This window comes from Pseudomonas sp. BP6 (assembly GCF_017875935.1).
Taxonomy (GTDB): Bacteria; Pseudomonadota; Gammaproteobacteria; order Pseudomonadales; family Pseudomonadaceae; genus Aquipseudomonas; species Aquipseudomonas putida_Y.
In genome coordinates, this window is record NZ_JAGINI010000001.1 from 5,622,785 (window position 1) to 5,678,374 (window position 55,590).

Below are 55,590 nucleotides of genomic sequence, written 5' to 3' on the forward strand. Positions count from 1 at the left end.
CTCGGCCGGTGCCAGCGACGAAATGGTGCTGCGCTTCGAATTCCCCGAGCGGCCGGGGGCGCTGTTCAACTTCCTCAACAAGCTGGGTGGGCGCTGGAACATCTCGATGTTCCACTACCGCAACCATGGCGCGGCTGACGGGCGCGTGGTGGCGGGGCTGCAGGTGCCGGAGGACGAACGTCACCTGGTGCCGGCAGCGCTGGCCAAGATCGGTTACCCGTACTGGGACGAGACCGAAAACCCGGCCTACAAACTGTTCCTGGGCTGAGCGGCTAAGCTAGGGCTGATGGCCCTTTCGCGGGCTTGCCCGCTCCCGCAGGTACTGCGCAGGCCCCAAGGCCTGAGATACCTTGGCAGGAGCGGGTAAGCCCGCGAAGAAGCTACCGCAAAATGCCAGTTTAAGGACGACCGAGACATGGAACACCTGACCACGCTCAAGACCTTGCACATCATTGCCACCGCGCTGCTGTTTCTGGGTGCCCTGGGCCTGGCGATCTGGACCTGGCGCGCCCGCCGCCAGGGCGATGCCGAGGCCTACGCCAAGCTGCTGCGCCGGCCGTTGGTGTTCGTCTGGCTGGTGATGGGCCTGTGCCTGGTGAGCATGCCGTTCACCGGCTGGTGGCTGGTACACCTGGTGGGCTGGCCACTGGGGCAGACCTGGGTGTTGGCATCCAGTGTCATCTATACCGTCGGTGCGTTTGCCCTGTGGTGGCTGCTGGTGCGGCTGAACCGGCTGCGCAAGGCCAAGGTGGTCGGGTTGCGGTTCACCCTGGCGCTGGCGGTGTTCAGTGGGGTTTGCTTCCTGTCCATTGCCGGGCTGATGGGGGCCAAGCCGGTCTGACAGCCTTGTGCTGTTTGTGCCGGCCTCTTCGCGGGTGAACCCGCTCCTACAGGTACAGCGCAGCCCTCAAGGCCTGTGGTGATTCCTGTGGGAGCGGGCGTGCCCGCGAAAAGGCCGACACGCGAAACCTCAATCCCGCAGCGAGATCACCGGCCACCCACGGTTATCGGCCTCGGCCCGCAGGTCCGGGGCCGGGTCCACTGCCACTGCGTGGGTCACCCGCTGCAACAACGGCAGGTCATTCATCGAGTCGCTATAGAAGTAGCTGTCCTCAAGATCAAAGCCGTTCTCCAGCATCCAGCGCTCCAGCCGCGTCACTTTGCCTTCACGGAAACACGGTATATCGGTACTACGCCCGGTATAGCGGCCGTCGCGTATCTCGCACTCGGTTGCCAGCAACACCCGCACCCCCAGGCGCCGGGCGATCGGTGCGGTGACGAAGCGGTTGGTAGCAGTGATGATCACCAGTTGGTCGCCCGCCTCGCGGTGCTGCTGCAGCAAGGCCAGGGCCCTGGGCAGGATGATGGGCTCGATGCAGTCGCGCATGAAGTCGCGGTGCCATTCGTCGAGTTTGGCCATGGGTGTTGCCGCCAGGATCTCCATGGAAAAGGCCAGGTAGGCCTGCAGGTCCAGGGTGCCATTGAGGTAGTCCTGGTAGAAGCTGTCGTTGCGTTGCTTGTAGGCGACCGGGTCGAGAATGCCGCGCTCGCAAAGATAGTCACCCCAGGCATGGTCGCTGTCGCCACCGAGGAGGGTATTGTCCAGGTCGAATAAAGCCAGGCGCATCGCGGTCACTCGCATCAGCCACAGGGTAGGCCCGCAGAATACGGAGTTTTCACGCAGCTGCACATAAGCTTGGCGGGCGCGTTGCTGCGCTCGCAAGCTTTGTGGAACAATGCGTTGACATGCGTTTGCGAGGTTGCTGCCGTGATCGACCCGGATGGTTTTCGCCCCAATGTCGGGATCATTCTCACGAATGATGCCGGGCAGGTGCTATGGGCTCGACGGATCAACCAGGATGCCTGGCAATTCCCCCAGGGTGGTATCAACCCTGACGAGACGCCGGAAGATGCCCTGTACCGCGAGCTGAACGAAGAAGTTGGCCTTGAACGCGATGATGTAGAAATTCTTGCCTGCACCCGTGGCTGGTTGCGTTATCGTTTACCACAGCGGTTGGTACGTACCCACAGCCAGCCGCTGTGCATCGGCCAGAAGCAGAAGTGGTTCCTGCTGCGCCTGGTCAGCAACGAACAACGGGTGCGGATGGACCTGACCGGCAAGCCGGAATTCGACGGCTGGCGCTGGGTGAGCTATTGGTATCCGCTGGGCCAGGTTGTGACATTCAAGCGCGAGGTGTACCGACGCGCCCTGAAAGAGCTAGCACCGCGTCTTTTGACGCGCGACTGACGACGGAGTTCGACCCCGAGCCATGCTCAATACGCTGCGCAAGATCGTCCAGGAAGTAAACTCCGCCAAAGATCTCAAGTCGGCGTTGGGGATCATTGTCTTGCGCGTCAAGGAAGCCATGGGCAGCCAGGTCTGCTCGGTCTACCTGCTCGACCCGGAAACCAACCGCTTCGTGCTGATGGCTAGCGAAGGCCTGAACAAGCGCTCCATCGGTAAAGTCAGCATGGCCCCCAACGAGGGCCTGGTTGGCCTGGTCGGTACCCGGGAAGAGCCACTGAACCTGGAAAACGCCGCCGACCACCCACGTTACCGCTACTTTGCCGAAACCGGCGAAGAGAAATTTGCCTCTTTCCTGGGGGCGCCGATCATCCACCACCGCCGTGTGGTCGGGGTACTGGTCATCCAGCAAAAGGAGCGCCGCCAGTTCGACGAGGGCGAGGAAGCCTTCCTGGTCACCATGAGCGCCCAGCTTGCCGGGGTTATCGCCCACGCCGAGGCTACCGGCTCGATCCGGGGCCTGGGCCGTCAGGGCAAAGGTATTCAAGAGGCCCGCTTCGTGGGTGTGCCGGGGTCGCCTGGCGCCGCCGTAGGGCGTGCGGTGGTGATGTTGCCGCCGGCTGACCTGGAAGTGGTCCCGGACAAGACCGTCGATGACATCGACGCCGAACTCAAGCTGTTCCAGAACGCCCTGGAAGGTGTGCGCGACGACATGCGCAAGCTGTCGGCCAAGCTCGCCACCCAGCTGCGCCCGGAAGAGCGCGCGCTGTTCGACGTGTATCTGATGATGCTTGAAGACGCAGCCTTGGGCGGAGAGGTGACCGAGGTCATCAAGACCGGCCAATGGGCCCAGGGCGCCCTGCGCCAGGTGGTGGGTGAGCACGTCAACCGCTTCGAGCTGATGGACGATGATTACCTGCGTGAGCGTGCCTCCGACGTCAAGGACCTGGGGCGGCGCCTGCTGGCGTATCTGCAGGAAGCACGCTCGCAGTCGCTGGTGTATGCCGACAACACCATCCTGGTCAGTGAGGAACTGACACCGGCCATGCTTGGTGAAGTGCCGGAAGGCAAGCTGGTCGGCCTGGTCTCGGTACTCGGCTCGGGCAACTCCCACGTCGCCATCCTCGCGCGGGCCATGGGCATCCCCACGGTGATGGGCCTGGTCGACCTGCCGTACTCCAAAGTCGACGGTATTGAACTGATTGTCGACGGCTACAAGGGCGAGGTGTTCACCAACCCCAGCGAAGTGCTGCGCAAGCAGTACAGCGAAGTGGTCGAAGAGGAACGCCAGCTGGCCCAAGGGCTGGATGCACTGCGCGAACTTCCGTGCATCACCCCCGACGGCCACCGCATGCCCCTGTGGGTCAATACCGGCCTGCTCGCTGACGTGGCCCGTGCCCAGCAGCGCGGCGCCGAAGGGGTGGGCCTGTACCGCACTGAAGTGCCGTTCATGATCAACCAGCGCTTCCCCAGTGAAAAAGAGCAGCTGGCCATCTACCGTGAGCAGCTGGCAGCCTTCCACCCGCTGCCGGTGACCATGCGTACCCTCGACATCGGTGGTGACAAGGCGCTGTCGTATTTCCCGATCAAGGAAGAAAACCCGTTTCTCGGCTGGCGCGGCATCCGCGTCACCCTCGACCACCCGGAAATCTTCCTGGTACAGACCCGCGCCATGCTCAAGGCCAGCGAGGGCCTGAACAACCTGCGCATCCTGCTGCCGATGATTTCCGGCATTCACGAGTTGGAAGAGGCGCTGCACCTGATCCACCGCGCCTGGGGTGAAGTGCGTGATGAAGGTACCGATGTACCGATGCCGCCCGTGGGTGTGATGGTGGAAATTCCAGCGGCGGTGTACCAGACCAAGGAACTGGCGCGGCAGGTGGACTTTCTGTCGGTCGGCTCTAACGACCTGACCCAGTACCTGCTGGCGGTGGACCGCAACAACCCGCGGGTCGCCGACCTGTACGACTACCTGCACCCGGCGGTACTGCAGGCGCTGAACACGGTGGTGCGCGACGCCCATGGCGAAGGCAAGCCGGTGAGCATCTGCGGTGAGATGGCCGGTGACCCGGCAGCGTCAGTCCTGTTGATGGCCATGGGTTTTGACAGCCTGTCGATGAACGCCACCAACCTGCCGAAGGTCAAGTGGATGCTGCGCCAGATCAATATGGGCAAGGCCAAGGAACTGCTGGCCGAGGCCTTGAGCCATGACAACCCGCAGGTTATCCACAGCTCGCTGCAACTGGCCTTGAAGAACCTTGGGTTGGCGCGGATGATTGGGCCTGAGGCCAACAAGACCCTCTGACTGAGCGCTGCCTGTTCGGGCCTCTTCGCGGGTAAACCCGCTCCTACGCGCGGAGCGGGGGTGTGCACATCGGTGGCCCGGCACAGGCCGTTGTAGGAGCGGGTTCACCCGCGAAGAGGCCCGAGCAAACAACATCAAATGCTCAGGCCAACAACTCAATTTCCCCCAAATGCCCGCCAAAAGGCCCGAAGCTGCGCTCAACCAGCCGCCTTCGCCCCTGATTATCCACAATCAGCACTGTACTCGCCCGGGTCCCGTAATTCTGGCTGGCGATGAATACGCTCGACAGCAACTTCTCGGTCGCCAACCCCACGCCTGTCTCGGGTAGATCACCATCAGCCGCGGGCTCGTTGTCCGCAAGCAATGCCAGCAGCCTGTGCGGCTCCGGTGTGTCCAGCAGGCTCTGCAGCCCGTCACGTGCCTTCACCAGTTTCGGCCACGGTGTATCCAGCCCGGCGTTCGAAAGCCCGTAAACCCCAGCCTTCAGCAGGCGCGGCGTGGCCTCACGGGCATGCAGATAACCCAGTCGCTGCCCATCACCCACCAGCAGGTTGAACCCCGAGTACTGCTCGCTACGGCTGGCCACTTGGTCCAGGTAAGCCTCGACCCCCAGCTCCCCTTGCAGAAACGCCGCCACCAGTTCACCCCGCGAGCGAGGCCCCGGCGCCTGGCCTGGGTCGCGGATGTTGGTCAGCGCGGCAAAGCGCTGCTGTGGGCCTACGCCCAGCCAGGTACCGCCTGCCTCCAGGTCGCGCCCGGCATGCACCCCAGGTGCATCCTCCCAGGCCGCCAGGGGCTGAGTGGGGCGGGCATAGAATTCGTCGCGGTTGGCCGCCACGATCAGCGGCAGGGCGTGCCCTGGCCGCCAGGCAAATACGATCAGGCACATGGGTTGGGCCTCAGTGTTTTTTGTCACTGTACCCACAGGAGCGGTGCGGATCCATCCTGACACAGAGTTCACTAGAGCCACGAGCCCGGCTTCCGTTACCATGCCGGATTGATTTCTAGGAGAAGCCGAATGGAATTCGTGCTCTATCTGTTGTTGGGCGCCTGCGCCGGTGTGCTGGCCGGGCTGTTCGGCGTGGGCGGCGGCATCATCATCGTGCCGGTGTTGGTGTTCAGCTTTACCCTGCAGGGTTTCGACGCTTCGGTGCTGACCCACCTGGCAGTCGGCACGTCGCTGGCTACCATCGTCTTCACTTCTATCAACGCCGTGCTGGAGCACCACCGCAAGGGTGCCGTGCAATGGCCAATCTTCGCCTGGATGACCTTCGGCATCCTCCTGGGGGCGGGGGTCGGCGCCAAGACCGCCTCGCTGATCCAGGGCCCGTTGCTGCAAAAGATCATTGGCGTGTTCGCCCTGGTCATCGCCGCGCAGATGGCGCTGGACCTCAAACCCAAGGCCAGCCGTGGCGTCCCCGGCAAGCCCGCATTGATCGGCGCAGGCGGCGTAATCGGTTGGGCTTCGGCCATTTTCGGCATTGGCGGTGGTTCGCTGACGGTGCCGTTCCTCACCTGGCGTAGCCTGCCCATGCAGCAGGCAGTGGCCACGTCATCGGCCTGTGGCCTGCCGATTGCTGTGGCCAGTGCCCTGAGCTTCATGCTGCTGGGGTGGCACGAGGAGCACCTGCCGCCTAACAGCCTGGGTTACGTGTACCTGCCGGCGCTGGTCGGCATTGCCGTGACCAGCATGTTTTTCGCCCGCTTCGGCGCGCGCCTGGCGCACAAGCTGTCGCCCCGTTTGTTGAAACGCCTGTTCGCAGCCCTGCTGTTCTGTGTCGGCCTCAGCTTTTTGATTTGAATCGAGAGGAAGTTCCATGCTGCCTTACCCGCAGATAGACCCCGTGGCCTTGGCCATCGGGCCGCTGAAAATCCATTGGTACGGCCTGATGTACCTGATCGGCATCGGCGGTGCCTGGCTGCTGGCCTCACGCCGGCTGAACCGCTTCGACCCCACCTGGAACCGCGAGAAGCTGTCCGACCTGGTGTTCTGGCTGTCGATGGGGGTGATTGTCGGCGGGCGCCTGGGCTATGTGCTGTTCTACGACCTGCACGCCTACCTGGCCAACCCGACGCTGATCTTCGAAGTGTGGAAGGGCGGTATGTCGTTCCACGGCGGCTTCATCGGCGTGATGCTGGCGGCCTTGTGGTTCGGCAAGCGCAACAACAAGTCGTTCTTCGAGCTGATGGACTTCGTCGCCCCGCTGGTGCCGATCGGCCTGGGCGCCGGGCGTATCGGCAACTTCATCAACGCCGAGCTGTGGGGCAAACCCACCGACGTACCATGGGCGATGATCTTCCCGCCGTTCAGCGACCCGGCCCAGTTGCCGCGCCACCCGTCGCAGCTCTACCAGTTCGCCCTTGAGGGCGTGGCGCTGTTCGTCATCCTGTGGCTGTTCTCGCGCAAGCCACGGCCGACCATGGCGGTGTCGGGAATGTTCTCGTTGTGCTATGGCATCTTCCGCTTTGCCGTGGAGTTTGTCCGGGTGCCGGATGCACAACTCGGTTACATCGCGTTCGGCTGGCTCACTCAAGGCCAGTTGCTGTGCATTCCGATGATAGTCGGTGGCCTCGTCTTGATCTGGTGGGCTTATAATCGCAAGCCCACGGCGAAACCCGCCTGATTAATCCCACGGCAGGGGCGATCCCCCTGCCGTTTTTGCTACAGGTAAGCCATGAAACAGTATCTGGACCTGGTCCGCGACGTCATCGACAACGGCACGTTGCAAGGAAACCGCACCGGCATCCGCACCATCAGCCTGCCGGGCGCGATGCTGCGTTTCGACCTGCAGAAGGGCTTTCCGGCCATTACCACGCGCAAGCTGGCGTTCAAGTCGGCGATTGGTGAAATGGTCGGTTTCCTGCGTGGCGTGAAGAACGCCGGTGAGTTTCGCGAGCTGGGCTGCAAGGTCTGGGACCAGAACGCCAACGAAAACGCTCAGTGGCTGGCCAATCCGTTTCGTCAGGGCCATGACGACCTGGGCGAGATCTATGGCGTGCAATGGCGCCAGTGGCCGGGCTACAAGCGCATCCCGCTGAGCAACCCGGCGGCTATCGAGATGGCCGAGCAAGCCGGTTTCCGCCGCATTGCCCAGGACGAAGAGGACGGCGTCGCGTTCGTCATCCTGTACAAGGCGATCGACCAGGTGCGCCAGTGCCTGGACACCATCGCCAACGACCCGGGTAGCCGCCGCATCCTGTTCCACGGCTGGAACTGCGCGCAACTGGACGAAATGGCACTGCCTCCGTGTCACTTGCTGTACCAGTTCCACCCGAATGTCGAGACCAGGGAAATTTCCCTGACCCTCTACATCCGCTCCAACGACCTGGGGCTGGGCACGCCGTTCAACCTCACCGAAGGCGCGGCACTGCTGTCGCTGTTCGGCCGCCTGACCGGCTATACACCGCGCTGGTTCACCTACTTCATCGGCGATGCCCATGTGTATGAAAACCACCTGGACATGCTGAACGAGCAGCTCAAGCGCGAGCCGTTGGAAGCGCCGAAGCTGGTGATCAGCGACCGTGTTCCGGCATTTGCCGAAACTGGCAAGTATGAGCCGGAGTGGCTGGAGAAGATTGAGCCGAGTGATTTCTGGCTGGAAGGTTATGAACACCACGCGCCGATGACAGCGCCGATGGCGGTCTGATAGATCTCCATTGTTTGAACTGGCCTCTTCGCGGGTGAACCCGCTCCCACAGGCTGCTGCACAGGCCTAAGTCGTGCGCGGTCCCTGTGGGAGCGGGTTCACCCGCGAATCTTTTGGCTCAATGCCCGTGACTGCGCCCCACATGCGAATGTTCGGTATCCGGCACCGATACCGCCCCGTTCGTCTCCAATTGCTGCAAGATCGCGCATTCACTCCCCTGCGCGTTGCAGCGCCGCCGCAGCTCCACCAACTGCTCCTGCAATGCCACCAAGCCATCGATCCGCGCCTGAACATGCTCGATATGCTCGTCGATCAGCGCATTGACGCTGCCGCACGCGTCGTCGGGGCTGTCGCGCAGGCGTAGCAGGCTGCGAATTTCGTCCAGGGTCATGTCCAGCGTGCGGCAGTTGCGGATGAAGGTCAGCCGCTCCACATGGGCCTGGGTGTACAGCCGGTAGTTGCCGTCGCTGCGTGCTGGCTCCGGCAGCAGGCTTTCACGCTCGTAGTAGCGGATGGTTTCCACCGCGCAGTCGGTGGCTTTGGCCAGTTCTCCGATCTTCATCACGAAATCTCCAGCAAAGAGGCTTGACCCTATAGTGGCTACAGGGTGTTCACTTGGCAACAGGCTCAATTTAAGGATGACCCATGAACCAGCCTGTCAGCCACGAACACAAGCATCCGCACGATCACGCTCATGGCGATGACGACCATGGCCATGCTGCCCACGGCCACAGCTGCTGCGGCGCCAAAGCCGCGCCGCCGCTGGTGCAACTGAGCGAAACGGCCAGTGCCCAGGCACAACTCAGTCGTTTCCGCATCGATGCCATGGACTGCCCCACCGAGCAGACCCTGATCCAGGACAAGCTGAGCAAGCTGGCCGGTATCGAACAGCTGGAATTCAACCTGATCAACCGCGTGCTTGGCGTGCGCCACACCTTGGACGGCACCGCCGATATCGAGCGGGCGATCGACAGCCTCGGCATGAAGGCCGAGCCGATCGCCGCCCAGGACGATGGCAGCGCCAGCGTGCCACAACCGGCCAAGGCCCACTGGTGGCCACTGGCATTGTCGGGCGTTGCCGCAATCGCCGCCGAAATCGTGCACTTTGCGGCACTGGCCCCGGAATGGGTGGTGGCGGGACTGGCACTGGCAGCGATCCTCGGTTGCGGCCTGGGTACCTACAAGAAGGGCTGGATTGCCCTGAAAAACCGTAACCTCAACATCAATGCGCTGATGAGCATCGCCGTGACGGGGGCCGTATTGATCGGCCAGTGGCCGGAGGCGGCTATGGTGATGGTGCTGTTCACCGTTGCCGAACTGATCGAAGCGCGCTCGCTGGACCGTGCGCGCAATGCCATCGGCGGGTTGATGCAGCTGACCCCGGACATGGCCACGGTGCAGCAGGCCGATGGCCTGTGGCGCGAACTGGACGTGCGTGATGTGGCCATCGGCGCACTGGTGCGGGTGCGCCCGGGTGAGCGCATCGGCCTGGACGGTGAAGTGGCCAGTGGGCAATCCAGCGTCGATCAGTCGCCGATTACCGGCGAAAGCCTGCCTGTGGAGAAGGATGTGGGCGACAAGCTGTTCGCTGGCACCATCAACCAGGCGGGGGCGCTGGAGTTTCGCGTCACCGCCGCTGCCGGGCAGTCGACCCTGGCGCGGATCATCAAGGCGGTGGAGGAAGCGCAGGGCGCGCGGGCGCCTACCCAGCGCTTCGTCGACCGGTTCTCGCGCATCTACACCCCGGTGGTGTTCGCCATTGCCCTGGCCGTGGCGCTGATACCACCGCTGTTCATGGCTGGCGCCTGGTTCGACTGGGTCTACCGGGCCTTGGTGCTGCTGGTTGTGGCCTGCCCATGCGCGCTGGTGATCTCGACCCCGGTGACCATCGTCAGTGGCCTGGCCGCTGCAGCGCGCAAAGGCATCCTGATCAAGGGTGGCGTTTACCTGGAGGGTGGTCGCCACCTGGACTTCCTGGCCCTGGACAAGACCGGCACCATCACCCATGGCAAGCCGGTGCAGACCGACGGCAAGGTACTCGTACCGCTGTTCGAAGACCGCGCGCAAGCCTTGGCGGCAAGCTTGGGCGAGCGGTCGGACCACCCGGTGTCCCGCGCCATTGCCGAGTTCGGCAAGCAGCAAGGCCTGGCCTTGAGCGAGGTCAGTGACTTTGCCGCCCTGGCCGGGCGCGGCGTGCGTGGCGTCATCGCCGGCGAGGTCTACCATTTGGGCAACCACCGCCTGGTCGAGGAACTGGGGCTGTGTTCGCCAGCGCTGGAGGCCCAACTGGATGCGCTGGAGCGCCAGGGCAAGACCGTGGTCCTGCTGCTCGACCGCTCCGGGCCACTGGCACTGTTCGCCGTGGCCGACACGGTCAAGGACAGCAGCCGTGAGGCGATCGCCGAATTGCATCAACTGGGTATCAAGACTGTCATGCTGACCGGTGACAATCCGCATACTGCGCAGGCCATTGCCGCCGTGGTGGGGATCGACCGCGCCGAGGGCAACCTGTTGCCGGCCGACAAGCTGAAAACCATTGAGGCGTTGTACGCCCAAGGCCATCGGGTGGGCATGGTCGGTGACGGCATCAACGACGCTCCGGCGCTGGCCCGCGCCGAAATCGGCTTTGCCATGGCTGCTGCCGGCACCGACACCGCCATCGAGACGGCCGATGTGGCGCTGATGGACGATGACTTGCGGAAAATCCCGGCCTTCGTCAGGCTGTCGCGCCAAAGTGCGGCGATCCTCATGCAGAACATCGTGCTGGCATTGGGCATCAAGGCGATGTTTCTGGCGATCACCTTTGCCGGCATGGCCACGATGTGGATGGCGGTGTTCGCTGATATGGGCGTGAGCTTGCTGGTGGTGTTCAACGGCTTGCGCCTTTTGCGCAAATAGAGGACGTACATGCTGAGTTCCGAGCTGAAGGCCTTCTACATGGTGGCCCGTCTGGGCAGCATCACCCAGGCGGCGAAGAAGCTTGGCCTCAGCCAGCCCACGGTGACCACGCAGATCCGCAGCCTGGAAGGCCAGTACGCCGTGGAGCTGTTCTACCGCGGCGGGCGGCGCCTGGTGTTGAGCGAGGAGGGCTTACGCCTGCTGCCGATGGTCAAGGCGCTGCTGCAGCAGGAAGCCGACATCGAATTCGAGCTGCGCAACAGTGGCCAGGCCCAGGGCAGCCTGCGCATCGCTGCTACTGCGCCTTACTACATTCTCGACCTGGTCAAGGTCTATCGTGAACGCCTGCCACAGGTTGAAGTGGCGGTAGAGATCGGCAACTCGCAGCAGGTGCTGGAAATGCTCGAGGATTACCGGGTGGATATTGCCGCGTCGTCGCAATGGGTGGAGGACGCGCGGTTGGTGCGGCGGATACTGGGCACTGACCCGTTGGTGGTGGCGGTGCACCGCACCCACCCGCTTGCCCATCGCCAGACGGTGTCGATCGAGGTGGTGTCGGGGCATTGCCTGCTGATGCGCGAGAAGGGCTCGACCACACGCAAGCTGACCGAGCAGATGATGCAGGAGGCCGGGGTCAAGGCCGGCGCCCTGATGGAAATCGGCAGCCGCGAGTCGATCCGCGAAGCGGTGCTGCGCAATATCGGCATCAGCGTGATTGCCCGCCATGAGGTGCCGCACAATCCCGAACTTCGGGTGCTGGCGCTGGAAAATGCGCCGGTGATGCATGAGTACCTGTATTGCCTGAAGGAGCGGCGCCAGGCCCGGTTGCCGGCGGCATTCCTGGGGGTGGCGCAGGAAGTGGCCGGTTCGCAGTTCTAGATTCGTGTTGGCTTCTTCGCGGACAAACCCGCTCCTGCATTTCTGTGTACCCGCATGCCTGCATTTTCCGCGTACACGCATTCCGTTGTAGGTTTTTCCCGCGAAGAGGCCGGCACAGGCCACTACTAAATCTGCCTATACAACTATCACCGGCTTTTGCCTTACAGCCACAGAACCTTCGCACAGCCTGCCTAGCATGGCCCCATCTCTTCGATGAGGCCATGCCATGAACCACACCACCCCCGGCGCACAGATAAAAGTGTGCAACATCCACAAGCGCTTCGGTGCCTTCACGGCGCTCAACGATGTCTCGCTGGACATCGCCGCGGGCGAACTGGTGTGCCTGCTCGGCCCATCCGGCTGTGGCAAGACCACGCTGCTGCGTTGCATTGCCGGCCTGGAGCGCCAGGATCGCGGTACGCTGTACATCGGCGAACGCGATATCTCCAATCTGTCTCCCCAGGCGCGGGACTACGGCATCCTGTTCCAGTCCTACGCGCTGTTTCCCAACCTTACCGTCGAAGCCAATATCGCCTATGGCCTGACGGGCAGTGGTCGGGAGCAGGCCCGTCAGCGGGTGGCCGAAATGCTCGAACTAGTAGGCCTGACGGGCAGCGAGAAGAAGTACCCAGGCCAGCTCTCCGGTGGCCAGCAGCAGCGTGTGGCCCTGGCCCGCGCGCTGGCACCGTCGCCATCGCTGCTGCTGCTCGATGAGCCGATGTCGGCGCTGGACGCCCGGGTGCGCGAGCACCTGTGCACCGAACTGCGTCAACTGCAGCGCCAACTGGGCATCACCACGTTGATGGTTACCCACAACCAGGACGAGGCCATGTTGATGGCCGACCGCATTGCGGTGATGAACAACGGCCAGGTCGAACAGTACGCTACCCCGCAGGAAATCTACGACCACCCGGCCACGCCGTTCGTTGCCGAGTTCGTCGGCCAGGGCAACTGGCTGCCTTTCCAGCGCAGCAGCGATAGCCATGCCCAGGTCGGCGACATGAACATGCGCCTGGCGCCGGGTTCAGTCCAGGCCAGCAGTGGCCGGCTGTTCTGCCGCCCGGAAGCGATCACGGTCAACCCGGTGGTGCACGAAGAAAACCTGTTCCCGGCCATGGTCCGCGAAATCACCTTCCTCGGTAACCGCTGCCGCATGAGCTTTGAACTCAAGGCTCTGCCAGGCCATGCCCTGCTGGCCGAGCTCGCCCCCGAGGCCATGCCGCGCCTGGGTTCGCAGGACATCTGGGTGGCGTTGCCACCGCAGAGCCTGCAGGTGTTTGCCTGAGATGGCCGCGCCAATGTCCGTGCCGTTGAGCCAGGCCAAAGCCACGCCGCGTGCTGGCGTCGCCCTGGGTGACCGGCTGTTCGTCGTCGGCGGCAAGAGCGTGCTGCTGATTCTGTTGGTGCTGGCCGTGCTGATGCCGTTGCTGGCGATCTTCTGGCGTGGCTTCAGCGGTGAAGCGGGCCAGGGCGGTGGCTTGCTGGCGGCCCGTGAACTGTTCGCCAGCGCCAGCTTCCACTGGTTGCTTGGCAACAGCCTGTCGGTGGCCTTCACTGTCGCGGCCATTGTGGTACCGCTGGCCTATTTGTTCGCCTTTGCCCTTCAACGCACGTTGATCCCGGCCAAGGGCCTGTGGCGGGGGATTTCGCTGCTGCCATTGCTGGCACCGTCGATGCTGCCGGCCATCGCCCTGGTCTACCTGTTTGGCAACCAGGGCCTGCTGCGCGGGTTGCTCAGCGACAATATCTACGGCTTCTGGGGTATCGTGCTGGGCGAGGCTATCTACACCTTCCCGCATGCGCTGATGATTCTGCTGTCGGCACTGTCACTGGCTGATGCTCGCCTGTTCGATGCGGCCTCCAGCATGGGGGCAGGCTCGTGGCGGGCGTTCACCAGCATCACCTGGCCGGCCTCGCGCCAGGCGGTATTCGCGGCGTTTTGCCTGGTATTCACGCTGACTATCACAGACTTCGGTGTACCGGTCGTGGTGGGGGGCGACTATCAAGTGCTGGCGCTGGAAGCCTACAAGGCGGTGGTGGGCCAGCAACAGTTCGGCCGTGGCGCGCTGATCGGCATGGTGCTGCTGTTGCCGGCCCTGTTCAGCTTTACCGTCGACGCCTGGCTGCGCCGACGCCAGGGCGAGTCCATGGGTGGCCGTGCGCAGGTGTTCGAACCCAAGCCATCACGCGGCCGCGATGCCTGCTTCCTGACCATTGTGCTGCTGGTGTGCGCGGCGTTGCTGTTGGTGATCGGCATGGCGGTGTACTCCTCGCTGGTCACTTTCTGGCCCTACAACCTGTCGTTGTCGCTGCGCCACTACATGTTCGAAGACACTGCCGGTGGCGGCTGGCTGGCCTACCGCAATAGCGTGACCATGGCCATTGGCACCGCGCTGATTGGCAGCATCGTGATCTTCACCGGTGCCTACCTGATGGAGAAGACCCAGGGCCAACGCCTGCTCAACCATGCGCTGCGCCTGCTCAGCTTCATCCCCATGGCCGTGCCGGGCCTGGTGCTGGGCCTGGGCTACGTATTCTTCTTCAACCTGAACGGCAACCCGCTGCATGTGCTGTACGGCGGCATGGGGTTGCTGGTGGTGTGCACCATTGCCCATTACCTGACCACCGCGCAGATGACCGCGACCACCGCCCTGCGCCAGCTCGACGGCGAGTTCGAGGCCGCCGCGCTGTCGTTGAAAGCGCCGCTGTACAAGCACTTCCTGCGCGTGACTGTGCCGATCTGCTTGCCGGCACTGCTGGATATCATCCGCTACCTGTTCGTATCGGCGATGACCACCGTGTCGGCAGCGATTTTCCTGTACAGCCCCGACACCATCCTGGCTGCCGTTGCCGTGCTGAACATGGACGACGCCGGCAACGTTGGTGGTGCCGCCGCCATGTCCACCCTGATCCTGCTGACCAGTGCCGGCGCCTCATTGTTGCTGGCTGCAGCCTCGCGCGGCCTGCTGCGCCGTTCCCAAGCCTGGCGCCAACGCGCCGCGACCGTCTGACTTCCAAGGAACCTACCCATGCACAAGCACCTTACCCTTGCCGCTGCCGTTTCCGCCGTGTTCAGCCTGCAGGCTTCAGCCGCCGATACCCAGCTGACGGTCTACACCGCCCTGGAAGCCGAACAGCTAAAAACCTACAAGCAGGCCTTCGAGAAGGCCAACCCGGATATCGAGATCAAGTGGGTGCGTGATTCCACTGGCATCATCACCGCCAAGCTGCTGGCCGAGAAAGAGCGCCCGCAAGCCGATGCTGTGTGGGGGCTGGCGGCATCGAGCCTGGCCATCCTCGACCAGAACGGCATGCTCGAAGCCTATGCGCCGAAGGACCTGGGCAAGATCTCCGGCAATTATCGCGACGCCGCCAACCCGCCAGCCTGGGTCGGCATGGACGTGTGGGCCGCCACCATTTGCTTCAATACCATCGAGGCCGAGAAACAGGGCCTGAGCAAACCGGTGAGCTGGCAGGACCTGACCAAGCCCGAGTACAAGGGCAAGATCGTCATGCCCAACCCGGCTTCGTCCGGTACCGGCTTCCTGGATGTCAGTGCCTGGTTGCAGACCTTTGGCGAGCCGCAGGGCTGGGCCTACATGGACGCGCTGCACCAGAACATCGGCCAGTACGTTCATTCCGGCTCAAAGCCGTGCAAGCTGGCGGCGGCGGGCGAGTTCCCGATCGGTATTTCGTTCGAATACCCGGCCGTGCAGCTCAAGCGCCAAGGCGCGCCGTTGGACATCGTGCTGCCAAAGGAGGGTTTGGGCTGGGAGATCGAGGCAACCGCGGTGATCAAAGGCTCGCCCAAGGCGGATGCGGCCAAGCGCCTGGCCGATTTCTCGGCCAGCCCGGCGGCCATGGAACTGTACAAGGAAAACTTCGCCGTACTGGCCGCGCCGGGCATCGCCAAGCCGCAGACCGAGCTGCCGGCGGATTATGAGCAGCGGCTGATCAAGAACGACTTTGCCTGGGCCTCGAAGAACCGCGACCAGATTCTGGCCGAATGGCGCAAGCGCTATGACGGCAAGTCGGAGAAGGTGGTCCAGCAGTAACGCTTCACTATTGCAGGGCCGGCCTCTTCGCGGGCAAACCGCGAAAGGGCCGGCCCTGCTGGCCAATTTCCACCTGTCGTTCACTGTTGCTGCCGCTACCGTATTCGCGGGTCAACCCGCTCCTACACCGGATTGGTGGTGGACACACATCGGTGGTTGTACACAGGCCGCCGTGTAGGAGCGGGTTCACCCGCGAAGAGGCCGGCCCTGCTGGCCAATTTCCACCCGTCGTTCACTGTTGCTGCCGCTACCGTATTCGCGGGTAAACCCGCTCCTACACCGGATTGGTGGTGGACACACATCGGTGGTTGTACACAGGCCGCCGTGTAGGAGCGGGTTCACCCGCGAAGAGGCCGGCCCTGCTGGCCAATTTCCACCCGTCGTTCACTGTTGCTGCCGCTACCGTATTCGCGGGTAAACCCGCTCCTACACCGGATTGGTGGTGGACACACATCGGTGGTTGTACACCGGCCGCCGTGTAGGAGCGGGTTCACCCGCGAAGAGGCCGGCCCTGCTGGCCAATTTCCACCCGTCGTTCACTGTTGCTGGCGCTACCGTATTCGCGGGTAAACCCGCTCCTACACCGGATTGGTGGTGGGCACACATCGGTGGTTGTACACAGGCCGCCGTGTAGGAGCGGGTTCACCCGCGAAGAGGCCGGCCCTGCTGGCCAATTTCCACCCGTCGTTCACTGTTGCTGGCGCTACCGTATTCGCGGGTAAACCCGCTCCTACACCGGATTGGTGGTGGGCACACATCGGTGGTTGTACACAGGCCGCCGTGTAGGAGCGGGTTCACCCGCGAAGAGGCCGGCCCTGCTGGCCAATTTCCACCCGTCGTTCACTGTTGCTGCCGCTACCGTATTCGCGGGTAAACCCGCTCCTACACCGGATTGGTGGTGGACACACATCGGTGGTTTTACACAGGCCGCCGTGTAGGAGCGGGTTCACCCGCGAAGAGGCCGGCCCTGCTGGCCAATTTCCACCTGTCGTTCACTGTTGCTGCCGCTACCGTATTCGCGGGTAAACCCGCTCCTACACCGGATTGGTGGTGGACACACATCGGTGGTTGTACACAGGCCGCCGTGTAGGAGCGGGTTCACCCGCGAAGAGGCCGGCCCTGCTGGCCAATTTCCACCCGTCGTTCACTGTTGCTGCCGCTACCGTATTCGCGGGTAAACCCGCTCCTACACCGGATTGGTGGTGGACACACATCGGTGGTTTTACACAGGCCGCCGTGTAGGAGCGGGTTCACCCGCGAAGAGGCCGGCCCTGCTGGCCAATTTCCACCCGTCGTTCACTGTTGCTGCCGCTACCGTATTCGCGGGTAAACCCGCTCCTACACCGGATTGGTGGTGGACACACATCGGTGGTTTTACACAGGCCGCCGTGTAGGAGCGGGTTCACCCGCGAAGAGGCCGACCCTGCTGGCTCAAATCTGTGAAACCAGCGCCTCCAACTGCTCCTGCCGCTCAGCCTGATTCAGCTTGGCCCCGGTATTCAGGGTGGACCACTGCGGGTGCGCCCGCGCTTTGACCAACGCTTCCGGCAACTTGCCCTCACGCCAGGCCTTTTCATCCAGCTCACCCAGGCGAATACTGTCCTGCGCCGCATGCCCGCGGTTATCCAGCGCCACCATCAACTGCTGCTGACGCAAGGCCAGCAGACGCAATACCGTGTCGTCCACGGTCAGCTCGCGCTTGCCCTTGAGCTTGCCCATCAACCGCGAACCATAGTTGCGCGCCGTCTGCAGCGCACCGCCGGCAATCGCCCCGGCCAGCGCCGCCGCGCCGAGGGTAAGGCCACCAACCAGCAAATCGACCCCGGCCCCCGCTGCCGCCCCCGCCGCCACGCCGCTGCCCAGGCGCACGCCCAGCAGTTTCAACGTCTCTGGATTGAACAAATCATCGCCCCAGCGGCCATCCAGCAACGGCAGGTCGCTGGCATGGGCATCCTCGCGGCGGAAGGCATACAGCTTGAGCAAGGCCTCGACGCAGCGTTGTTCTCGTTGGCGTATGTCCTGGCGCAGCGCCTCGATGGCCCGGGCTTCTGCCGCCGGTTCGGCCTCGACACTGCGCCGGCATGCAGCGCAATCGAGCAGCAGTTCGGCGATCAGGCGCTTGCCGCTGTGCCGGCGTGCCAAGCGCTGTGCCTGCTGGTCGTCGATCAGCCGTTGCAGCGCCGGGCGGGCGCTTTCCAGCAGCAGCGCCAGGCTTTCGTACAAACGGCGTTCGCCATCCTCTGGCGGGGCCACGCTGTCGAACCGCACCAAGGCGTGAAGCCCAAGCCGGGCAAGGGCTTCACGCCATTCCGGTTCGCGGTGCTGGCTGCTGGCGACGAAGTTGAGCACCGGCAGCAACGGCTTGCCGCAGTTGGCCAGTACTTCCAGTTCGTCTCGGTACTTGGCCAGCACCGGCTCGCGCGCATCGATCACATACAGCCCGGCATTACTGGCCAGCAGTTGGCGCAATACCTTGGCCTCCTGCTCGAAACGTTGGCGTGCTTCGCTGCCCTGCAGAAAACGCTCCAGGCGGGCCGGGCCGTCCAGACGCTCGCCCGGGCGTTCCAGACGTTCAAGGTAGTCCAGCAGCGCGATGGCATCTTCCAGGCCGGGCGTGTCGTACAGCTCCAGCAAGGGTTCACCGTCCACAGACAGTCGCGCACCTTCCACATGGCGGGTGGTGCTGGGGCGGTGGGACACTTCGCCAAAGCCGACGTCGCGGGTCAGGGTGCGCAGTAGCGAGGTTTTGCCAACATTGGTATGGCCGACGACGGCCAGTTTCAGTGGCTCAGTCATGGCCATGCTCCAGCCAGGTCAGCGGTGAAGTGTCGGCATGTTGCAGGCCAAGGCGGTCAAGGGCTTCGTGCCAATCGCCCAGGCGTTCGGCATCGAGGGGCTGACCTTGTGCAGCCTGCAGCAGCCAGATACGGGTGGCGCCGGCATTGCGCGCCAGTTCGGCGAGCAGCGCCAGGCTGCCGCGGTCGGGCGAGCGGCGTGGGTCGCAGGCGATGGCCAGGCGTGCCGGTGGGAAGCGGCTGAGCTGTTCCAACAGGCGGTTGCGTGATTCGCGGCTGTCGAGCACGCCGGCATCGGTCACGCTTTTTGGCAGGGCGGGTGGCCAAGGGCGCTGGTCGTCCAGCTCCAGGCCCACCAGCAGGGCACCGCTGCTGCCGCTTTCCAGCTGCCTGGCGGCAAACTGCGGCAAGGCTTCCGGGGCTGCATCCTGCACGCCGATGCGCTCGCTGCGCGGCATCAGTGCTTCGCGCAGTTGCGTGTAGCCGGGCAGGCCCAAGTCTAGCATCAGGCGTTCACGGCCCTGGCGCCAGCGCCACAGGCACAACCCGGCCAGCAGCAGGCGGGGCAGCAGGCCGTATACCAGCACTACGCCGAGCAGCCAGCTGGCCCAGGCCTGGCGTGCCATGTCCAGGGCCGGCAGGCTGTCGCCGCTGGCGCGGATCATGGCTTCGTCTGGCACGGCGAAGCCTAGCAACGAGGGCAGGGCGCCCAGCGATTGGGTCAGGTGAATGAACGGGGCGGGGGCGAGCAAGGTGGTTTCCCAGACAAAGCCATAGCGCCGGGTCGCCAGCAAGGCCAGCAGCATGCCCAGTGCGGTAAGCATCGCCAACAGCCAAAGGCCATGTACCAACAGGCCGAGCAGCCACCGGTTGAGGTGTTGACGTTGCAGCAGCATCAGCAGCGCTGGCGCCAGGTGCGCGGCCTTGGCATCGCGGGCAAAGCGTTCGCTTAGCCACAGCCACAAGCGGCCCAGCCCTGCGCCATGCTCGCCGCTCAGGGCAAAACCCATGGCCCAGCCCAGCAGCATCAGCAGGTTCAGCCCGAGCAGGCTGCCCAGAGCCCAGAACACATTCACCGGGCGCTGCCCGTCACCGAGGGCGGCCAGCCCCAGGCCTGCGCCGCTGAGCACGGCCATCAGCAGCAAGGCCAGCAGCGCCAGGCGCGCGCCCTGCTTCCAATGGCGCAGGGCGCCGGTCATGCCATCGCGCTCGGCCAGGAACAGCGCACGTGTTTCGATGCGCGTGGCCAGGTCGCCACCTAGCTGGCGGGCGTGGCGATTGGCTTCCTGGTCTTCCAGCGGGCCTGCATGTTCTTCGCGCAGGCGTACCGCTTCGGTGAGCCAGCGCTTGTCCAGTGGCGTGGGTGCAGTCACAAGGTCTTCCATTGCACAGGTCAAGGCAGAAGCATAACCCACACGCCCGGTGCTATCCTCGCTGGCATGAATACATCACTCCCCCTCAGCCTGATCGCGGCGTATGCCGAGAACCGCGTGATCGGCATCGACAACTCCATGCCCTGGCATTTGCCGGGGGACTTCAAGTACTTCAAGGCCACCACCCTGGGCAAGCCGATCATCATGGGGCGCAAGACCTGGGATTCGCTGGGGCGGCCGCTGCCGGGGCGGCTGAACATCGTGGTCAGCCGCCAGCCGGGGCTTGAACTGGCGGGTGCCGAGGTGTTCGCCTCGCTTGAAGAGGCGTTGGTGCGGGCCGAGCAGTGGGCGCGCGAGCAGGGCGTCGGTGAGCTGATGCTGATTGGTGGCGCGCAGCTGTATGGGCAGGCGCTGGAGAAGGGGCTGGTCAGCCGCATGTACCTGACGCGGGTTGAGTTGGCGCCAGAGGGGGATGCGTGGTTCCCGGCGTTTGATGAAGGGCAGTGGAGGCTGACCTCTAGCGAGGCACGGGCTGAGGAAGGTAAGCCGGTGTATCACTTCGAGGTTTGGGATAAGGGTTGAGATGTTGGGGCTGCTTTGCAGCCCTTCGCGGGTGAACCCGCTCCTACAGCGGCCTGTGTCCAACCCCCGATGTGTATCCACCACCCTGTAGGAGCGGGTTTACCCGCGAATACGATAGCGGCGGCAACGGCGAACGGCTGGTGAAAATTGGCCAGCAGGCCTGGCCCTTTCGCGGGTGAACCCGCTCCTACGGGGGACAGCAGGGTGTTCAGACTTTGAGCAAGACACGAGCGGTCTTGTCGCGAAAGGGGCGCATTGCGCCCCGGCGATCTGTCAGGTGTGGCTCAGCTCGGCATGTTCATCACCGGCCAGCACTTCCTTGTCCGTCTCTTTCAACAGCTGGCTGGTGACAACGCCCGCCGTCATCGAACCGTTCACGTTCAACGCCGTACGGCCCATGTCGATCAGCGGCTCCACCGAAATCAGCAGCGCCACCAACTCCACCGGCAAGCCCATGGCTGGCAGCACGATCAGCGCGGCGAAGGTGGCACCGCCGCCCACGCCGGCAACGCCTGCCGAGCTCAGCGTGACGATTGCCACCAGGGTGGCGATCCACAGCGGGTCGAAGGTATCGATGCCTACCGCTGGCGCGACCATCACCGCCAGCATGGCCGGATAGAGCCCGGCGCAGCCGTTCTGGCCAATGGTGGTGCCGAACGATGCGCTGAAGCTGGCGATCGATTGCGGCACCCCCAGACGGCGGGTTTGTGCCTCGATGTTCAGCGGAATGCTGGCGGCGCTGGAGCGGCTGGTGAAGGCGAAGGTCAGCACCGGCCACACCTTGCGGAAGAAGCGCAGCGGGCTCACGCCGGTGGCGGCGAGGATCATGCCGTGCACCACGAACATCAACCCCAGGCCCAGGTACGACACCACCACGAAGCTGCCCAGCTTGAGGATGTCCTCCGTGTTGGAGCTGGCCACGACTTTGGTCATCAACGCCAGCACGCCATAGGGGGTCAGCTTCATCACGACCCGCACCAGGCGCATCACCCACGCCTGCAGGGTGTCGATGGCCGACAGGGCGCGCTCGCCCTTCTCGGCGTCGTCCTTGATCAACTGCAGCGCGGCCAGGCCGAGGAACACCGCAAAGATCACCACGCTGATGATCGAGGTCGGCTTGGCCCGCGCCAGGTCGCCTACCGGGTTGCTGGGGATGAACGACAGCAGCAGTTGCGGGATGTTGAGGTCGGCGACCTTGCCCGCGTAGTCACTGTGGATAACCTGCATGCGTGCGCTTTCCTGGACGCCGGCCACCAGGCCCTCGGCGCTTAGGCCGAACAGGTTGGTCAACACAATGCCGATCAGGGCAGCAATGGCAGTGGTCAGCAGCAGGGTGCCGATGCTCAGCACGCTGATGCGGCCCAGCGAAGAGGCATTGTGCAAACGTGCCACGGCACTGAGGATCGAGGCGAAGATCAGCGGCATGACGATCATTTGTAACAGGCCGACATAGCCGTTGCCGACCAGATCGAGCCAGGCGATGGTTGCCTTGAGCACGGGGTGGCCTGCGCCATAGATCGTATGCAGCACAAGGCCGAAGACCACGCCCAGCACCAGGCCAAGCAGTACCTTCTTGGCCAGGCTCCAGTCGGTGCGGCGGGTTTGTGCCAGGCCCAGCAACAGGGCCAGGAACGCCAGCAGGTTGAGTGACAGCGGCAGGTTCATTGAAGCTCCAGCAGAAAAAAGCAGAAGTGGCATCGCCTCTGTGAGCGATTGCGAACGGAAATGCTAACAGCCTGAAAACAAACGAATTTATACCCAAATGGAATTTACATAGTCGTTTATGGAATAACGAGGTGTCGCGAATTGCAATGAACAAGGCGTTTACAGTTGCCTGGGGGTCGTTATCGAGGGTTTGCAGTGAGGATTGTTGCACTAGCGTTTCTGGGTCATTTCAGGAGATTCGTACATGAAAGTCGCTGTGAAAGCCGCCGCCATCGGCCTGTCCCTGCTGTTCAGTATCGAAACCTTCGCCACCGAGCTCAAACACTGGCCTGCCGACGCGGCCAAACAGCTCGACAGCATGATCGCCGCCAATGCCAACAAGGGTAACTACGCGGTATTCGACATGGACAACACCAGTTACCGCTATGACCTGGAAGAAGCCTTGCTTCCGTTCATGGAAAACAAGGGCCTGCTAAGCCGCGACAAGCTCGACCCTTCGTTGAAGCTGATGCCGTTCAAGGACACTGCCGAGCACAAGGAAAGCCTGTTCAGTTACTACTACCGGCTGTGTGAAATCGATGACATGGTCTGCTACCCGTGGGTAGCCCAGGTGTTCTCCGGTTTTACCCTCAAGCAGCTGAAGGCGCAGGTGGATGAGCTGATGGCCTCGACCAAGCCGATCCCCAGCACCTATTACGAAGGCGACCAGGTCAAGGCCATCGAGGTTCAGCCGCCCAAGGTCTTCAAGGGCCAGGCCGAGCTGTACAACAAGCTGATGGAGAATGGCATCGAGGTCTATGTGGTTTCGGCTGCCTCCGAAGAGCTGGTACGCATGGTCGCCTCGGACCCCAAGTATGGATACAACGTGAAACCCCAGAACGTGATTGGCGTGAGCCTGCTGCTCAAGGACCGCGCCAGCGGCCAGCTGACCACTGCGCGCAAGCAGATCAGCGCCGGGCACTACGATGCCAAGGCTAACGAGGGCCTGGAGCTGACCCCCTACCTGTGGACTCCGGCCACCTGGATGGCGGGCAAGCAGGCGGCGATCCTTACCTACATCGATGAATGGAAGAAACCGGTGCTGGTGGGCGGCGACACGCCGACCAGCGATGGCTACATGCAGTTCCACGGGGTGGATGTGGGCAAAGGCGGTATCCACCTGTGGATAAACCGCAAGGCCAAGTACATGGACCAGCTCAACGGGATGATTGCCAAAAATGCGGCGGCGCAGGCCAAGGAAGGGTTGCCGGTGACGGCCGACAAGAACTGGGTGATCGTCACGCCGGAGCAGATTCAATAGGGGTTAGGTTTGATTTGAGCTGGCTGCGCCCTGGCAGGTGTGGATCCAATGACTATGGTTGATGGCACATGGATGTCATTTCTGCCGGAGGTTGCCAGTGGCTATTCGAGATCAGCAGTTCATCTACCACCTGACAAGTATTGAAAATGTCCCTTCCATCATGCGAAGGGGCTTGCTTCCCAGAGCCCACTTGCAGGCCGGTTTTACCGATATCACTGATCCTGAAATTATCGAAGGCCGGCGGGATGAGGGGCTGGAACAGTTTGTGCCATTTCATTGGTTTGCGAAAAACCCCTTCGATGGCAGAGTGCATCAGGATCAATCGGGTGAGCGTTTTGTGTTAATTGCCGTGGCCAGAAGCCACGCTCGTCAGTCCAACTGGCGGGTGATACCAAGGCATCCGTTGGCCGGTGGCACGTTCGAGTTACTGGATTATGAAGCAGGGTTTGGAGCAATTGACTGGGACATGATGGAGCGACGAGAGTATCGTGATCCCTTGTGCAAGCACATTTGCATGGCTGAGTGCTTAGCCCCGGGCCCAGTACTGGCGGCCCAGTTTTCAAAAATCTATACGCCATCACCTGAAATCCAGCAATCCGTAGCGCGGGAAGCAAGAGGAGCGGGGATGGGCAATCTGTGGATCGACTCGAATCCAAACATGTTCCCACCTAGATGATTTATTCCAGTCTCAACCCATCCAAGGCACTCATCTGGCGAATTGTTCACCGCGATAACCTGTCGTGGGTTCTGGATCATGGGCTGCACGCTGTCTCCTCCGGGAAGCTTTCCAGCACCTACGTTGGAATTGGCAATCCAGAGCTGATCAGCAAGCGAGCGCAACGCCGTGTGCCTCTGGAACCCAATGGGACGCTGGCAGATTATGTACCGTTCTACTTCACCCCGTTCTCCGTGATGATGAAGAATATTCATTCGGGGTGGGGTGTTCCTCAGCGGCGGAACGAAGAGATCGTGATTCTTGTCTCCAGCCTGTACCATGCGCAGTCGCTGGGTTTGCAGTTTGTGTTCACGGATGCCCATGCCTACCCGCATTGGGCCGGCTACTACAGTGACCTCACGCGGCTGGACAAAATCGATTGGGAGATTTTGCAGCGCAGGGATTTCAAACGTGACCCTGATGACCCTCGGAAAATGGAGCGTTATCAGGCGGAGGCCCTTATCCATGGACATGTCCCAGTTGCTGCCCTTCTGGGAATTGTCTGCTACAACGAAGCTTTGAAGGGGCGTGTCGACAAGGAGGTTCAGCAACGTCGATTGAATCTCCCTGTGTATGCTCGTCCTGGGTGGTACTTCTAATGATCCGCTTTATGCAAGGTAACCTGCTGGAGGCCAAGGCCGAAGCGCTGGTTAACACAGTTAACACCGTAGGGGTGATGGGGAAAGGCATCGCGCTGATGTTCAAGGAGCGTTTTGTCGAGAACTATCGCCAGTATGCTGCTGCCTGCAAAGCGAAAGAGGTAGTTACCGGGAAGATGTTTGTTACTGAAGTGCGTGAGCTGGACGGTCCACGCTGGATTGTGAATTTCCCAACCAAGCGGCATTGGCGCTCACCTTCGCAAATCGGCTGGATCGTCGAGGGCCTTCATGATTTGCGCAACTTCATTATCAATAACCAGGTGGCATCGATTGCTATCCCTCCACTTGGTGCTGGTAATGGAGGGTTGCCTTGGGCTGCGGTACGAGAACAGATTCAGAGCGTTCTGGGTGATCTGGACGCGGATGTTTTCGTTTTCGAGCCTACGGCAAATTATCAAAACGTTTCCAAGCGCAGTGGTGTTGAGGTTTTGACCCCGGCTCGAGCCTTGATTGCAGAGCTTGTGCGCCGCTATTGGGTGCTGGGGATGGAGTGCAGCTTGCTCGAAGTCCAGAAGCTTGCCTGGTTTCTGGAGCGATCAATCGAGCGGTTCACGCCAGGCATCAATCCATTGGAATTGAAGTTTGTCGCTCATAAGTATGGTCCTTACGCCAACCGGCTTGAGCACCTGCTAGATAACCTGGATGGCAGCTATTTACACTGCCGAAAGCGGATCAGCGATGCAGGCCCTCTGGACGTTATCTGGTTTGATGAGGGGCGCAAGTCATTTTTACAGGCGTATCTGAACAGTGAAGCCAAGGCCTATTTGCCGGCGTTGGAGTTCACTGCCGAGTTGATTGATGGTTTCGAGTCTCCGTTTGGTATGGAGCTGCTGGCCACCGTTGATTGGTTATTGCATGAAGATGGTGTTGAGCCGACAGTCCCGGCAGTTCGCGAACACCTGAAAAGTTGGTCAGGAGGGGTAGGTGCCGCTGCTCGAAAAAGCAAACTGTTCGATGACGAGGCACTTGGAATCGCTCTTCAAAAGCTGTCAATGTTTCGATCCGACCCAGTCACCTCGCTTCACTGACCGTCAATGAACAATCAAAAAAAACCGGCGCCCAGGGCGCCGGTTCTTTTTTTCACGCTAAAAGCACCTCAGAGGCCTTCCAGCATCGCCTTGTTACGCACCGCGCCCTTGTCGGCACTGGTGGCCAGCAGCGCATAGGCCTTGAGCGCCGTGGTCACCTTGCGTGGACGGACCTCGGCTGGCTTCCAGCCTTTCTTGTCCTGCTCGACACGGCGTTCCGCCAGCTCTTCATCGCTGACCAGCAGGTTGATCGAACGGTTAGGGATGTCGATCAGTACCTTGTCGCCGTCGCGCACCAGGCCGATGGCGCCACCCGCCGCGGCCTCTGGCGAGGCGTGGCCGATCGACAGGCCCGAGGTACCGCCCGAGAAGCGACCGTCGGTGAGCAGGGCGCAGGCCTTGCCCAGGCCTTTGGACTTGAGGTACGAGGTCGGGTACAGCATCTCTTGCATGCCTGGGCCGCCTTTCGGGCCTTCGTAGCGGATGATCACGATGTCGCCGGCTTTCACCTCGTCGGCGAGGATGCCGCGCACGGCGCTGTCCTGGCTTTCGAAGATCTTCGCGGTGCCCTCGAACACGTGGATCGATTCGTCGACACCGGCGGTTTTGACCACGCAGCCATCCAGCGCGATGTTGCCGTACAGCACGGCCAGGCCGCCCTCTTGCGAGTAGGCGTGTTCGAAGCTGCGGATACAGCCGTTTTCACGGTCGTCGTCGAGGGTTTCCCAACGGGTCGACTGGCTGAATGCGGTCTGGGTCGGGATACCGGCAGGGCCGGCCTTGAAGAAGGTGTGCACGGCTTCGTCATCGGTCTGGGTGATGTCCCATTTGGCGATGGCTTCTTCCATGCTGCGGCTGTGCACGGTCGGCAGGTCGGTGTGCAGCAGGCCGCCACGGGCCAGCGAACCGAGGATGCTGAAGATGCCACCGGCGCGGTGGACGTCTTCCATGTGGTACTTCTGGATGTTCGGCGCCACTTTGCACAGCTGCGGCACTTTGCGTGACAGGCGGTCGATGTCGCGCAGGTCGAACGCCACTTCACCTTCCTGTGCTGCTGCCAGCAGGTGCAGGATGGTGTTGGTCGAACCGCCCATGGCGATGTCCAGCATCATGGCGTTTTCGAACGCTTTGAAGTTGGCGATGCTGCGTGGCAGGACCGACTCGTCATTCTCGCCATAGTAGCGTTTGCACAGCTCGACGATGGTGCGGCCGGCCGTGAGGAACAGCTGCTCGCGGTCGGAGTGGGTGGCCAGGGTCGAGCCGTTGCCCGGCAGGGCCAGGCCCAGGGCTTCGGTCAGGCAGTTCATCGAGTTGGCGGTGAACATGCCGGAGCACGAACCGCAGGTCGGGCAGGCGCTGCGCTCGTATTCTGCGACTTTCTCGTCGGAGGCCGTGGAGTCGGCTGCGATGACCATGGCATCGACCAGGTCCAGGCCGTGGCTGGCCAGCTTGGTCTTGCCGGCTTCCATCGGGCCGCCGGAAACGAAGATCACCGGGATGTTCAGGCGCAGGGCGGCCATCAGCATGCCGGGGGTGATCTTGTCGCAGTTGGAGATGCAGACGATGGCGTCAGCGCAGTGCGCATTGACCATGTATTCCACGGCGTCGGCAATGATTTCGCGGCTTGGCAGCGAGTACAGCATGCCGTCGTGGCCCATGGCGATGCCGTCATCGACCGCGATGGTGTTGAATTCCTTGGCCACGCCACCGGCGCGTTCGATTTCGCGAGCCACCAGCTGGCCCAGGTCCTTCAGGTGCACATGGCCCGGGACGAACTGGGTGAACGAGTTGGCGATGGCAATGATCGGTTTCTTGAAGTCTTCGTCCTTCATCCCGGTGGCGCGCCACAGGGCGCGGGCGCCGGCCATGTTGCGGCCTTGGGTGGAAGTCTTGGAACGATAATCAGGCATGAAACACTCCTGGCGGCTTAATCAGGTCACAAATAGGGGAGTGAGCTTCTCTTGTCCTTTGCGCCGCAGGCCGGTTGCCACTGGCACGGATGGGGCCAAGACGGCGCGGGATCGCCGCGTGCTTGACCAGAGCTCATAAACCCGCCGGGGATGACTGGCGATGAATAGGCCGATTCTACACCGCTGGCGCGGTGAGGGAATGCAGATGTGGATGGTTGGCGGGGGGATTGCGGCAGGAAAGGGCCGCTGGGCGGCCCTTTTTGGCAGATTTCAGCTGTTCGGCAGTAACCGGCAGGTGATGCTTTTGATGTAGCGGGTTTCGGCGATGGCCGGGTGTACCGGGTGATCCGGGCCCTGACCGCCTCGCTCGAGCAACTGCATGTTGCGGTCCAGGTGGCGGGCGCTGGTCAGCAGGATGTTGTTCAGATCGTCCTCGGGCAGGTGCATCGAGCACGAGGCGCTGACGAGGATGCCGTCTTTGTTCAACATGCGCATGGCCTGTTCGTTCAGGCGGCGGTAGGCCGCTTCGCCGTTTTTCAGGTCTTTTTTGCGCTTGATGAAGGCAGGTGGGTCGGCAATGATCACGTCGAAGCGTTCTTCGGCCGCCTTCAGCTCGCGCAGGGCTTCGAACACGTCGCCTTCGATGCAGGTCAGCTTCTCGCTGATGCCGTTCAGTGCAGCATTACGCTCCACGCCGTCCAGGGCAAAGCCCGAGGCATCGACACAGAACACTTCGCTGGCGCCAAAGGCACCGGCTTGCACGCCCCAGCCGCCGATGTAGCTGAACAGGTCGAGTACACGCTTGCCCTTCACGTACGGTGCCAGACGGGCGCGGTTCATGCGGTGGTCGTAGAACCAGCCCGTCTTCTGGCCTTCGCGCACCGGGGCCTCGAACTTGACGCCGTTCTCTTCCAGCGGCACCCAGTCCGGCACTTCGCCGTAGACGGTCTCGACATAGCGCTGCAGGCCTTCGGCGTCGCGCGCGGCGGAATCGTTCTTGAACAGGATGCCGCTGGGCTTGAGCACCTGCACCAGTGCGGCGATCACGTCATCCTTGTGCGCTTCCATGGTGGCCGAGGCCAGCTGCACCACGAGGATATCGAAGAAGCGGTCGACCACCAGGCCTGGGAGCAGGTCGGAGTCACCGTAGACCAGGCGGTAGCACGGCTGGTCGAACAGGCGCTCGCGCAGCGACAGGGCGACGTTCAGGCGGTGTACCAGCAGCGACTTGTCCAGCGGCAGCTTGATGTCGCGTGACAGCAGGCGGGCGCAGATCAGGTTGTTAGGGCTCAGCGCGACGATGCCCAGCGGCTTGCCGTTGGCTGCCTCGAGAATGGCCTGCTGACCCGCCTGGAAGCCTTGCAAAGGGGTCGCGCTGACATCGACTTCGTTGCTGTAGACCCACAGGTGGCCGGCGCGCAGGCGGCGGTCGGCATTGGCTTTGAGGCGAAGGCTGGGCAGGGACATGACGTCGCTCCGGGAAAAAGAGCGGGATTATAGCGTGTCTGCGGTGCTTTCGCCTTTAGAGGAGTGGTAACCGGGGGCGCTTAGAGGGTTAAAATGCCGCGTCCTAAACGAGTGTGCACGTATGTCCCAAGAACTCAGCGCCGAACAGATCCAGCAAGCCTTGCAAGGCATCACCATCCCGCCTCAACCGCAGATCATGGTCGATCTGCAGTTCGAGCAGTACATGCCTGACCCGGACCTGGAAACCATCGCCAAGCTGATTTCCCAGGACCCGGGCCTCTCTGGCGCCTTGCTCAAGCTGGTCAACTCTCCGCACTTCGGCTTGTCCAACAAGATCGGTTCGATCCAGCGTGCGGTGAACCTGCTGGGTAGTCGTTCGATCATCAACCTGATCAACGCCCAGTCGATCAAGGGTGAGATGAGCGACGAGACCATCGTTACCCTCAACCGCTTCTGGGATACCGCCCAGGACGTGGCGATGACCTGCCTGACGCTGGCCAAGCGAACCGGCATTCAGGCGGCGGACGAGGCCTATACCCTTGGCCTCTTCCATGACTGTGGCGTGCCGTTGATGCTCAAGCGCTTCCCCACTTACATGGACGTGCTGGAAGAGGCATACGCCAAGGCCGATGAAGAAACACGCGTGGTCGATACCGAAAACCGAGCGTTCAACACCAACCATTCAGTGGTTGGCTACTTCACAGCCAAATCCTGGCGCTTGCCCGAACACCTCAGTGCGGCCATCGCCAACCACCACAATGCCTTGGCCGTGTTCCGCGACGATACCTCGCGCAACACCCAGAGCCAGCTGAAAAACCTGCTGGCGGTGCTGAAGATGGCCGAGCATATCTGCGCGTCCTACCGGGTGCTGGGCAACCAGTCGGTGGACCACGAATGGAATGCGGTCGGCCCGTTGGTGCTCGATTACATTGGCTTGTCGGAATACGATTTCGAAAACCTCAAGCAGAACATTCGCGAGTTGGGCGGACACTGACACATGCCGGAATTGCCAGAAGTAGAAACCACCCGGCGCGGTATTGCGCCACACCTGGAAGGCCAGCGCGTCAGCCGTGTGGTGGTACGCGACCGACGCCTGCGCTGGCCGATTCCGGAAGACCTCGATGTGCGTCTTTCAGGGCAGCGCATCGTCAGCGTGGAGCGACGCGCCAAGTACCTGTTGATCAATGCCGAAGTGGGGACGCTGATCAGCCACTTGGGCATGTCGGGCAACCTGCGGCTGGTCGAGCTGGGCTTGCCGGCGGCCAAGCATGAGCATGTCGACATCGAACTGGAGTCCGGGCTGATGCTGCGCTACACCGACCCACGCCGCTTTGGTGCCATGCTGTGGAGCCTGGACCCTCTGAACCATGAGCTACTGCTGCGCCTGGGGCCTGAGCCGCTGACCGACCTGTTCGATGGTGAGCGGCTGTTCCAGCTGTCCCGCGGGCGGTCGATGGCGGTCAAGCCGTTCATCATGGACAACGCGGTGGTGGTGGGAGTGGGCAACATCTACGCCACCGAGGCGCTGTTTGCTGCCGGTATCGACCCACGCCGGGAGGCGGGCGGGATTTCCCGGGCGCGCTACCTGAAGCTGGCGACCGAGATCAAGCGGGTGCTGGCGGCGGCGATCGAGCAGGGCGGTACTACCCTGCGTGACTTCATCGGTGGCGACGGGCAGCCGGGGTACTTCCAGCAGGAACTGTTTGTGTACGGGCGTGGCGGGCAGCCGTGCAAGGTATGCGGCACTGAGTTGCGCGAGGTGAAGCTGGGGCAGAGGGCGAGCGTGTACTGCCCGCGTTGCCAGCGATGAAACGTTCGCTGCGAACCTGTTGAAGCGAAACCTGAACGTTGGCGCGGTAAATGTGGGAGCGGGCATGCCCGCTCCCACAGGGACCGTGCAGAGAAGGGCAGTGATCAGCCCTTGCCAGTGATCCGGCGATACTTGGCCATCAGCTGTTCTTCGGTTTCCGGGTGCGCTTCATCCAGCGGGATGCAGTCGACCGGGCAGACCTGCTGGCACTGCGGCTCGTCGTAATGGCCTACGCACTGGGTGCACAGGTTAGGGTCGATCACGTAGATCTCTTCGCCTTGGGAGATAGCCTCGTTCGGGCACTCGGGTTCGCAGACGTCGCAATTGATGCAATCGTCGGTGATGATCAGGGACATGGGGGCTCCGGCCGGGGCTCACAGCCCGGGCATGTTCAACGCAATGGGCACAATTGTGCCGCATTCGCGCCCGCAGTGCACGCGGGCGCGACAATCAGGCGTCAGGCTTGCTTCTTGAAGCGTTCAGTCAGCGCGTCGGCTACCACCGGGTGGACGAACTTGCTGATATCACCGCCCAGCGCTGCAATCTCCCGGACCAAGGTCGAGGAAATGAACGAATAACGCTCCGACGGCGTCAGGAACAGGCTCTCGACATCGGGGGCCAGTTGCCGGTTCATGTTCGCCAGCTGGAACTCGTACTCGAAGTCGGACACCGCACGCAGGCCACGCAGGAAGACGTTGGCACCCTGTTCCTTGGCGAAATGCGCCAACAGGGAAGAGAAGCCGATGACTTCGACATTGGGCAGGTGCTTGGTGACCTCACGGGCGAGCTCAACCCGTTGTTCCAGCGGGAACAACGGGTTTTTCTTGGGGCTGGCCGCCACCGCGATGATCACGTGGTCGAATAGCCGCGAAGCGCGCTCGACCAGATCGCCATGGCCTTTGGTAATGGGGTCGAAAGTACCCGGGTACAACACTCGGTTCATCGCGTCATCCTGGCTGGAGTGCGTTGGGGAGTCGGATGGTAGCGCAGCGACGGCGCCCCGGCCAAGTCATGCGGCCGACTGATGGCACTATAGACAGGGGTCATATTCGTTGTCATGCGCTGTGTGCCAGGCGGGTGGCCAGTGCTTCACTGAGCCTGGCGCTGATGGCATACACCGACAATTGCGGGTTGGCGCCGATGCTGGTGGGGAACAGCGAGCCGTCGTGAATCGACAGGTTTTCCAGCTGGTGATGGCGGCCCAGGCTGTCGCACACCGCCTGGCGCGGATCTTCGCCGAGGGCGCAGCCGCCCATCACATGGGCGCTGCCCAAGCGCGTGCGGAAGAGCTCCAGGCGCAGCCTGTCGATCATGGTCAGGGCCTGCTCCAGGCCTGATGCGGCGCTGGCGTCGCTGTGCACCGGGGTTACCTGGGTGGCGCCAGCGGCAAACTGGACTTGTGCCATGCTCCGGTAGGCGCGCCGCAAGCCGTCACGCAGGTAGTCGGTGACCGGGTAATCGAGCACGGGTGAACCATCGCCGCGCAGTTCCACGGTCCCACCCTGGCTTTCGGGGTGAAAACCATCGCGTAGCAGCGCCAGCATCACATGGGTATGGGGCAGCTCGGCCATGCGCCGGGCATTCTCGTGGCCGTGCCCGCCCAGCAGGGTGCTGGCCAGGGCCGGATGCAGCGGCGGTACTTCCAGCTTGTAGCCAACCGGACCGTCTGCGCCCCCTTGCCACTGGAAATGGTCGCTGTAGATCGACTGCGGGGCGCCATAGTAGGGGTCGATACGCTCGCTGAAGCGTGCCGCACTGAAGTTGACCAGGTGCAGGAAGGTCCGCTTGCCCAGGCGGCCATGTGGGTCGGGCGCGGCAGAGCGCAGCAGCAGGGCCGGGCTGTTGATACCGCCACCGGCCAGGAGGTAATGGCGTGCCCGCACGCTGACCTGCCTGCCGGTTGGGTGTATGCCTTGGGCGTCCAGGGCCTGGCATGTCAGGCTCTGAATGCGTTCGCCGTTGTGGGTGAAGCGCTCGGCCCGTGCCAGGTACAGCAGCTCGCCGCCTTGCTCGAGGGTGGCAGGTATACGGGTCACCAGCATCGATTGTTTGGCATTCACCGGGCAACCCATGCCGCAGTAGCCCAGGTTCCAGCAGCCGCGCACGTTGCGCGGGATCACCCCCCAGCGGTAGCCCAGATGTTCGCAGCCCCGACGCAGCACATCGTTGTTGGCATTCGGCGGCAAGGCCCAGGGGCTGATACCCAGTTCCTGCTCCATGCGTTCGAACCAGGGGCGTAGTTCATCCTCGCCCAAACCGTTCACGCCGTGGACCGAGGCCCAGTGCGCCAGGGTTTGCGGCGGGGTGCGAAAGCTCGAGGTCCAGTTCACCAGCGTGGTGCCCCCCACGGCACGGCCCTGCAGGATGGTAATGGCGCCATCCTTGCTCATGCGCCCCAGGCCTTCCTGGTAAAGGCTGGCGTAAGCTTCATTCTCCAGCAGGTGAAAATCGCTGCTGGTCTTCAGTGGGCCTTCTTCGATCAGCAGTACCTTGAAACCGGCAGCGCTGAGCACCTGTGCGCTGGTGGCGCCGCCGGCACCACTGCCGATCACGGCGATGTCGGCCTCCAGAAACAGGTCGTGCTCCAGGCGCGAGGCGTCGTGGGTGATCCAGCCGCGTTCGAGGCCTTGGCGAAACGGGTCGGGGACAGGCATTGGCGATGCTCTTGTTGTTTTCAGATTTTTGGTGGGCCCGGGTAACCGCAGTCTGCCCAGGATTCGGGGCGTTCGTACCAGGCCATTTGCAGCAGTTGCAGCAACGAGGCGTGCCCCATGCGTAGCAGGTTCAGCGAGCTGTCCTGCCAACGCTGCAGGAACGCCGTGACCTGTGTGGCGCCAGCTTGGCCCCAGCTGCCCCAGACGCCGGTCAGCGGGCCGCGAGTCAGCGGCAGGCTGAGCACGTCGAACAATTGCCGGGTGAGCTTGAGCATTTCCGGCGACAACGCCGCGAGCTTGTTGTCGAGGCTGCGCAACACCGGCGCATCGGTGGCCTGTGTACCGGCCAGGACCACCGGGATCAGCGCACGCAGCAGGGGCAGGTCGTCGTCACGGAGTACCTGATAGCCGGTCGCGGCGGTTTGCGCGCTGCACCCCACCAGGCTGGCGCCAGCCAGAAAAGCACTGGCGCCGAGGCTGAAGCGCAGCAGTTCGCGGCGGTGCATGGCGCGGCCCTCAGCGGATGAACAATTTGTAGACCAGGCGCTGCAAGGCTTTGCCATAAGGCGGGTAAATCAGCCGTGCGGCGTTGAAACGTTGCTTGGCAAGTACCGCCTTGGCCTTGCTGAAGGTCAGGAAACCGTCGTGACCATGGTAGTGGCCCATGCCTGAAGGGCCGATGCCACCGAAGGGCAGATCGTCCTGGGCGACATGCAGCAAGGTGTCGTTCAGGCACACACCACCGGAGTGGGTGTGACGCAGCACATGCTCCTGGGTTCGGCGGTCATAGCCAAAGAAGTACAGCGCCAATGGGCGCGGGCGCTGGTTGATGTAGGCCAAGGCCTGGTCGATGCCGTCATAAGGCACTAGCGGTAGTAGCGGGCCGAAGATTTCGTCCTGCATCACCTGCATGCTGTCGTTCACGTCCAGCAGCAAGTGTGGCGGCATGCGCCGGCCCTGAGGGGCTTCGCCTGGGTACAAGTCGAGTACTTGCGCGCCTTTGGCGCGGGCATCGTCCAGCAGGTGCTGCAAGCGCTGCAACTGGCGCGGGTTGATGATGGCGGTGTAGTCGGGGTTGTCGGCGATGCGCGGGTACAGTCGGTGCACGGCGCGCTGGTAGGCGTCGCTGAAGGCGGGCAGCCGTTCGCGCGGCACCAGTACGTAGTCGGGGGCGACGCAGGTCTGGCCGGCGTTGAGGGTCTTGCCGAAGGCGATGCGCTCGGCGGCGCTGTCCAGCGGCACATCGGCAGAAACAATAGCGGGGGACTTGCCACCCAGCTCCAGGGTGACCGGGGTCAGGTTGTGTGCGGCAGCCTGCATCACCTGGCGGCCCACGCTGGTGGCACCGGTGAACAGCAGGTGGTCGAAGGGCAGGCGGGCGAAGGCCTGGCCCACCTCGACCTCACCGAGCACAACGCTGACCAGGTCTGTGGGGAACACGCGCTCGAGCACTTGCTGCAGGGCCAGGCCCGTCGCGGGCGTGGCCTCGCTAAGCTTGAGCATGACCCGGTTGCCGGCGGCCAGGGCGCAGGTCAACGGGCCGATGGCGAGGAACAGCGGGTAGTTCCACGGTACGATGATGCCGACCACGCCCAAGGGTTGATAGCGCACCTGTGCGCTGGCCGGCTGGAACGCCAGGCCGACGCGGCGTCGGCTGCTGCGCATCCAGCGTTGCAAGTGCTTTTCGGCGTGGCGCAGGCCCTGTACTGACGGTAGCAGCTCGGCCAGCAAGGTCTCGTCCGCACTGCGCCCGGCAAAATCCTGGCTGATGGCGTCGATCAGTTCTGCCTGGCTGCTCAGCAAGGCTTCACGCAGGCTTTTCAGCCACTGCCGCCGCTGCGCCACCGGTGGCAGCGGGTTACCGGCAAAGGCCAGGCGCTGGGCCGCGAACGCCGTCGCGAGGTCGAGGTCGGATTGCACAGAGGGCAAGGCACTGGACGAGTTCATGGCGGTGTCGAGTCCGGGCAGGGGTTGCCTAGAGCCTATACTCTAATTTGTACCATGGTGCGAATTTTTACAGGCCGTTCAACGGTGCATTCCACCTGTAATAAGCCGTAAGATAAACCTTTGATGAAGGCCCGCAGACTGGGAGCTGAGCATGGCCCCGCGCATGAAGACCCGAGAGCGCATCGTGCAGAACAGCCTGGAGCTGTTCAACCAGCAGGGCGAACGCAGCGTCAGTACCAACCACATCGCCGCGCACATGGAAATCTCGCCCGGCAACCTGTATTACCACTTCCCCAACAAGCAGGCGATCATTGCCCTGTTGTTCAGCCAGTACGAAGCGCTGGTGGACAGCTTTCTGCGCCCGCCACAGGGCCGCGCGGCAACCGTGGAAGACAAGCGCTTCTACCTCAAGGCCCTGCTGGCGGCGATGTGGAACTACCGCTTCCTGCACCGTGACCTGGAGCATCTGCTGGACAGCGATGCCGAACTGGCCGCCCGTTACCGGCGATTTTCCGAGCGCTGCCTGCGCCAGGGCCAGGCGATCTACCGCGGCTTCGTCGAGGCGGGCATCCTGGCCATGGCGCCGGCACAGATCGAATCGCTGACCATCAACGCCTGGATCGTGCTGACGTCATGGGTACGTTTTCTCAGCACCACGCGTGAACATTCCGCGCACTTGGGTGAAGAAGCCTTCAAGCGCGGCGTCTATCAGGTGCTGGTGCTGGAACTCGGCTTCGTCACCGACAATGCTCGCACTGCCGTGGACGCACTGTGCGAGGAATTCCATGTACCGTTCAACCAGGCCCTGGAGCACTAGCTCAGGGCCCTCGTGCCATTGATCAGGAGATTGTCATGCCCCTTGCGCAATTGATCACCCCGCAGCAGTTGGCCGAGCGACTGGACTCGCCCGGGTTGGTGATCCTCGACTGCCGTTTTGCTCTCGAGGATGTGGACTATGGCCAGCGCAGCTATGCCCAGGGGCATATTGCCGGGGCGCATTTTGCCGACCTGGACCGCGACCTCAGCGGGCCGGTGAGCAAGGGGCGCACCGGGCGCCACCCGTTGCCCGATCCGCAGCGGCTGGTCGAGCGCCTGCGAGAGTGGGGCCTGAACAACGATAGCGAAGTGGTGCTGTACGACGATGGCCCCGGCGCCTTTGCCGCCCGGGCCTGGTGGCTGCTGGTCTGGCTGGGCAAGCGCAGCGGTGTGGCGATTCTCGACGGCGGCCTGAAGGCCTGGCACGCGGCGCACCTGCCGTTGAGCCTGGACCCGCCGCCCAAACGAGAGGGCACTTTCAGTGGTGAACCGGACGCGAAGCTGCTGATTGATGCCGACCATCTGGGCAAGCGCCTTGGTAGCATAGACCTGACCTTGATCGATGCGCGTGCCTTGCCGCGTTTTCGTGGTGAAGTGGAGCCGATCGACCCGGTGGCGGGGCATATTCCCGGTGCCCAGTGCGCGGCGTTTACCGACAACCTGGGGGCTGATGGGCGTTTTTTGCCGGCGGATCAGCTTAAGCAGCGCTTTGCTGAAAAGCTGGCCGGGCGGGCACCGGCGCAGTTGGTGTCTTACTGCGGCTCTGGGGTAACGGCTTGCCATAACCTGTTTGCCATGGCGCTGGCGGGGTACCCGCTGGGCAAGTTGTATGCCGGGTCGTGGAGCGATTGGATCAACAACCCGCAGCATGCTGTGGCCACTGGCGAGTAAGCAGACCGGGTTGAACCCTGTGGGGCGGGCAGCCGTTACGAATTGAGGCTAGCTACCGTCCACCAGCCACTGCGGAATCCGTCGTTCCAGGTAGTACCCCGGATTTCGCAGGCTGCCATCGACAAAACCCACATGCCCACCGCGGTCATGCAGTTCGAAGCGGGTCTGTGGTGACAGTTCACGGGCCGTCGGCAGGCTGTGGCTGGACACGAATGGGTCATCGCTGGAATGGATGATCAGCGTTGGTGTGCGGTTCTGGCCAAGGAAGAAGTGGCTGGATGAGCGGCGATAGTAGTCGTGTGCATCGCGAAAGCCATTGAGCGGTGCAGTGACTTTTCCGTCGAAGTCCCAGAATGTGCGCAAGTTGTCGAGTTGGCCCAGGCGTTCCAGTGTCGCCAGCTGTTCATGCTGGCCCTGGGCGTGGAAGTGCCGCTGCTTGAGCTGAACATACGCCAGCATCTCGCGCATGAAATGCGCCTGATACACCTTGGAGAATCCTTGGCCGATACGGTCGGCACAGTGGTCCAGGCGAAAGGGCACCGATACTGCAACTGCTGCCTCCAGTTGGCTGGCGACGCCGCTCTCACCCAAGTATTTCAACAGTACATTGCCACCCAGCGAATAGCCCACCGCGTACAGCGGCGCCAGCGGACGCTGGGCGCGAAGATGACTGACGATTTCCGCCAGGTCTTCGCTGGCGCCGGAATGGTAGCTGCGCGGCAACAGGTTGGGTTCGCCTGAACAACCACGCCAGTTCACTGCCACGCTGGCCCAGCCGCGGCCTTGCAGCGCTTGCTGCAAGCCTTTCACGTAAGGTGAGTGAGACGAGCCGGTCAGCCCATGCAGCACCAGTACCAGTGGTGCATGGGGTTGGTGCGGGCCGTGCCAGTCCAGGTCGATGAAGTCGCCGTCGGCCAGCCACAGTCGCTCGCGGTCACGCTGCAGCTCAGGCAGCTTGCGCCAGAGCGGCCCCCACAGGGTCTGCAGGTGGGGATTGGACAGGCCTATGGCCGGACGGAATGTGGCGTTGTGGCTGGGCATGCTAGGCGACTCATGATGTGCCGTTCTAGCTTGCCACGAAACAGCGCCCCAGTACCTGCGCTATTGGTGGAAGTGAAGGTGCAGCTTCAACCATGGCGCAGGTGGGGTGTGGTCACTGCGTACACCCCACCCGGCGGGTAATCAGCCCCGCTGCCAGAGTGCGTAGTGCACCTGGCCGGTCTTCTTCTCGCGGTGCAGGCGCCAGTTGCCTGGCAGTTGCAAGGTCGAGGGTGCCGCTTCGCTTTCGGTGTAGACCCATGCCTGCTCGCTCAGCCACTGGTTCTGCTCCAGCATGTTGCAGGTGTTGGCCAACAGGTCCTGGTGGAACGGCGGGTCGAGGAACACGACATCGAACTGCTGCTTGGCCGGGCCTTGCAGGTAGCGCAGGGCGTCGGTCTGCAGAATTTGCCCGCGAGGACAGCGCAGGATTTCGAGGTTGTTCTTCAGGTTGGCGATGGCTGCGGAGTTGCTGTCCAGCGCCACGGCGTCCTCGGCCCCACGGGACAGGGCTTCGAGCACCAGGGCGCCACTGCCGGTGAAGGCGTCCAGCACGCGGGCACCCTCGATGTAGGGGGCCAGCCAGTTGAATACGGTTTCCCGTACGCGGTCAGGCGTTGGCCGCAGGCCTTCGCCTTCCGGCACCGCCAGGCGGCGGCTGCGCCACTCGCCGGCGATGATGCGCAGGTGGCCCTGGCCCTTGCTTTGGCCCGCTTGCGGGCGGGCGGGAGGGGTGGATCTTGGCATTAGTGCTCCGGTACCCCGAGCGGTTGCTCGGAGGGCTTGTCAGTGGGTGCTGGCAGCGGTTTTTGTGGCACTTTCGGGCCAACGGTGACGATCACCAGTTTATCGGCTGACAGGTGTTTGTTCATGGCTGCCTTGACTTGTTCGACGGTAAGGGCCTGGGACTGTTGCATGAAGTCCTCCAGCCAGGTCAGCGGCAAGTTGTAGAAGCCGATCGCGCCCAGTTGGCCGACGATGCTGGCGTTGCTGGCATTGGACAGCGGGAAGCTGCCGGCCAGCTCGCGCTTGGCATCGTCCAGCTCCTGTTGGGTCGGGCCCGTCTTCAGGTAGTCGGCGAGAATGCCTTGCACCAGCTTGAGCGTGCCTTCGCTAAGCTCGGCACGGGTTTGCAGGTTGATCATGAACGGGCCGCGCACCTGCATCGGGCTGAATGCCGAGTAAACGCCGTAGGTCAGGCCGCGCTTCTCTCGCACCTCGCTCATCAGCCGGGTACCGAAGGCGCCACCGCCAAGGATCTGGTTGCCCATGGACAGGGCTGGCCAGTCCGGGTCCTGGCGGTCGATCCCCAGTTCGGCCAGCATCAGGTGGGTCTGCTTGGACGGGAAGTCGATGTGGGTCAGGCCGGCCTTGGCGTCTGTGGGTTGGGCCGGTGCGGCCAGCGCAGGGCCCTTGGGCAGGCCGGCAGACACCTGTGCGGCGATGGCTTCGGCCTCTGCACGGCTGAGGTCGCCGACCAGGGCGATTACCGCATTGCCGCCGGTATAGGCCTTTGCGTGGAACGCGCGCAACTGCGCAAGGCTGATGCCCGTGATGCTCTCGGCGGTGCCGTCGCTTGGGTGGGCGTAGGGGTGGTCGCCATAGAGCTTGCCGAAAAGGGCCTTGCCGGCGATCTTGCCGGGGTTTTGCTTCTCATACTCGAAGCCAGCCAGCATCTGGTTCTTGATGCGCTTGAGGGCATCCTCGGGGAATGTCGGCTTGCCCGCCACCTCTGTAAACAGTTTGAGGGCCGGTTCGCGCTTGTCCTTGGCACTGAGGCTGCGCAGCGATGCGACGGCCATGTCGCGGTAGGAGCCGTTGCCAAAGTCTGCACCCAGGCCTTCGAAGCCCTCGGCGATGGCGGTGACGTCCTTGCCGGCCACGCCCTCGTTGAGCATGGCGTTGGTCAGAGCGGCCAGGCCTGGCGTGCCGCCATCCTGGCTGCTGCCGGCGGCGAAGGTGACACGCAGGTCGAACATGGGCAGTTCGCGAGCCTCGACGAACAGCACCCGGGCACCCTCGGCGGTGTTCCAGTGCTGGATGTTCAACTGACGCCGGCTGGGTGCCTTGCCATTCAGTTCGGCCAGCGATTGCAAGGTGTTGGCCGGGCGGGCTGCGCTGCTGTCGGCCTTGGCAGCGTTGTCGGCCATGGCCGGAGCGGCCAGCACAGCTGCCAGCGCCAGGGCACGAATGCCCGTGGCCAGCAGGGTTGGGCGTGGTGCGCGGCGATCACTCATGAGCGGACTCCTCGGGCAGTACATGGGCAACGCTCAGGCGTTCGCGGGTGAAGTAGGTGCGCGCGGCGTTCTGGATGTCCTGCGGGGTGACGCGCTTGAGCTCGTCCAGTTCGCTGTCGATCAGCTTCCAGGACAGGCCGACGGTTTCCAGCTGGCCGATGGTGGTGGCCTGGCTGCTGATGGAGTCGCGGTCGTAGACGAGGCCGGCGATGACCTGGGCGCGTACGCGTTCCAGCTCTTCGGCGCTGGGTGGCGTGCTCTTGAGTTCGTCAAGCAGTTGCCAGATGCCTTTCTCGACGTCGGCGAGGGTTTTCTGCTTCTGCACATTCGGCGTCGCCGAGATCAGGAACAGGCTGTCGCCGCGGGTGAAGGCGTTGTAGCTGGACGAAGCGCCGGCGACCAGTTCCTGGCCACGCTCCAGGCGGGCCGGCATGCGGGCGCTGTAGCCACCGTCGAGCAGTGCCGAGATCAGGCGCAGGGCATGCACCGTACGTGGGTCCTTGGCGGTGGGCAGGCCGGGCACGTTGAAGCCGTAGATCAGGCTTGGCAGTTGGGTGCGTACGTGCAGGGTCAACTGGCGCCAACCTGGTTCGGCCAGTTCCAGAGGCAGCTTGGCTGGCGGCACGGCGCGTTTGGGAATATTGCCGAAATACTTCTGCGCCAGGCCCTTGACCTCGTCGGCGGTGACATCACCGACCACCACCAGGGTGGCGTTGTTGGGGGCGTACCAGGACTCGTACCAATGGCGAAGTTCCTCGACCTTCATACGCTCCAGGTCGGCCATCCAGCCAATGGTCGGCGTGTGGTAGCCGCTGGCCGGGTAGGCCATGGCGCGGAACAGCTCGAATGCCTTGGCATTGGGCTTGTCGTCGGTGCGCAGGCGGCGTTCTTCCTTGATGACCTCGATTTCGCGGCTGAACTCGTCGGCAGGCAGACGCAGGCTGGCAAGGCGATCGGCCTCCAGCTCCAGCGCTACCGGCAGGCGGTCACGGGCCAGCACTTGGTAATAGGCGGTGTAATCGTCGCTGGTGAAGGCGTTTTCATCGGCGCCGAGGTCACGCAGAATGCGCGAGGCCTCGCCGGGGCCGACCTTTGCGCTGCCCTTGAACATCATGTGTTCCAGCGCATGGGACAAGCCGGTCTGGCCCGGGGTCTCGTAGCTGGAGCCAACCTTGTACCAGATCTGCGATACCACCACCGGGGCGCGATGGTCTTCGCGGACCACGACCTTCAGGCCATTGTCGAGGATGAATTCGTGGGTGGGTTGCACATCGGCGGCGAAGGCCGCGAGCGGCAGGCAGAGCGTGCCGAGCAACAGGCCAGCGGCGCGGCGGGCTAGAGCATTCATACGGTGTTTAACCTGTTCGGCGGCCCGCTGGGTTTAGCGTCGGCAGGCCAGGAGGTGCTAGGATACTGATCCGGTTGCCTGGCGACCATGCCTGTCGCCGTTCTGGCCCACAGGACACTAAGACAAAACGTTGCGCATGAACCAGCCGGCTTCAAGATAGTCTGTTCTGCGTAGAGAGAATTCCCGATTGGCCATAGCTGGCCTATCGCTACCCTGAGATAGCCGTCTTCCATGTTTGGTTCCAACGACGACAAAAAAGCGCCGGCCGAGGCTGGTGAGAAGAAAGGCCTGTTCAGCTGGTTTCGCAAGAAGCCGCAGCCACCTGTGGGAGCGGACGTACCCGCGAATGCCCCCCCCGCTGTCGAGCAGTCTGCAGCCGCTCCGGTCGAGGGTTCTACCGCCGAAACGCCACAGGCCCCCGAACCCGCCCAGGCCCCTGCGGCCCCACAGCTGACCGAGCCGCAGCCGGTCGCTGCACCCGCCCGGCCCCCGGTAGTCGAGGCCCCCGCCCCTGAACCGGTAGCGTCCCAGCCGTTGCAGGCCCCTGAGCCCGAGCCGGTCGCATCCCGGCCACTGGTGGCACCTGCACCGCAGCCGGTCGCGTCCATGCCCTTGCAGGCGGCCCCTGTCGAGTCCGCCCCTGTCGAGGCCGCAGCGCCGGTCAGCAACCTGGTGTTGCCGGTTGCCGAAGAGCCCGTCGCCCTGGTACCGGACCTGGAGCCGAAAGCACCGCCGGCAATCCCGGAGCGCGCGGTGCCAGCCCCCGTGGCCCCTGTTGCTGCACCCGTCGAACAGGCCAAGCCCGGCTTCTTCGCGCGCCTCAAGCAAGGCCTGTCCAAGACCAGTGCCAGCATCGGCGAGGGCATGGCCAGCCTGTTCCTCGGCAAGAAAGTCATCGACGACGACCTGCTCGACGAAATCGAGACGCGCCTGCTGACCGCCGACGTGGGTGTGGAGGCTACCTCGGCCATCGTCCAGAACCTGACCCAGAAGGTTGCGCGCAAGCAGTTGGCCGATGCCGATGCCCTGTACAAATCGTTGCAGGAAGAACTGGCTGCGCTGCTGCGCCCGGTCGAGCAGCCGCTGAGTGTACAGGCCCAGAACAAGCCTTATGTGATCCTCGTGGTTGGCGTCAACGGTGCCGGCAAGACCACCACCATCGGCAAACTGGCGAAAAAGCTGCAACTGGAAGGCAAGAAGGTCATGCTGGCTGCCGGTGATACCTTCCGTGCAGCAGCGGTCGAGCAGTTGCAGGTGTGGGGCGAGCGTAACCAGATTCCGGTGATCGCCCAGCATACCGGCGCCGACTCAGCTTCGGTGATCTTCGATGCCGTGCAGGCCGCCAAGGCCCGTGGCGTCGACGTGCTGATCGCTGACACTGCCGGCCGCCTGCACACCAAGGACAACCTGATGGAAGAGCTGAAGAAGGTCCGCCGGGTCATCGGCAAGCTCGACGTTGAGGCACCGCACGAGGTGCTGCTGGTGCTTGACGCCGGCACCGGCCAGAACGCCATCAGTCAGGCCAAGTACTTCAACCAGAGCGTCGAGCTGACCGGCCTGGCCCTGACCAAGCTGGACGGCACTGCCAAGGGCGGGGTGATCTTCGCCCTGGCCAAGCAGTTCAACATCCCGATCCGTTTCATCGGTGTCGGTGAAGGCATCGACGACCTGCGTACCTTCGAAGCCGAGCCGTTCGTCAAGGCTCTGTTCGCCGAGCGAGATTGACCATGATCCGATTCGAGCAGGTTGCCAAGCGCTATCCCAACGGTCATGTGGGTTTGCATGAGCTGAGTTTCCGGGCGCGCCGGGGCGAATTCCTGTTCGTCACCGGCCACTCGGGCGCTGGCAAGAGCACCTTGCTGCGCCTGTTGCTGGCCATGGAGCGCCCGACCAGCGGCAAGCTGATGCTGGCAGGGCAGGACCTGGGCCAGATCAGCAATGCGCAAATCCCGTTCCTGCGCCGGCAGATCGGCGTGGTGTTCCAGAACCACCAGCTGTTGTTCGACCGCACGGTATTCAACAACATTGCCTTGCCGCTGCAGATTCTCGGCCTGTCCAAGCTCGAGATCGCCAAGCGCGTGGACTCGGCCCTGGAGCGTGTATCGCTGTCCGACAAAGGCGAGCTGTTCCCGGCCGACCTGTCCACCGGGCAGCAGCAGCGGGTGGGTATCGCCCGCGCCATCGTTCACCAGCCGGCGCTGCTGCTGGCCGACGAGCCCACCGGTAACCTCGACCCGCGCCTGGCTGCAGAGATCATGGGCGTGTTCGAGGACATCAACCGCCTGGGCACGACGGTATTGATCGCCAGCCACGACCTGGCACTGATCGCGCGCATGCGCCACCGCATGCTGACCTTGCAACGCGGCCGCTTGATCGGCGATGGGGAGGCCGGGCAATGAACACTACACGTACGCCGAAGGTTTCAGAGCGGGTCGCACCGAAACCGGCCGATCCGCAACCTGCGAAGAAAAAACGCGGTGAAGACGATGATGGCCCGGACTTCCGCACCCTGCTGCATGCCTGGCTGGAAAGCCACCGTGCCAGCTTGGCCGACAGCCTGCGCCGCCTGGGCAAGCAGCCGATCGGCAGTTTCTTCACCTGCCTGGTGATGGCAGTGGCGTTGAGCATGCCGATGGGCCTGTCCTTGTTGCTGAAGAACGTCGAGCAGCTTGGCGGTTCGTGGCAGCGCGCTGCGCAGATTTCGCTGTACCTCAAGCTTGATGCCGGCAGCCGCGATGGCGAAGCGCTGCGCGACGAGATCAAGGGCATGCCTGGGGTGGCGGACGCCCAGTATGTCAGCCGCGAGCAGGCGCTGGAGGAGTTCCAGCAGCAGTCCGGGCTGGGCGAGGCCCTGCGCGAACTGCCAGACAACCCACTGCCGGGTGTGGTGGTGGTAACCCCGACCGAGGTCGACAAGCCGGCCCTGGAAGCCTTGCGTCAGCGCCTGTCGGAGTTGCCGCGGGTGGACGTGGCGCAACTGGACCTGGTCTGGGTCGAGCGCCTGGCAGCCATCCTCAAGTTGGGTGACCGCTTCGTCTTCGGACTGGCCGTGATGCTGATTTCTGCCCTGCTGTTAGTAATCGGTAACACAATTCGTCTACACATTGAAAACCGCCGAATCGAGATCGAAGTGATCAAGCTGGTCGGCGGCACCGACGCCTACGTGCGCCGGCCTTTCCTGTACATGGGCGCCCTGTATGGCCTGGGCGCAGGCCTGCTGGCGTGGGGCATCCTGGCGTTTGGCCTGAACTGGCTGAACGAGGCGGTGGTAGGGCTTTCCGGGCTGTATGGCAGTGACTTCGCCCTGGGCGGCGTCCCGGCTTCCGATGGTCTGTCGCTCTTGATCGGAGCCGTGCTGTTGGGGTATATCGGTGCATGGATTGCAGTCGCCCGCCACTTGAACGAGCTGGCGCCGCGATAGTTTTTACCTGCCAGCATTGACATTTTCTTCACTACGGAACTTGTACCGTCGTTCCGGGTCAATGTTGGCAGCGCCCACAAGGTGCGAGTTTTGTAAGTCGGAGGTTCTTGAATGACCACATCGTTGCAACCTGCCTATGCCCTGGTACCCGGTGCAAACCTGGAAGCCTATGTGCACACGGTCAACAGCATCCCGCTGCTGACGGTCGAGCAGGAGCGTGATCTGGGCGAGCGTCTCTATTATGAGCAGGATGTCGAGGCCGCTCGTCAGATGGTGATGGCCCACCTGCGTTTTGTTGTACATATCGCCCGTAGCTATGCCGGCTACGGGTTGGCACAGGCTGACCTGATCCAGGAAGGCAACGTCGGCCTGATGAAAGCCGTCAAGCGCTTCAACCCGGAAATGGGCGTGCGTCTGGTGTCGTTCGCCGTGCACTGGATCAAGGCAGAGATCCACGAGTTCATTCTGCGCAACTGGCGCATCGTGAAGGTGGCTACCACCAAGGCTCAGCGCAAGCTGTTCTTCAACCTGCGTAGCCAGAAGAAGCGTCTGGCGTGGCTGAACAACGACGAAGTGCATCGCGTGGCGGAAAGCCTTGGCGTCGAGCCGCGCGAAGTGCGCGAGATGGAAAGCCGCCTCAGTGGCCAGGACATGGCCTTTGACCCGGCAGCGGAAGCTGACGACGACAGCGCCTTCCAGTCGCCTGCGCATTACCTGGAAGACCACCGTTACGATCCGGCGGTGCAGCTGGAGGATGCCGACTGGAGTGACAACTCCACCAGCAACCTGCACGAAGCGCTGCAGGGCCTGGACGAGCGTAGCCGCGACATTCTCTACCAGCGTTGGCTGGCGGAAGAGAAGGCCACGCTGCATGAACTGGCAGACAAGTACAGCGTATCGGCTGAGCGTATTCGCCAGCTGGAGAAGAATGCGATGAACAAGGTCAAGGCCCTGATCGCTGCCTGATCGAGTCTGGGTTGTAAAGAAAAGCCGCTGACCCTGATGGGGTGAGCGGCTTTTTTATTTGGCTGGTTTTGCCGGCCTCTTCGCGGGTAAACCCGCTCCTACAGGAGATGCGGTTGCCCGTAGGCGCGGGTTTGCCCGCGAGGAGGCCGGGGATGCGGTTGCCCGTAGGCGCGGGTTTGCCCGCGAGGAGGCCGGGGATGCGGTTGTCCGTAGGCGCGGGTTTGCCCGCGAGGAGGCCGGGGATGCGGTTGCCCGTAGGCGCGGGTTTGCCCGCGAGGAGGCCGGGGGTGCGGTTGCCCGTAGGAGCGGGTTTACCCGCGAAAGGGCCGGGCCTGCATTCAAAGCTTTCTGGATGAGTCCAGCTGCATCAAGTAGCTGGGCCCGCCCAACTGGCTCATCTGCCGGCGAATCCAGCTGGCCCGGCTGGCCACATACGCACTCGGCCGGCTGGCACTCCACTTGATCGGGCTAGGCAGCACCGCAGCCAGCTGCGCTGCCTGCTGACGGCTGAGCCGGCTGGCGTCGACACCAAAGTGATAACGCGCCGCCGCCTGGGCACCAAACACGCCCTTGCCCCACTCAGCGCTGTTCAAATAGACCTCGAGAATCCTTTCCTTCGACCAGAGCAGCTCGATCAGTGCAGTGAACCAGGCCTCCAGTCCCTTGCGAAACCAGCTGCGGCCTGACCACAGGAAGAGATTCTTGGCCACTTGTTGGGTCAGGGTGCTGGCGCCGCGAATATTACCGCCGCGCTCGTTGTGCGCCAGGGCCGCCTGAATGGCCGGGATGTCGAAACCCCAGTGGCTGGCGAACTTCTGGTCCTCGCCAGCAATGACCGCAACCTTGAGCTGATCGGAGATGTTCTCCCATGGCTCCCAGTCGCGCTGCAGGTCGATCGGTTCACCACTCACCCAAGACTGTACCTTGCGCTCGACCATCAGCGCCGTGCCGGGCGGTGGGATCCAGCGGAACACCAGCACCAGTACGATGCTGCCGGCAACGAACCAGAGCAGGGCACGGGAGAGGCGACGGATAAGCGTTGACAGCATGTCGATGGCTTGGCCCTAAGGGTGGAAGGGGCCATTATACAGACCCGATACAAGGAGTCGTCCCATGCTTCGCAGCTTCCTGATGCTTGCCGCCTTTTTTGGCTTTACCGGGGTCGCCCTGGGCGCCTTCGCCGCTCATGGCCTGAAAAACCGGCTGACGGCTGACTACCTGGCGATCTTCCATACTGGCGTGACTTACCAACTGGTCCATGCCTTGGCGATCTTCGGCGTTGCGGTGCTCTCGGCGCACCTGCCCGGGCGCCTGGTGGGGTGGGCCGGCGGCCTGTTTGCGTTGGGCATCCTGCTGTTCTCCGGCAGCCTGTACCTACTGACCCTCAGTGGCCTCGGCAAGCTTGGCATCATCACCCCGATTGGTGGCTTGTGCTTCCTCGGCGGCTGGTTGTGCCTGGGCCTGGCAGCCTGGCGGCTAGGCTGACCGAGTGGTCCACAATCACGACTAATGGCGCGCACCGCCCTTGGGTTGCAGGGCGGTTCGGCGCTAGAATGCTGGCCCCAAAGAACAATGGTGGCCGTGCGCATGCGCATTAAATTGAACGGTGAACCTTACGAACTGCCTGCCGGCGAAAGCGTTGCAGCCCTGCTGGCGCGCCTGGAACTGACCGGGCGCCGTGTTGCAGTGGAACTGAACCTGGATATCGTGCCGCGCAGCCAGCACGACAGTACGCTGCTGAATGACGGTGACCAGGTCGAAGTGGTCCACGCCATCGGTGGCGGCTGACAGCAGCCCGGCGGTTCACAAGCAAGCCCTGCAACCTTTTCCCGAGGAACAACGATGAGCAACGTTCGTAGCGACAAGCCCTTCACCCTGGCCGGGCGTACTTTCCAGTCGCGCCTGCTGGTCGGTACCGGCAAGTACCGTGACATGGAAGAAACGCGCCTGGCCACCGAGGCCTCGGGTGCCGAAATCGTCACTGTCGCTGTGCGCCGCACCAACCTTGGCCAGAACGCGGGCGAGCCGAACCTGCTCGATGTACTGTCGCCCGACAAGTACACCATCCTGCCGAACACTGCAGGCTGCTTTGATGCGGTGGAAGCGGTACGCACTTGCCGTCTGGCCCGCGAACTGCTCGATGGGCGCAAATCGCACGAGTCCCGCACGCTGGTGAAGCTGGAAGTGCTGGCTGACCAGAAAACCCTGTTCCCCAACGTGATCGAAACCCTCAAGGCTGCCGAAGTGCTGGTCAAGGAAGGTTTCGACGTCATGGTCTACACCAGCGATGATCCGATCATCGCCCGTCAGCTGGCCGAAGTCGGCTGCATCGCAGTCATGCCGCTGGCTGGCCTGATTGGCACCGGCCTGGGTATTTGCAACCCTTACAACCTGCAGATCATCCTGGAAGAATCCAAGGTGCCGGTGCTGGTCGATGCCGGTGTGGGTACCGCATCCGACGCCACCATCGCCATGGAAATGGGCTGTGAGGCGGTGCTGATGAACTCGGCCATCGCCCATGCCCAGCAGCCAGTGCTGATGGCCGAGGCCATGAAGCACGCCATTGTCGCGGGTCGCATGGCCTATCTGGCCGGTCGTATGCCGAAGAAACTCTATGCCAGCGCCTCTTCGCCGCTGGATGGTCTGATCAAGTAAGAGCAACTGATGACTGAATCGCACGATACGCCGATCACCCCCGACGGCGAAGCCCGCCCACACCGCCGCATCAAGAGCTTCGTGATGCGTGCCGGGCGCATGACCGAAGGCCAGCAACGCGGCCTTGACCAAGGCGGCCCGCTGTACATCCTGCCACTGGCTGACAGCCCGGTGGACTACGACCAGGTGTTCGGCCGCTCGGCCCCGCGCACCTTGGAGATCGGCTTCGGCATGGGCCATTCCCTGCTGGAAATGGCCGCTGCCGCACCGGAGCAGGACTTCATCGGTGTGGAAGTGCACCGCCCGGGTGTTGGCGCGCTGCTCAATGGCGTGCTGACCCAGGGACTGAAAAACCTGCGGGTGTATGACTGCGATGCCATCGAGGTGCTGAACCGCTGCGTGGCGGATAATAGCCTCGATCGATTGATGCTGTTCTTCCCAGACCCTTGGCACAAGGCGCGTCACCACAAGCGCCGCATTGTCCAGCTGGAGTTCGCCGAGCTGGTACGTCGCAAGCTCAAGCCCGGTGGTGTATTCCACATGGCCACCGATTGGGAGCCGTATGCCGAGTACATGCTGGAGGTAATGAGCGCTGCCCCGGGCTATCGCAACCGTGCGGCAGACGGCACCTATGTGCCGCGCCCCGAAGAGCGCCCGATCACCAAGTTCGAACGCCGCGGTGAGCGGTTGGGGCATGGGGTGTGGGACTTGAAGTTCGAGAAGGTGGATTGAGCGGCTGATACGGCTTTTCGATGTGCTGATGCCTGCAGGAATGCAGGCGAAAATAACCGCCTTGAGAAGGGCGGTTTTTTTCGGTAATACACAACACCTCAGGGCATGCCCGCGAAGAAACCAACGCGGTGGATGGCACCGGCTTTGCCGGTGTTCGCGGGCGGCTGCGACGGTGAGCGGCGGGTGGAGATTGGCCAGCAGGGCCGGCCCTTTCGCGGGTAAACCCGCTCCTACAGTGGGCTGTGTCCAACCACCGATGTGTGTCCACCACCAATCTGTGTAGGAGCGGGTTTACCCGCGAATACGGTGGTGGCGGCAACGGTGAATGGCGGGTGGAAATTGGCCAGCAGGGCCGGCCCTTTCGCGGGTAAACCCGCTCCTACAGTGGGCTGTGTCCAACCACCGATGTGTGTCCACCACCAATCTGTGTAGGAGCGGGTTTACCCGCGAATACGGTGGCGGCGGCAACGGTGAATGGCGGGTGGAAATTGGCCAGCAGGGCCGGCCCTTTCGCGGGTAAACCCGCTCCTACAGTGGGCTGTGTCCAACCACCGATGTGTGTCCACCACCCATCTGTGTAGGAGCGGGTTTACCCGCGAATACGGTGGCGGCAGCAACAGTGAATGGCGGGTGGAAATTGGCCAGCAGGGCCGGCCTCTTCGCGGGTAAACCCGCTCCTACAGGCGGCCGTGCAGGTCTTTCAAATGTTGAGCAAGACAGTTGACCCAGGGGCCATTGGCTCAGCCGCGGCGATCCGCCACCACGCCAATCAACACCAGCACCACCAGCAACACCGGCGCCAGCGCATAGTTGTTGAACTGGCTCAGCCCCTTCACCACCCACGGCGTGGCATAGATCAGCGCAGCACCGCTGCCGATCATTACCATCAGCGCCATGAACGGCACGCGCAGGGCGCCGGCGAGGCCGCCCAGGCGTTGCTCTGCCCAGGCTTTGACATCGGTGCCGAACAGCACCAGCAAGCAGCCTACCAAGGCCAGTGAAATCTCCGACAGGTTGCTGCGGCTCCAGCGGGAAACCGTCGCGAGCAGATCAAGTACCAGATCCATGGGTCATCCTCAGGTCAAGAAATACTGCAGCAGGTCATTGAGGAACAGTTGGCCCCTTGCGGTGGCCACCAGTCGATCCGGTTCGACCTGCAAAAGGCCCTTTTGTTCGGCGGCGCGGCGTGCCTCATGCAGCTGTGCCAGTGGCAAGCCGGTGCGTTGGGTGAACAAGTCGGCTTCCACGCCATCGGTCAGGCGCAGGGCGTTCATCAGGAACTCGAACGGCAGTTCTTCGACTGGCAGCAGCTTCTCGCCGGCCTTGAACGGTTTGGCCAGGTTCAGGTAGTCCTTGGGCAGGCGAGTCTTCCAGGTACGCAGGATGCGCCCGTCGGCGAAAGTGAGCTTGCCGTGGGCGCCGGCGCCAATGCCGATGAAGTCGCCGAAGCGCCAGTAGTTGAGGTTGTGCCGGGCGGCGCGGCCTGACTGGGCGTAGGCCGATACCTCGTACTGGCGGTAGCCGTGCGCGGCCATCAGCGTTTGGCCGGCTTCCTGAATATCCCAGAGGATATCGTCTTCCGGCAGCTCTGGCGGCTGGTTCCAGAACACCGTGTTCGGTTCCACGGTCAGCTGATACCACGACAGGTGTGTCGGCCCCAGGTCGATGGCCTGGCGCAGGTCAGCCAGCGCGTCGTCCAGCGACTGGTCGGGCAGGCCGTGCATCAGGTCCATGTTGAAATTGTCGAAACCGGCCGCGCGCGCCATGCCAGCGGCCCGAACCGCTTCGTCGCCATTGTGGATGCGCCCAAGAGCTTCCAGCTTGGTTGGCTGGAAGCTCTGCACACCGATCGACAGGCGGTTGATGCCCGTCTGCCGGTAGGCCTTGAACTTGTCCTGCTCAAAGGTGCCTGGGTTGGCTTCCAGGGTAATCTCGATGTCTGGCGCGAACGCAATACGTTGCTCTACGCCCCGCAGCAGCCGGCCGAGGGCGTTGGCACTGAACAGGCTTGGCGTACCGCCACCGAAGAAGATCGAGCTGATCGGGCGGCCTTGTACGGCAGCCAGTTCCTGGTCGAGGTCGTCGAGCAGGGCTGTGACATAGGCATCTTCCGGTAGCTCAGGCCCGGCAGCGTGGGAGTTGAAGTCGCAATAAGGGCATTTGCGTACGCACCACGGAATGTGGATGTAAAGCGCCAGCGGCGGCAAGCTGGTAAAGCCCGCCGCGCCGGAGGGCGACAGCATTTCGATCATGCCAGGCCCAGACGTTGGCGCAGCAGGGCCATGGCACGGGCGCGGTGGCTGAGCTGGTTCTTGTCTGCGGGGGTCAGATCGGCGCTGGAGCAGTTGCGCTCCGGTACCCAGAACAGCGGGTCGTAGCCAAAGCCCTGCTCACCGCTGGCCTCGAACAGGATGCGCCCTTGCCACAGGCCTTCGCACAGGATCGGCAACGGGTCGTCGGCGTGACGTACCAGTGCCAGAACGCAGACGAACTGTGCACCGCGCTCAGCTTCAGGCACGTCTTTCAAGGCTTCGAGCAGCTTGGCGTTGTTTGCCGCGTCACCCTGGCCATCGGCATAACGTGCCGAGTAGATGCCCGGCGCGCCACCGAGGAAATCCACCGCCAGGCCGGAGTCATCGGCCAGGGCCGGCAGGCCGGAAATGCGGGCGGCGTTGCGCGCCTTGAGGATGGCGTTCTCGACGAACGACAGGCCGGTTTCTTCCGGCTCGACCTGGCTGAACTCACCAATCGAGCGCAGTTGCACGGATTGGCCGAGCATGGCCTGGAGTTCCTTGAGTTTGCCGGCGTTGTGGCTGGCCAATACGAGTTGCTGGAAATTCATCATTCGCCTGGGAACACTTCCTGGTTGAAGCGGAGAGAGTTGCTGATGCCGCCGGTTTCGATGTTCAGGTCGAAGGTGACGGTTTCTGGCTGGTCGATCTTGAACTGGGCGATGTAGTACACCGCGCCCTGTTCGGTAATCTGCTTGAACGACAGCGGGCTGCTGCGCCCGGTCAGGTCCTTGATCGTGCCGCTGACCACCGCTGTGGCCGGTTTGCTGGCCTTGAGTACGGTAATGTTGAGCACGCCCTGGTTCTTGCTGCGAACCAGGCCGGTGGCCGCGGCCACTTCGGGCGTGAGCATGCTCGACGTGAATGCGCTGTAGTGCACCGTCACGTCGCCAAATACCTCCTTGCGCTCGGGGCGTGCGGCATCGGCAGCCAATACTGGCAGGGCCAGGCACAGGCTGATCAGGAACAGGGCTAGGCGACGCATGGGGCGATTCCTCCGGTGGGCGTCAGACCGCGAGCCGCTGCTCTTGCAGGCCCGAACTGCTGACGCGGTAGATGCCGATCTCACCTAGAAGATTAGGCCATAGCCGGCCGCCCCACCCATTGCGGTGCAAGTGGTCGACCGCCAGGCGGTCGAGTACCTTGGCTCGGCGTTCGTGCACAAGTTCTTCGAAGTCGGCGAAGGTGCAGAAATGGATGTTCGGCGTGTTGTACCAGGTATAAGGCATGAAGTCCGATACCGGCATGCGGCCTTTGGTCGCCAGGTACCAGCGGCAACGCCAGTGACCGAAGTTGGGGAAGGTGATGATGCACTGACGGCCCACCCGCAGCATTTCGTCGAGGATGCGGTCAGGGTATTCCACGGCCTGCAGGGCTTGGGTCATGATCACCACGTCGAAGCTGTCGCTGGCAAAGTTGCCCAGGCCTTTGTCCAGGTCTTGTTCGATGACGTTGACGCCTTTGGCCACGCAGGCGGCGATGTTGTCGGCGTCGATTTCCAGGCCATAGCCGGTGACCTGCTTGCGGTCACGCAGCGAGGCCAGCAGTTCGCCGCTACCGCAGCCCAGGTCGAGTACCCGGCTGCCGGCGGGAATCCAGTCGTGGATGATTTCCAGATCGGCTCTCATGCTGTCCTCAGATGGCAATGCGGTTCATGTAGTTCGAGAAACCCTGCATGTAGCGAGGTGTGGGGATCAGGAAGGCATCGTGCCCGTAGGGCGAATCGATCTCCAGGTAACAGACGTTCTTGCGCGCGGCCATCAGCGCGTTGACGATCTCACGTGAACGGGCCGGAGAGAAGCGCCAGTCGGTGGTGAACGACATGATGCAGTAGTCCGCCGTGACGTGGGCCAGGGTGGCTGCCAGGTCACCACCGTGCGTGGCGGCCGGGTCGAAATAGTCCAGTGCCTTGGTCATCAGCAGGTAGGTATTGGCATCGAAACGGCCGGAAAACTCCTCGCCCTGATAGCGCAGGTAGCTTTCGACCTGAAACTCGACGCTGTGGAAGTCGTAGTTGAGCTTGTCGCTTTTCAGCTCACGGCCGAATTTTTCACCCATCGAGTCGTCGGAGAGATAGGTAATGTGCCCGACCATGCGTGCCAGCATCAGGCCCCGTTTGGGGATCACGCCCTGGTCCTGGAACGAACCGCCATGGAACTCCGGGTCGGTGAGAATGGCCTGGCGCGCCACCTCGTTGAAGGCGATGTTCTGCGCCGACAGCTTGGGCGCCGAGGCAATGTCGACGCAATGGCGCACACGCTCGGGGTAGCTGATGGTCCATTGCAGCGCCTGCATGCCGCCAAGGCTGCCGCCGACGACAGCGGCCCATTGCTGGATGCCCAGGCGCTCGCCCAGGCGCACCTGGCTGTGTACCCAGTCCTCTACGGTCAGTACGGGGAAATCGGCGCCATACGGTTTGCCGGTGGCAGGGTTGATGCTGCTGGGGCCGGTGCTGCCGTTGCAGCCGCCGAGGTTGTTCAGGCTGACCACGAAGAAGCGGTTGGTATCGATCGGCTTGCCGGGGCCGATGCAGCTGTCCCACCAGCCCGGCTTGCGGTCGGTGGCGGCATGGTAGCCAGCGGCATGGTGGTGGCCGGACAGGGCATGGCAGATCAGCACGGCATTGCTCGCGCTGGCGTTCAGGGTGCCATAGGTCTCGTAGACCAGTTCGTAACTGGCCAGTGAGCGGCCACAGGCCAGTGCCAGCGGTTCATCGAACCGGGCGGTTTGCGGTACTACCAGACCGACGGAATCTTCGGGAAAGACAGTTGACATCGACCCTGCTCACGCTTGACGGAGGCGTAAGTCTAAAGAGCGCTACCCCCAGCGGCAAGCAAAGGCTTGCGACTGGGGGCAAGCTGGCTCTGGCGAGCCTCAGATCATTCGCCACAGCTCTTGAGGCATGCCGGCGTAGGCAGCCAGCGGGGGCATGACAAACGACTGGATTACCTGGATCGCCAGGAAGGCGAAGATCGGCGAGATGTCCATGCCGCCCAGATTTGGTACCAGGCGGCGGAATGGCGCCAGCACTGGCTCGCTGATCTGGTAGGCCAGTTCGGCCGCCGGGTTGTGGCTGTTGGGTGCAACCCAGGACACGATCACCATGACGATCATCGCCACCCAGAAAATCTTCAGGAACAGCGAGGTGATGCCGATGATCGCCCACATCAGCAGGTGCAGGACGTCACCGAAGGTACCGTAGGTGACCATCAGCACGAAGCCCATCAGCAGGGCTTGGATAACCACCGCCAGCAGCAGCGA

The 55,590-nt window shown here is 63.0% G+C and carries 53 protein-coding genes and 1 pseudogene (2 of these 54 only partly in view); 29 read left to right on the forward strand and 25 right to left on the reverse strand.

From position 1 onward, the window contains the following. A protein-coding gene (gene ilvA / locus J3A98_RS25535) for a threonine ammonia-lyase, biosynthetic (RefSeq protein WP_003249006.1) crosses the window boundary here: on the forward strand, positions 1-268 show its 3' portion. The gene continues 1,247 nt to the left of window position 1, outside the view; only the last 268 of its 1,515 coding nucleotides appear in the window; its start codon lies beyond the left edge, outside the window; the stop codon is at positions 266-268. 147 nt (positions 269-415) lie between these two features. Beyond that, a complete protein-coding gene (locus J3A98_RS25540) occupies positions 416-841 on the forward strand; it encodes a DUF2269 domain-containing protein (RefSeq protein WP_209969319.1) in 426 nt (141 codons plus the stop codon). 129 nt (positions 842-970) lie between these two features. Here the strand turns inward: J3A98_RS25540 and J3A98_RS25545 are convergent, their stop codons facing one another. Beyond that, positions 971-1,627 carry an HAD family hydrolase gene (locus J3A98_RS25545; protein ID WP_209969324.1) on the reverse strand — a complete coding sequence of 219 codons (657 nt, stop codon included), beginning with the start codon at positions 1,625-1,627 and terminating at the stop codon, positions 971-973. A 141-nt stretch (positions 1,628-1,768) separates the two neighbouring features. On the opposite strand from J3A98_RS25545, the gene J3A98_RS25550 reads away from it, so the two are divergent. Then, complete coding sequence (locus J3A98_RS25550; RefSeq protein ID WP_003249017.1) at positions 1,769-2,248, forward strand: RNA pyrophosphohydrolase; 480 nt, start codon at positions 1,769-1,771, stop codon at positions 2,246-2,248. Between the two features lie 22 nt (positions 2,249-2,270). Next, positions 2,271-4,550 (forward strand): phosphoenolpyruvate--protein phosphotransferase, encoded by a 2,280-nt coding sequence (gene ptsP / locus J3A98_RS25555; protein ID WP_176685692.1) that lies wholly within the window; start codon positions 2,271-2,273, stop codon positions 4,548-4,550. A 142-nt stretch (positions 4,551-4,692) separates the two neighbouring features. On the opposite strand, the gene J3A98_RS25560 is transcribed toward ptsP, so the two are convergent. After that, complete coding sequence (locus J3A98_RS25560) at positions 4,693-5,439, reverse strand: NRDE family protein (protein WP_209969327.1); 747 nt, start codon at positions 5,437-5,439, stop codon at positions 4,693-4,695. A 129-nt stretch (positions 5,440-5,568) separates the two neighbouring features. On the opposite strand from J3A98_RS25560, the gene J3A98_RS25565 reads away from it, so the two are divergent. From J3A98_RS25565 to J3A98_RS25575, 3 genes are read left to right on the forward strand one after another with little or no spacing between them, the layout of a single operon-like run. Beyond that, entirely contained in the window at positions 5,569-6,351 is a 783-nt protein-coding gene (locus J3A98_RS25565) for a sulfite exporter TauE/SafE family protein (protein WP_176685690.1), read from the forward strand. 16 nt (positions 6,352-6,367) lie between these two features. Further along, positions 6,368-7,174: a prolipoprotein diacylglyceryl transferase gene (gene lgt, locus J3A98_RS25570; RefSeq protein WP_010955678.1), complete on the forward strand. Its 807-nt coding sequence runs from the start codon at positions 6,368-6,370 to the stop codon at positions 7,172-7,174. 51 nt (positions 7,175-7,225) lie between these two features. After that, complete coding sequence (locus tag J3A98_RS25575; RefSeq protein WP_010955677.1) at positions 7,226-8,197, forward strand: thymidylate synthase; 972 nt, start codon at positions 7,226-7,228, stop codon at positions 8,195-8,197. Positions 8,198-8,315: 118 nt separating this feature from the next. On the opposite strand, the gene cadR is transcribed toward J3A98_RS25575, so the two are convergent. Further along, positions 8,316-8,759: a cadmium resistance transcriptional regulator CadR gene (gene cadR / locus J3A98_RS25580; RefSeq protein WP_176685688.1), complete on the reverse strand. Its 444-nt coding sequence runs from the start codon at positions 8,757-8,759 to the stop codon at positions 8,316-8,318. An 83-nt stretch (positions 8,760-8,842) separates the two neighbouring features. Here cadR and J3A98_RS25585 point away from each other — a divergent pair, with 83 nt between their 5' ends. From J3A98_RS25585 to J3A98_RS25605, 5 genes are all read left to right on the forward strand, one after another. Beyond that, entirely contained in the window at positions 8,843-11,095 is a 2,253-nt protein-coding gene (locus tag J3A98_RS25585; protein ID WP_209969330.1) for a heavy metal translocating P-type ATPase, read from the forward strand. A gap of 9 nt (positions 11,096-11,104) precedes the next feature. Beyond that, the gene (locus J3A98_RS25590) at positions 11,105-11,974 is read left to right on the forward strand and encodes a LysR family transcriptional regulator (protein WP_176685686.1); all 870 of its coding nucleotides are present in this window, start codon (positions 11,105-11,107) and stop codon (positions 11,972-11,974) included. A gap of 226 nt (positions 11,975-12,200) precedes the next feature. Next, the gene (locus J3A98_RS25595) at positions 12,201-13,259 is read left to right on the forward strand and encodes a putative 2-aminoethylphosphonate ABC transporter ATP-binding protein (RefSeq protein WP_209969334.1); all 1,059 of its coding nucleotides are present in this window, start codon (positions 12,201-12,203) and stop codon (positions 13,257-13,259) included. Position 13,260: 1 nt separating this feature from the next. Then, positions 13,261-14,985 (forward strand): putative 2-aminoethylphosphonate ABC transporter permease subunit, encoded by a 1,725-nt coding sequence (locus tag J3A98_RS25600; RefSeq protein WP_209969337.1) that lies wholly within the window; start codon positions 13,261-13,263, stop codon positions 14,983-14,985. A gap of 18 nt (positions 14,986-15,003) precedes the next feature. Further along, positions 15,004-16,029 (forward strand): putative 2-aminoethylphosphonate ABC transporter substrate-binding protein, encoded by a 1,026-nt coding sequence (locus J3A98_RS25605; protein WP_209969339.1) that lies wholly within the window; start codon positions 15,004-15,006, stop codon positions 16,027-16,029. A 1,431-nt stretch (positions 16,030-17,460) separates the two neighbouring features. On the opposite strand, the gene J3A98_RS25610 is transcribed toward J3A98_RS25605, so the two are convergent. Beyond that, positions 17,461-18,825, reverse strand: coding sequence for a GTPase/DUF3482 domain-containing protein (locus tag J3A98_RS25610; protein ID WP_209969343.1), 1,365 nt, complete (start codon positions 18,823-18,825; stop codon positions 17,461-17,463). Next, a complete protein-coding gene (locus tag J3A98_RS25615) occupies positions 18,818-20,209 on the reverse strand; it encodes a DUF2868 domain-containing protein (protein ID WP_209969345.1) in 1,392 nt (463 codons plus the stop codon). The genes J3A98_RS25610 and J3A98_RS25615 overlap by 8 nt, the downstream gene beginning before the upstream one ends. A gap of 54 nt (positions 20,210-20,263) precedes the next feature. Between J3A98_RS25615 and J3A98_RS25620 the strand changes: the two genes are divergently transcribed. Next, entirely contained in the window at positions 20,264-20,779 is a 516-nt protein-coding gene (locus J3A98_RS25620) for a dihydrofolate reductase (RefSeq protein ID WP_176684755.1), read from the forward strand. A 273-nt stretch (positions 20,780-21,052) separates the two neighbouring features. Here J3A98_RS25620 and J3A98_RS25625 read toward each other — a convergent pair whose 3' ends face one another. Next, positions 21,053-22,444 carry an L-cystine transporter gene (locus J3A98_RS25625; protein ID WP_209969350.1) on the reverse strand — a complete coding sequence of 464 codons (1,392 nt, stop codon included), beginning with the start codon at positions 22,442-22,444 and terminating at the stop codon, positions 21,053-21,055. 244 nt (positions 22,445-22,688) lie between these two features. Between J3A98_RS25625 and J3A98_RS25630 the strand changes: the two genes are divergently transcribed. From J3A98_RS25630 to J3A98_RS25645, 4 genes are all read left to right on the forward strand, one after another. Further along, complete coding sequence (locus tag J3A98_RS25630; protein ID WP_021783642.1) at positions 22,689-23,744, forward strand: phosphorylcholine phosphatase; 1,056 nt, start codon at positions 22,689-22,691, stop codon at positions 23,742-23,744. A 97-nt stretch (positions 23,745-23,841) separates the two neighbouring features. After that, complete coding sequence (locus J3A98_RS25635) at positions 23,842-24,420, forward strand: DarT ssDNA thymidine ADP-ribosyltransferase family protein (protein ID WP_209969355.1); 579 nt, start codon at positions 23,842-23,844, stop codon at positions 24,418-24,420. Beyond that, positions 24,417-25,058, forward strand: a complete 642-nt coding sequence (locus J3A98_RS25640) for a DUF4433 domain-containing protein (RefSeq protein ID WP_209969357.1) — start codon at positions 24,417-24,419, stop codon at positions 25,056-25,058. The genes J3A98_RS25635 and J3A98_RS25640 overlap by 4 nt, the downstream gene beginning before the upstream one ends. Beyond that, positions 25,058-26,146, forward strand: coding sequence for a macro domain-containing protein (locus J3A98_RS25645; RefSeq protein WP_209969361.1), 1,089 nt, complete (start codon positions 25,058-25,060; stop codon positions 26,144-26,146). Before J3A98_RS25640 ends, J3A98_RS25645 begins: the two co-directional genes overlap by 1 nt. Positions 26,147-26,214: 68 nt before the next feature. Here J3A98_RS25645 and ilvD read toward each other — a convergent pair whose 3' ends face one another. Both ilvD and J3A98_RS25655 read right to left on the reverse strand, forming a co-directional pair. Further along, positions 26,215-28,056 carry a dihydroxy-acid dehydratase gene (gene ilvD, locus J3A98_RS25650; protein ID WP_003249056.1) on the reverse strand — a complete coding sequence of 614 codons (1,842 nt, stop codon included), beginning with the start codon at positions 28,054-28,056 and terminating at the stop codon, positions 26,215-26,217. A gap of 270 nt (positions 28,057-28,326) precedes the next feature. After that, entirely contained in the window at positions 28,327-29,523 is a 1,197-nt protein-coding gene (locus J3A98_RS25655) for a class I SAM-dependent rRNA methyltransferase (protein ID WP_004575470.1), read from the reverse strand. A gap of 175 nt (positions 29,524-29,698) precedes the next feature. On the opposite strand from J3A98_RS25655, the gene J3A98_RS25660 reads away from it, so the two are divergent. Beyond that, positions 29,699-30,517 (forward strand): HDOD domain-containing protein, encoded by an 819-nt coding sequence (locus tag J3A98_RS25660; RefSeq protein WP_176684827.1) that lies wholly within the window; start codon positions 29,699-29,701, stop codon positions 30,515-30,517. A 3-nt stretch (positions 30,518-30,520) separates the two neighbouring features. Beyond that, the gene (gene mutM / locus J3A98_RS25665) at positions 30,521-31,333 is read left to right on the forward strand and encodes a bifunctional DNA-formamidopyrimidine glycosylase/DNA-(apurinic or apyrimidinic site) lyase (protein ID WP_004575471.1); all 813 of its coding nucleotides are present in this window, start codon (positions 30,521-30,523) and stop codon (positions 31,331-31,333) included. Between the two features lie 104 nt (positions 31,334-31,437). Here mutM and J3A98_RS25670 read toward each other — a convergent pair whose 3' ends face one another. The 5 genes from J3A98_RS25670 to J3A98_RS25690 all read right to left on the reverse strand — a co-directional run bounded on the left by J3A98_RS25670 (position 31,438) and on the right by J3A98_RS25690 (position 35,934). Beyond that, positions 31,438-31,689: a YfhL family 4Fe-4S dicluster ferredoxin gene (locus tag J3A98_RS25670; RefSeq protein ID WP_003249063.1), complete on the reverse strand. Its 252-nt coding sequence runs from the start codon at positions 31,687-31,689 to the stop codon at positions 31,438-31,440. Between the two features lie 101 nt (positions 31,690-31,790). Then, a complete protein-coding gene (coaD, locus tag J3A98_RS25675) occupies positions 31,791-32,276 on the reverse strand; it encodes a pantetheine-phosphate adenylyltransferase (protein ID WP_010955660.1) in 486 nt (161 codons plus the stop codon). Between the two features lie 112 nt (positions 32,277-32,388). Next, entirely contained in the window at positions 32,389-33,987 is a 1,599-nt protein-coding gene (locus J3A98_RS25680) for a GMC family oxidoreductase (RefSeq protein WP_209969364.1), read from the reverse strand. Between the two features lie 20 nt (positions 33,988-34,007). Beyond that, a complete protein-coding gene (locus J3A98_RS25685) occupies positions 34,008-34,493 on the reverse strand; it encodes a twin-arginine translocation pathway signal protein (RefSeq protein WP_176684759.1) in 486 nt (161 codons plus the stop codon). A gap of 10 nt (positions 34,494-34,503) precedes the next feature. Continuing rightward, complete coding sequence (locus J3A98_RS25690; protein WP_209969368.1) at positions 34,504-35,934, reverse strand: coniferyl aldehyde dehydrogenase; 1,431 nt, start codon at positions 35,932-35,934, stop codon at positions 34,504-34,506. A gap of 151 nt (positions 35,935-36,085) precedes the next feature. On the opposite strand from J3A98_RS25690, the gene J3A98_RS25695 reads away from it, so the two are divergent. Together J3A98_RS25695 and J3A98_RS25700 are read left to right on the forward strand one after the other, a co-directional pair. After that, positions 36,086-36,751: a TetR/AcrR family transcriptional regulator gene (locus tag J3A98_RS25695; protein ID WP_176684761.1), complete on the forward strand. Its 666-nt coding sequence runs from the start codon at positions 36,086-36,088 to the stop codon at positions 36,749-36,751. 35 nt (positions 36,752-36,786) lie between these two features. Further along, positions 36,787-37,641: a sulfurtransferase gene (locus tag J3A98_RS25700; protein ID WP_209969370.1), complete on the forward strand. Its 855-nt coding sequence runs from the start codon at positions 36,787-36,789 to the stop codon at positions 37,639-37,641. Between the two features lie 48 nt (positions 37,642-37,689). Here the strand turns inward: J3A98_RS25700 and J3A98_RS25705 are convergent, their stop codons facing one another. The 4 genes from J3A98_RS25705 to J3A98_RS25720 form a co-directional block, all read right to left on the reverse strand. Further along, positions 37,690-38,682, reverse strand: a complete 993-nt coding sequence (locus J3A98_RS25705; protein WP_209969374.1) for a hydrolase — start codon at positions 38,680-38,682, stop codon at positions 37,690-37,692. Between the two features lie 141 nt (positions 38,683-38,823). Then, positions 38,824-39,426 carry a 16S rRNA (guanine(966)-N(2))-methyltransferase RsmD gene (rsmD, locus tag J3A98_RS25710; protein ID WP_209969377.1) on the reverse strand — a complete coding sequence of 201 codons (603 nt, stop codon included), beginning with the start codon at positions 39,424-39,426 and terminating at the stop codon, positions 38,824-38,826. Further along, a complete protein-coding gene (locus J3A98_RS25715) occupies positions 39,426-40,916 on the reverse strand; it encodes a pitrilysin family protein (protein WP_176684766.1) in 1,491 nt (496 codons plus the stop codon). The genes rsmD and J3A98_RS25715 overlap by 1 nt, the downstream gene beginning before the upstream one ends. After that, entirely contained in the window at positions 40,909-42,264 is a 1,356-nt protein-coding gene (locus J3A98_RS25720; RefSeq protein ID WP_176684767.1) for a pitrilysin family protein, read from the reverse strand. The genes J3A98_RS25715 and J3A98_RS25720 overlap by 8 nt, the downstream gene beginning before the upstream one ends. Positions 42,265-42,495: 231 nt before the next feature. Here J3A98_RS25720 and ftsY point away from each other — a divergent pair, with 231 nt between their 5' ends. The 4 genes from ftsY (at position 42,496) to rpoH (ending at position 46,651) form a co-directional block, all read left to right on the forward strand. Beyond that, a complete protein-coding gene (gene ftsY / locus J3A98_RS25725; protein WP_209969381.1) occupies positions 42,496-43,989 on the forward strand; it encodes a signal recognition particle-docking protein FtsY in 1,494 nt (497 codons plus the stop codon). Positions 43,990-43,991: 2 nt separating this feature from the next. Then, the gene (gene ftsE, locus J3A98_RS25730; RefSeq protein ID WP_176684769.1) at positions 43,992-44,663 is read left to right on the forward strand and encodes a cell division ATP-binding protein FtsE; all 672 of its coding nucleotides are present in this window, start codon (positions 43,992-43,994) and stop codon (positions 44,661-44,663) included. Then, a complete protein-coding gene (gene ftsX / locus J3A98_RS25735; RefSeq protein WP_021783657.1) occupies positions 44,660-45,685 on the forward strand; it encodes a permease-like cell division protein FtsX in 1,026 nt (341 codons plus the stop codon). Before ftsE ends, ftsX begins: the two co-directional genes overlap by 4 nt. 111 nt (positions 45,686-45,796) lie before the next feature. Further along, positions 45,797-46,651 (forward strand): RNA polymerase sigma factor RpoH, encoded by an 855-nt coding sequence (gene rpoH, locus J3A98_RS25740; protein ID WP_003249083.1) that lies wholly within the window; start codon positions 45,797-45,799, stop codon positions 46,649-46,651. A 338-nt stretch (positions 46,652-46,989) separates the two neighbouring features. Here rpoH and mtgA read toward each other — a convergent pair. Further along, positions 46,990-47,735: pseudogene (mtgA, locus tag J3A98_RS25745) on the reverse strand (monofunctional biosynthetic peptidoglycan transglycosylase). A gap of 29 nt (positions 47,736-47,764) precedes the next feature. Between mtgA and J3A98_RS25750 the strand changes: the two are divergent. From J3A98_RS25750 to trmB, 4 genes are all read left to right on the forward strand, one after another. Continuing rightward, positions 47,765-48,136 (forward strand): DUF423 domain-containing protein, encoded by a 372-nt coding sequence (locus J3A98_RS25750; RefSeq protein ID WP_176684771.1) that lies wholly within the window; start codon positions 47,765-47,767, stop codon positions 48,134-48,136. A 102-nt stretch (positions 48,137-48,238) separates the two neighbouring features. After that, positions 48,239-48,439 carry a sulfur carrier protein ThiS gene (gene thiS, locus J3A98_RS25755; RefSeq protein WP_003249090.1) on the forward strand — a complete coding sequence of 67 codons (201 nt, stop codon included), beginning with the start codon at positions 48,239-48,241 and terminating at the stop codon, positions 48,437-48,439. A gap of 54 nt (positions 48,440-48,493) precedes the next feature. Then, entirely contained in the window at positions 48,494-49,306 is an 813-nt protein-coding gene (locus J3A98_RS25760; protein ID WP_003249091.1) for a thiazole synthase, read from the forward strand. A gap of 9 nt (positions 49,307-49,315) precedes the next feature. Continuing rightward, complete coding sequence (gene trmB, locus J3A98_RS25765; protein ID WP_004575478.1) at positions 49,316-50,038, forward strand: tRNA (guanosine(46)-N7)-methyltransferase TrmB; 723 nt, start codon at positions 49,316-49,318, stop codon at positions 50,036-50,038. Positions 50,039-50,778: 740 nt separating this feature from the next. Here trmB and J3A98_RS25770 read toward each other — a convergent pair. The 7 genes from J3A98_RS25770 to J3A98_RS25800 form a co-directional block, all read right to left on the reverse strand. After that, positions 50,779-51,105: a DUF3392 domain-containing protein gene (locus tag J3A98_RS25770; protein WP_003249095.1), complete on the reverse strand. Its 327-nt coding sequence runs from the start codon at positions 51,103-51,105 to the stop codon at positions 50,779-50,781. Positions 51,106-51,114: 9 nt separating this feature from the next. Continuing rightward, on the reverse strand, positions 51,115-52,290 hold the full coding sequence (hemW, locus tag J3A98_RS25775; protein ID WP_209969389.1) for a radical SAM family heme chaperone HemW: 1,176 nt from the start codon (positions 52,288-52,290) through the stop codon (positions 51,115-51,117). Then, entirely contained in the window at positions 52,287-52,883 is a 597-nt protein-coding gene (rdgB, locus tag J3A98_RS25780) for an RdgB/HAM1 family non-canonical purine NTP pyrophosphatase (RefSeq protein ID WP_209969392.1), read from the reverse strand. Before rdgB ends, hemW begins: the two co-directional genes overlap by 4 nt. Next, positions 52,880-53,314 carry a DUF4426 domain-containing protein gene (locus J3A98_RS25785; protein ID WP_021783663.1) on the reverse strand — a complete coding sequence of 145 codons (435 nt, stop codon included), beginning with the start codon at positions 53,312-53,314 and terminating at the stop codon, positions 52,880-52,882. Before J3A98_RS25785 ends, rdgB begins: the two co-directional genes overlap by 4 nt. A gap of 22 nt (positions 53,315-53,336) precedes the next feature. Continuing rightward, complete coding sequence (gene metW, locus J3A98_RS25790) at positions 53,337-53,957, reverse strand: methionine biosynthesis protein MetW (protein WP_209969395.1); 621 nt, start codon at positions 53,955-53,957, stop codon at positions 53,337-53,339. A 7-nt stretch (positions 53,958-53,964) separates the two neighbouring features. After that, the gene (locus tag J3A98_RS25795) at positions 53,965-55,104 is read right to left on the reverse strand and encodes a homoserine O-acetyltransferase (protein ID WP_209969400.1); all 1,140 of its coding nucleotides are present in this window, start codon (positions 55,102-55,104) and stop codon (positions 53,965-53,967) included. Positions 55,105-55,203: 99 nt separating this feature from the next. Next, positions 55,204-55,590 carry the 3' portion of a YggT family protein gene (locus J3A98_RS25800; protein WP_012053960.1) on the reverse strand. It continues 204 nt past the right edge of the window, so 387 of the gene's 591 nt are visible here — the last part of the coding sequence; its start codon lies beyond the right edge, outside the window; its stop codon occupies positions 55,204-55,206.

Coding starts and splice junctions, on each gene's coding strand:
- J3A98_RS25540 (WP_209969319.1), top strand. CDS start 416: ATGGAACACCTGACCACGCTCAAGACCTTGCACATCATTGCCACCGCG.
- J3A98_RS25545 (WP_209969324.1), bottom strand. CDS start 1,627: ATGCGCCTGGCTTTATTCGACCTGGACAATACCCTCCTCGGTGGCGAC.
- ptsP (WP_176685692.1), top strand. CDS start 2,271: ATGCTCAATACGCTGCGCAAGATCGTCCAGGAAGTAAACTCCGCCAAA.
- J3A98_RS25560 (WP_209969327.1), bottom strand. CDS start 5,439: ATGTGCCTGATCGTATTTGCCTGGCGGCCAGGGCACGCCCTGCCGCTG.
- J3A98_RS25565 (WP_176685690.1), top strand. CDS start 5,569: ATGGAATTCGTGCTCTATCTGTTGTTGGGCGCCTGCGCCGGTGTGCTG.
- lgt (WP_010955678.1), top strand. CDS start 6,368: ATGCTGCCTTACCCGCAGATAGACCCCGTGGCCTTGGCCATCGGGCCG.
- J3A98_RS25575 (WP_010955677.1), top strand. CDS start 7,226: ATGAAACAGTATCTGGACCTGGTCCGCGACGTCATCGACAACGGCACG.
- cadR (WP_176685688.1), bottom strand. CDS start 8,759: ATGAAGATCGGAGAACTGGCCAAAGCCACCGACTGCGCGGTGGAAACC.
- J3A98_RS25585 (WP_209969330.1), top strand. CDS start 8,843: ATGAACCAGCCTGTCAGCCACGAACACAAGCATCCGCACGATCACGCT.
- J3A98_RS25590 (WP_176685686.1), top strand. CDS start 11,105: ATGCTGAGTTCCGAGCTGAAGGCCTTCTACATGGTGGCCCGTCTGGGC.
- J3A98_RS25595 (WP_209969334.1), top strand. CDS start 12,201: ATGAACCACACCACCCCCGGCGCACAGATAAAAGTGTGCAACATCCAC.
- J3A98_RS25600 (WP_209969337.1), top strand. CDS start 13,261: ATGGCCGCGCCAATGTCCGTGCCGTTGAGCCAGGCCAAAGCCACGCCG.
- J3A98_RS25605 (WP_209969339.1), top strand. CDS start 15,004: ATGCACAAGCACCTTACCCTTGCCGCTGCCGTTTCCGCCGTGTTCAGC.
- J3A98_RS25610 (WP_209969343.1), bottom strand. CDS start 18,825: ATGACTGAGCCACTGAAACTGGCCGTCGTCGGCCATACCAATGTTGGC.
- J3A98_RS25615 (WP_209969345.1), bottom strand. CDS start 20,209: ATGGAAGACCTTGTGACTGCACCCACGCCACTGGACAAGCGCTGGCTC.
- J3A98_RS25620 (WP_176684755.1), top strand. CDS start 20,264: ATGAATACATCACTCCCCCTCAGCCTGATCGCGGCGTATGCCGAGAAC.
- J3A98_RS25625 (WP_209969350.1), bottom strand. CDS start 22,444: ATGAACCTGCCGCTGTCACTCAACCTGCTGGCGTTCCTGGCCCTGTTG.
- J3A98_RS25630 (WP_021783642.1), top strand. CDS start 22,689: ATGAAAGTCGCTGTGAAAGCCGCCGCCATCGGCCTGTCCCTGCTGTTC.
- J3A98_RS25640 (WP_209969357.1), top strand. CDS start 24,417: ATGATTTATTCCAGTCTCAACCCATCCAAGGCACTCATCTGGCGAATT.
- J3A98_RS25645 (WP_209969361.1), top strand. CDS start 25,058: ATGATCCGCTTTATGCAAGGTAACCTGCTGGAGGCCAAGGCCGAAGCG.
- ilvD (WP_003249056.1), bottom strand. CDS start 28,056: ATGCCTGATTATCGTTCCAAGACTTCCACCCAAGGCCGCAACATGGCC.
- J3A98_RS25655 (WP_004575470.1), bottom strand. CDS start 29,523: ATGTCCCTGCCCAGCCTTCGCCTCAAAGCCAATGCCGACCGCCGCCTG.
- mutM (WP_004575471.1), top strand. CDS start 30,521: ATGCCGGAATTGCCAGAAGTAGAAACCACCCGGCGCGGTATTGCGCCA.
- J3A98_RS25670 (WP_003249063.1), bottom strand. CDS start 31,689: ATGTCCCTGATCATCACCGACGATTGCATCAATTGCGACGTCTGCGAA.
- coaD (WP_010955660.1), bottom strand. CDS start 32,276: ATGAACCGAGTGTTGTACCCGGGTACTTTCGACCCCATTACCAAAGGC.
- J3A98_RS25680 (WP_209969364.1), bottom strand. CDS start 33,987: ATGCCTGTCCCCGACCCGTTTCGCCAAGGCCTCGAACGCGGCTGGATC.
- J3A98_RS25685 (WP_176684759.1), bottom strand. CDS start 34,493: ATGCACCGCCGCGAACTGCTGCGCTTCAGCCTCGGCGCCAGTGCTTTT.
- J3A98_RS25690 (WP_209969368.1), bottom strand. CDS start 35,934: ATGAACTCGTCCAGTGCCTTGCCCTCTGTGCAATCCGACCTCGACCTC.
- J3A98_RS25695 (WP_176684761.1), top strand. CDS start 36,086: ATGGCCCCGCGCATGAAGACCCGAGAGCGCATCGTGCAGAACAGCCTG.
- J3A98_RS25700 (WP_209969370.1), top strand. CDS start 36,787: ATGCCCCTTGCGCAATTGATCACCCCGCAGCAGTTGGCCGAGCGACTG.
- J3A98_RS25705 (WP_209969374.1), bottom strand. CDS start 38,682: ATGCCCAGCCACAACGCCACATTCCGTCCGGCCATAGGCCTGTCCAAT.
- rsmD (WP_209969377.1), bottom strand. CDS start 39,426: ATGCCAAGATCCACCCCTCCCGCCCGCCCGCAAGCGGGCCAAAGCAAG.
- J3A98_RS25715 (WP_176684766.1), bottom strand. CDS start 40,916: ATGAGTGATCGCCGCGCACCACGCCCAACCCTGCTGGCCACGGGCATT.
- J3A98_RS25720 (WP_176684767.1), bottom strand. CDS start 42,264: ATGAATGCTCTAGCCCGCCGCGCCGCTGGCCTGTTGCTCGGCACGCTC.
- ftsY (WP_209969381.1), top strand. CDS start 42,496: ATGTTTGGTTCCAACGACGACAAAAAAGCGCCGGCCGAGGCTGGTGAG.
- ftsE (WP_176684769.1), top strand. CDS start 43,992: ATGATCCGATTCGAGCAGGTTGCCAAGCGCTATCCCAACGGTCATGTG.
- ftsX (WP_021783657.1), top strand. CDS start 44,660: ATGAACACTACACGTACGCCGAAGGTTTCAGAGCGGGTCGCACCGAAA.
- rpoH (WP_003249083.1), top strand. CDS start 45,797: ATGACCACATCGTTGCAACCTGCCTATGCCCTGGTACCCGGTGCAAAC.
- J3A98_RS25750 (WP_176684771.1), top strand. CDS start 47,765: ATGCTTCGCAGCTTCCTGATGCTTGCCGCCTTTTTTGGCTTTACCGGG.
- thiS (WP_003249090.1), top strand. CDS start 48,239: ATGCGCATTAAATTGAACGGTGAACCTTACGAACTGCCTGCCGGCGAA.
- J3A98_RS25760 (WP_003249091.1), top strand. CDS start 48,494: ATGAGCAACGTTCGTAGCGACAAGCCCTTCACCCTGGCCGGGCGTACT.
- trmB (WP_004575478.1), top strand. CDS start 49,316: ATGACTGAATCGCACGATACGCCGATCACCCCCGACGGCGAAGCCCGC.
- J3A98_RS25770 (WP_003249095.1), bottom strand. CDS start 51,105: ATGGATCTGGTACTTGATCTGCTCGCGACGGTTTCCCGCTGGAGCCGC.
- hemW (WP_209969389.1), bottom strand. CDS start 52,290: ATGATCGAAATGCTGTCGCCCTCCGGCGCGGCGGGCTTTACCAGCTTG.
- rdgB (WP_209969392.1), bottom strand. CDS start 52,883: ATGATGAATTTCCAGCAACTCGTATTGGCCAGCCACAACGCCGGCAAA.
- J3A98_RS25785 (WP_021783663.1), bottom strand. CDS start 53,314: ATGCGTCGCCTAGCCCTGTTCCTGATCAGCCTGTGCCTGGCCCTGCCA.
- metW (WP_209969395.1), bottom strand. CDS start 53,957: ATGAGAGCCGATCTGGAAATCATCCACGACTGGATTCCCGCCGGCAGC.
- J3A98_RS25795 (WP_209969400.1), bottom strand. CDS start 55,104: ATGTCAACTGTCTTTCCCGAAGATTCCGTCGGTCTGGTAGTACCGCAA.